The sequence below is a fragment of the Spirosoma harenae genome (assembly GCF_054776975.1).
Window position 1 is genome coordinate 1 of the sequence record NZ_BAAHBD010000013.1, and the last position, 56122, is coordinate 56122.

Below are 56122 nucleotides of genomic sequence, written 5' to 3' on the forward strand. Positions count from 1 at the left end.
GTTTGCCACTGACCTTGCGGCCCGTTCGACTTGCATGTATTAGGCCTGCCGCTAGCGTTCATCCTGAGCCAGGATCAAACTCTCCATCGTAAATAATTGTGTGAAAGCTAAACTTCCACGATGTTATAACCGCTGAGCGAACTCAGCCAGGTTGTGTTGTTATGCTGCCAGTTTGTCAAAGAACTCATCGCCGGAACCCGTTGGTTCAGCGTGGTGAGAAGTCTACGTTTCTTCTCGTGCTACCCGCTCTTTCGATTTGGGATTGCAAAGGTACGCTTTATTTCTGGTTTGTCAAGTTAAATCTGAAAATATTTTTTGGTGTTGATTTTCAGAATGTTAGCCTTAACTGTCTACTAGTCAAGTGGTTAGCTCTATTAGTAGCCCTGTTTCTTTCGATTTGGGACTGCAAAGGTAGGGAGCTTTTTCACCCTTGTCAAGACCCCATCCAAAAATAATTGAATAGCTCAAATTCACAATTCACTTAAGTAGCTGACTGTGGTCTAGTTAGGCCTAAAAAATATTTTTAACTTTTTTCCTGAATGCTAGTTACCGGCTTTGTTTCAGTGAGAAAGTATACTTTAAAAGACGCTGGCAATGATCAAACAAGGACGATGAGTTATATTGCATCTTTCTTTTGTCGCAAAAAAGTAGTGCGACCTTACACAATGAAAATACTACATACAGCCGATTGGCATCTGGGAAAGCGGCTTCAGGATTTTCAGCGACTTCAGGAACAACGTGATGTTTTAGCAGAAATCATACAAATAGCTGATCGTGAAGAGCCTGATTTGGTTTTGATAGCTGGGGATTTGTTCGACACATTTAATCCTGATCCAAAAGCAGAGGACTTATTATATAGTACACTAAAAGACTTGACGGCAAATGGTCATAGGCCAGTCGTTGTAGTGGCGGGGAATCACGACAATCCTGATCGCATTGAAGCGCAGGATCATTTTGGTCGCGAGTGCGGAATTCTGTTTGCTGGATTTCCCAAAACAGAAATTCGTCAGTATCCAATAAGCTGTGAAGCTAAATTACTTCAATCGGCTTCTGGTTTTATTGAACTGAAAGTAGCTCACCATGAGGCTCCGGTACGCATTATTCTTACGCCTTACGCCAACGAGACCCGAATGCAGGCTTATTTCGGGATGATAAACCTTGACAATGAGCTTCGCCAAAGCTTGCAAAACCATTGGGTACATCTGGCTGATAAATACATGAATGACAAAGGCATCAATCTGCTGATGGCGCATCTATTTATGATGAAACGCGGTGGTGAGCAGCCTGAAGAATCAGACGATGAGCGAAGTATTTTGCAAGTAGGGGGCGCGTCGGTGATGTATACAGATATGATTCCTCCTCAGGTGCAATACGCTGCTTTGGGGCATTTGCATCGCTTTCAAACAATAGATGGTGGACCTTGTCCGGTGGTGTATAGCAGTAGTCCGCTGGCATATAGTTTTGCAGAAGCGGATCAACAGAAGTATGTCGTTCTGGTTGATGTTGAGCCCGGTCAACCGGCAACGGTAAGGCCAATTCCATTGACAACAGGTAAACGACTCTTGCGTCCGCGGTTTAAACGTGTCGACGAAGCGGTTGAATGGCTTTCGCAAAATCCGAATTGCTATCCAGAAATCACGTTACAAACAACTACATATTTAACCAGCGAAGAACGACGACAACTTCAACAGGCCCATCAATCGTTGGTAACCATTATTCCTGATGTGCGCCCGGCTGATGAGCCTGAGCAAGTGACTGCCCCTACAATTGATCTCACGCAAAGTATGGATACGCTCTTTGCGAATTATTTCAAAAGCCGAAATAAAGGGCAGGAACCTAACGAGCGATTGCAACAGTTGTTTCGGGAAATTTTAGCTACCGAACCTGAATGATCCCTATTAAATTATCCATTCAAGGCCTTTATTCATATCAGGATACCCAAGTAATTGACTTCCAACGACTGACTGGATCGAATGTATTCGGCATATTCGGAAAGGTTGGTAGTGGTAAAACCTCTTTGCTGGAAGCGATTAGTTTTGCATTGTACGGCGAGACGGAACGTTTAAATAGTCGTGATAATCGTCAGTATAATATGATGAATCTGAAATCAAATCGGCTACAGATCGATTTCGAATTTCAGGCCGGGCCAGATCAGCAGATTTATAAATTTATTTACGAAGCCAAACGTCATCCTAAAAAGCATCAGGAAATCGGTCCTGGTGAACGACGTATGTTTGTTCGGGAGGGTAATGATTGGACTCCGCTCTCGAATGAGAAAGAAGATATTGCCGTTCTGTCGAAGCAGATTTTGGGTCTGGACTACCCGAATTTCAAGCGGACGATCATCATTCCTCAGAACCAGTTTCGCGAGTTCCTGGAACTCAGCCCCACAGAGCGGACCGGGATGATGAATCAGCTTTTTAAACTGGAGCAGTATGATTTAGCGGGTCGGGTTAAGAAACTAAGTGCAAGTAATGATAATCAACTAGCGGAATTACGTGGTTTGATGGCTCCGTTAGAAACCGTCACGCCAGAGGTTATTACACAAGCCGAGAACAATATTGCTTCAACGCTTGATGCTGTTCGGACAAAAGAAAGAGAGATTGACCTATTGGTAACTGACGAGCAACGATTAGTCCATTCTCAAACGCAGGCTCAGGCGTTAGTCAATCTGCAACGCGAATGGAACGTATTACAAGCACAGGAGCCTACCTATCAGCAACTTCGACAAACGGTTTCTTTATATGAAACCTGCCGACTCATATTTCAGAGCGATCTGGTGAATTTGCGCAAGTTACAGGATAAGAAAACGGGTCTGCAACAGGCAGAAAAGAAAGCGGCAGAGCAATTAGCGGAAATAACCAGCCAGGTACTGGGCCTTCAGTCGGTATATGAAGCTACTAAACGAGCATTTGAAAGCCGGGGGCAATTGCAAAAACAGATAGATGAACTGGATAACGTTCAAACAATCAGGACGCTACAGGAAGCGGTTGGATTACAGCAAAAGAACCGTCAGCACGTAGCGAATCGCATCGAGGAGTTAACCAAAACGATTGATGCGCATAAAACCGAACGGAAAAAGCATCAGGCGCTCATTGAGGGATCGTTTGGGCAATCGTCAGAATTAGAGCGTCTGTATCAGATTGAAAATTGGTTTGCAGTCTATCGGCCCCTAAAAAAACAAGCTGACGACTTACAAAGGCAATATGCTGAATATGAAACTACTATAGCGGATATAAAACTACGAAAAGATAAATCACTGGAAGGTTTCCCAAAAGAATGGGCTGATCTGACGCTCAAAACCTTACCAAGACAGATTGACACTAGCTTGGTTCAGTTAAAATCGAGTCGAAAAGATTACGAAAAAGCGCATCAGAAAGCGATTGTCAAACAGGAACTTAGTCGTTTTATAGAATCTCTAACTGAGGGTACTCCTTGCCCCCTCTGCGGCTCTGAACATCATCCAGCTAAACACAATTCAGCTCAGGATAAGGCAGATTTTGAGAAAATACAACAAGAGGTTCTAAACCACAAACGTGCTCTGGATTCAACCGATAAACAAATCGATGAGGCTACAGCGTTACGGCTATTAATCGAAGGGCTGGAAAAAGAACTTCGGGGAACGCTGGATAATGGCAAGCGATTGATTCAGGATCGAACAGCTATCGTCCAGCAACTGACTGAACATGAGGATAAATTCGTTTGGCAAGAATTTGACAAAGAGCGAGAACACGAATTGACCGACGTAATTCGGCAACAGCGCGAACAGCGACATAATCTACAAAGCAGCCAAAAAGCTGTTCAGGAATTGAATAGTCAAATCGAAGCCATTGAAGCGGAACAGTACACAGAAACTCAAACATTAAACACCTTCGATACAGACATTGCCGGTTTGAATGGCCAATTAAAAACGGAGATTGGTTCATTGGAATATTACCGTTTTGCCGAAGTTGAGCAGTGGGACTTAGTGCAAATCGCTGACTTACGGGGTTCGCTGACGCAAACCTATGAGTTAACCAAAACGAATTTCGAGACCGCCGACGCACAGAAATCTAATGCTGAAAAACGACGGGCTTCACTTCAGGAACAACTCCAGCAATTAGGAAATCAATTAGCTGATTTAAGTATTGATAGCCAAAGTATTGAGGCATCTATCTCTCAAAATCTGGTCAAACAAAAGTTAGCTCGCGACATCGTCGAAAAGGTCTTGCAAAGCAATGTAGATATCGATCAGGAGCGATCCCGTATTAATGATTACGATAAAAAATGTACGGGTTTACGAAAACAGATCACTGATCTGGAAGCTGAATTAACGCAATTTCCATTTGATGCGAAGGCATTAGCTACTATACAAAGTCAGCTCACGGCTCTTCGCAAACAGAAAGATGATTTAAACAAAGAGTTTGGCCAACTCACGAATATTCTGACGAATCTGAAACGCCAATGGGCCGAAAAGCAAGCGCATCAGAAACGATACGATGAATTGGATTTGCGTCGGCAGGATTTGAAGAAAATGGATGAGTTGTTTCGGGCGCAGGGCTTCGTCAATTACGTTTCGTCTGTTTATCTGAAAAACCTTTGCGAGTCGGCTAATGATCGCTTTTTCAAGCTGACGAACAATCAGTTAAAGCTTGAATTAGACGATAAAAATAACTTCCAGGTTCGCGATTTCCTGAACGGCGGAGAAGTCCGAAGTGTGAAAACCCTCTCAGGCGGTCAGACATTTCAGGCGGCCTTATCGCTGGCATTAGCCCTATCCGACAACATTCAGCACCTGACCAAAGCCAAACAAAATTTGTTTTTCTTGGATGAAGGTTTCGGTACACTCGATAAAGATTCTCTGCAAACAGTCTTCAAAACCCTCAAATCGCTGCGTTCTGAAAATCGAATTGTCGGTATTATTTCACACGTCGAAGAATTGCAGCAGGAAGTCGATACCTACATCCGGGCCGAAGCGACGGAAAATGGAAGCCGGATTATACGGAGTTGGGAGGAGTAAAATTCACCTCACCCCTAGCCCCTCTCCTGTTTTAGGAGAGGGGAATTACTTTCGCTTTTACGGGATAATTCGGTTTCTAGGGGATAGTTTGTTTTACTCCCCATTGCTCTACTATTTTTCCTTCACTTAGCCGAAAAATATCGTAAAACAAGCCTGGGTTTTGATGCCATTTCCCTTCGGATTGAACAACGGCAAAATCACCTTCAGCAATAATTCGCTGTACCTTTTCAATGGAAAATTCTGCTTGCTGCCCTAAATAATCTTTTAGTCCAGATACTCCATTGACAATTTCGGGGTTGTGCTGAATTAAATCGGGAGCAACAAAATCGGGCAACTTGTCGAGTTGGCGATCAACGAAAATCTGTTGACAGAAATCCGTCGCAATTGCTTTATTCTCTATCGTTAGCGCGGCATCTTCCAATGGCATTGAGCCATTCATGAACGCATTTCCATTTAGCGTCGTTTCTGGCTGATCCTGGATAACATCCCAGTGCTCAATTACCTTACCATCCTGCATTCGAAATAAATCGACAACCGCTTTCTGTTTGTCACCCCAACCAAAACTCATATTCGTGACAACATATTCCCCCTCAGCAATTAGCCGCATAAAGGGTTTTGCTGGGTTTGCTGGTTTGGGCATTTGCTTCATATAGCTTAGTGCCTCGAGCAAACCTGCTTTGCCCGGTTTTACCATCAAACTATGCTGTATGTAATCATCGGCTATAATTTGTTCGGCAAAGGCAATATCACCCTGAGCAACTGCCCGGCGGTAAAAATCCAGAATAATGGATTTATTTATCGTTTCCTGTTGCATGATCTGCATGTTGTGAATTGTCTGTTTAGTCGTCGTTTTGGAACACGACAAAATGAGAGGGCCGATCAGGCAAATCGCGCCCATGATGAAATGGCAAAATTTCATCGGTATAAAAAATTACAAGTGAGAGAAAGACCTACTATTCAGCCAATACGAAAGCTGAATGCGCTAATTTGACGAGCGCAGTACGTGCCGAACTAGTCTACCGTAAAACAGGTAGCGATTCGGCGCAGGTCAGTGATATGTAATGAGAATTTTCAGTGGGGCAAAATTAACAAATCTCGAAATCCTGCAAGAAATCAGCTAACATTTTTACTTTTACCGGCTCGTAAATCATTCCATTAGTCTGATGAAAAAACTAATTATACTGGGTCTTTTGGGCAATCTGGCCATTATAGGCTGTCGCACTTCTAAGCCAGACTCGAATGCGCTCCAAAACCAGAAACCTATTACAACGATCGCTTTTGGATCGTGTAGCCGGCAGAGCCTTCCGCAGCCGCTTTGGGATGATATTGTTGCCACTAAACCGGATGTCTGGATTTGGCTAGGTGATAATATCTACGGCGATTCGGAGAATATGGATACGCTACGCGCCAAATACAATACGCAAAAATCGAACCCCGTTTACCAGCAATTGCGTCAGTCGGCTTCGATTATTGGTGTATGGGACGACCACGATTATGGCGTTAACGATGGCGGTAAAGAATATCCAAAACGAAAAGAAAGTCAGCAGGTTATGTTGGATTTTCTGGATGAGCCTGCCGACAGTCCATTACGGAAACAGGAAGGTGCGTATTCAGCGCATAGCTACGGGCCAAAAGGCCAGCGCGTAAAAGTGATTCTGCTGGATGCCCGTTATTTCCGCGATCCATTAAAGAAAGAGAGCAAGCGAAACGTGCCAGACCCTACAGGCGATATGCTAGGCGAAGCGCAGTGGCAATGGCTGGAAGGCCAGCTGGCCAATTCCGACGCTGATATCCATATTATTGGTAGCGGTGTTCAGGTTCTTCCGGAAGAACATGTATATGAGAAATGGGCTAATTTCCCCACCGCTAGAAAACGATTGCTGGACTTATTGGGCAAAACAAAACCAAAAGGCGCTTTCCTAATCAGTGGCGATCGGCACATGGCTGAAGTATCCAAAGTAACGGTGTCGGGATTATCTTACGAGCTATATGACATTACCAGCAGCGGACTTACGCACGTTTCAGCGCCCCACGAAGAAGCCAATCGTCATCGCGTCGGCAAGATGGTTTCTGAACTTAATTACGGTCTGATTACAATTGATTGGCAGGCAAAGCCGCTAACCGCCATCGTCCGCATCAACGGCGATAATCGAGCAACCTATTTGACGCAGGAAATCAAATTTTAAAAAAGCCCCTCTCCTGTTTTAGGAGAGGGGCAGTCCTACGATTCGGTTGGGGACGGTCGGCCGCTGCCGTGAGGTTACTCTTGCTTCGTAACTAAATCCATCACTTCTTCCGAAATACCAGTCATGGAGAAACCGCCGTCGTGGAAGAGGTTTTGCATGGTTACCATGCGCGTTAAATCGGAAAAGAGCGTAACAACGTAATCGGCGCACTGCGCTGCGGTTGCATTACCCAGTGGAGCCATTTTATCGGCAAATTCGAAGAATTTGTCGAAGCCGCCGATGCCACTTCCAGCTTTCGTTGGTGTTGGCGATTGCGAAACTGTGTTAACACGAACGTTCCGATATTTACCATATTGATAACCAAAGCTCCGGGCAATCGACTCCAGAACCGCTTTAGCATCGGCCATATCATTATAGAAGGGGAAGGTTCGCTGAGCCGCCATATACGTTAAGGCAACAACCGATCCCCACTCATTAATTGCATCGAGTTTATACGCCGTTTGCAGCATTTTATGGAGCGACATCGCCGAAATGTCGATGCTTTGTTTAAACCACTCGTAATTCAGGTCGGTATACGCTTTGCCTTTGCGGACGTTTGGACTCATGCCGATCGAGTGTAACACAAAATCAACTTTGCCACCCAGTACTTCCTGCGATTTGGTGAACAGGTTTTCAAGGTCTTCTACCGACGTTGCATCGGCCGGAATTATTTCAGCATTGCATTCGTCGGCCAGTTGCTTGATCGCGCCCATACGCATGGCAATGGGTGCGTTTGTCAGCGTGAAAATAGCCCCTTCCTCTTTCGCTTTCAGCGCGACTTTCCAGGCAATCGAGTTTTCATCTAAGGCACCGGAAATGATGCCGCGTTTTCCGTTTAATAATCCGTAAGCCATATTTATTAATTGGATATAAGGACTTATGAAGCGTGAATTATGGTTTGTTCAGCCTTCATTAAGTCGTCAAAGTTAGGTTATTTTTTCTGGGGATGAGCTACTTCAACTATTGTAACCGGCGTAACGGGCAATTTTAAGACAGTCTCCATGAACTTTTCAGTGGCCTGATAAACACCGGGTAAATCCTTCGATGTAAAATGAGAAGCAATTACGTGAGCACCCGCATTCGGGAAATCAACTTTCTCTTTTTTATCCGTAGGCGTGCCTAATTCGTCAAACATCTCCAGCATTGCGGGCACTGAAACAACGTTGTCCTGATGATCCTCATCCTTATAATAATAGCCCATAAACACCGGCTGTTTTACCTTCTGAAACAACTCTGGTTTCATATACTCGTCGATCATGGTTTGCAAGGTAAATAGACCGTTGGTGTGATATTGCGGTAGCCAATAACGGGCGCGTTCGCCACTGTAATGCGTATTAATCAGGTGTTCGTCTTTAAAAATCAAACCGACAATCTGTTTACCCCAAGGACCAGTTGATAGTTTCAAGGCCGGATTTGCTACGGCAATGCAGGGTGAATACAGAATTAATCCGTCAATTTCAGGGTGGTGAGCGGCCAGGTAAAGCGATAGCATCCCTCCTGCCGATGTTCCCATCAAAATCACTTTATCGCCCAGCGCTTTTCCGATTGCCAATGCCCGTTCTGCTGATTCAGCATAATTTGCCGGAGTGATTTCTTTAAACGCATCAGGTGAATTAATGCCGTGTTCTGCCGGACGGGCGAGGTATAAATTACAGCCAAAATGCTTCGCAATCTGCTTATGAACGGGATCGCCCTCGGCCCAGCTTGCCGAAAAACCGGGAATATAGACGATACTGTATGGGGGTTTAACCTTATGCAAACTATCTGCCCATACAATCCGGGCTTCGTTATCCGGTCGAACGTTGGCTTTGCCTTCGTAGATAGCAATCTGTTCCTCTACCTGAACTGGATCAACATGGCTGGCATCCAGATCGAGCGAAAAATCACCGACTTTCACTGGATCTGAATGAACAGACGGACCTACCAGAAACCCAATAAAGAGAATGGCCAACATCACACCTGTAACCGTCAAAACCCGTTTCATACATATTCTTTTATATCCATTCGGATACGCCAGTCTTTCGGTAAATAGTTATTCACCCGATTCCCAACGCCTTTCATCCAACCCAGATTCAGGCCCTTATATTGCGCTAGTAGCCAACCCTTTACGGGTTCATCAAGTAGTAGATTTTCTTTCTTGAAGTACCGTAACGCATTTTCTTTACTAAGTTCAATAGCTGGCAATTTCTGGTTGATATCTGTACTGAGCGCCAGTGCGTGCGACGGAATAAAATCCTGTCCTTTAAATTGCCCCATTTCCAGCCCAAACCCTTTTTGCTTTAGGGCACTATCCAGAAACAGAAACGTTTTCTCCAGCGATTTTGGAAGCGCCATCACGTCACCATTAGGCTTTTCCCAGAATGAAAAATCAGCTGGATTTTGCAGCCAGTTGGAGGCCGCTGCAGTTTCACGCGGACGTAAGGCCCGAATACTTCGGAACGTACGGGCATCTAATTTTACAGCCGGTGTAAACGTCGTTTTCTTAAATACACTAATAAAAAAGCCTTCACCCCGAACACGATGTGGATAACATTGATAGCCAACAGAGTTATCCACATACTTTTCAACAATCTGCCAATCCTGGGGAAAAACCAACGGACGATTTCGAAAACCATTTTCGGTCAGGAAACGAACATTCTCTACATTCTCCGAATCATTATACGTACAAGTGCTGAAAATGAGTATTCCCCCTTCATCCAACAGCGGAGCAGCCGCAGCCAGAATCCGCTTTTGCCGGGACGAACATAGCTGAACCGAATCTTCCGACCATTCCTCCGCAGCATCAGGATCTTTCCGAAACAGCCCTTCGCCCGAACAAGGCGCATCGACCACAACCACGTCAAAAAATCCGGCCAGATTGGTCATGTCTTCCGGATCATGATTCGTAACGACCACATTGGAGTAGCCCCATTTCTCCAGGTTTTCGCGCAAGACCGATACTCGGCTTCGAATTACTTCATTGCAAATCAGTAAACTTTCGGGAGTCAAAGCTGAAGCTAATAAGGTGCTTTTTCCGCCTGGTGCTGCACACAAATCCAACACCCGCAACGGACGAGCCAGATTAACCGATTGCTTTAGCGCTTCATACAATAACATGGACGAAGCTTCCTGAACGTAATACGCACCAGCCTGAAACAACGGATCGAGGGTAAAACTAGGCCGTTCAGACAAGTAATAACCCCGAACAGATGGGTCGGTACACCACGGAATCGGGCTCAGATCAGTTGTGTCATAAACAGCTTTACGCGGATTCAGACGAATACTGACAGGAGCTGGTTCAGCTAGGGCATTCAGGAAATCAGGAAACTCCGCTGCCAGTTGCACCTGCATCTGTTCGCGAAATGCCAGAGGCAGATCAGTAGGATTCATTCGACAAAAATACGGAACAGTCGCCCGGTTTTCACTAAACTTGCAGTATGGAAGCACTACAAGATCGGTTCGCACAAATCAAGACATTCATTTTCGATGTCGATGGTGTTCTGACGAATGGAAGCGTCAATCTCTTAGCTTCTGGCGAACGTTTCCGAACGGTAAACATTCGGGACATTTACGCGATTGAACAGGCGCTAAAAGCGGGTTTTCGGGTGGGTATTTTATCGGCATCGAATGCAGACGGCGTCCGTAACTGGCTGATGAACATGAATGTCACGGATATCTTCATGGGCGGCCCTTCCAACCAAAAAGTGAACGCTTACCTGGGCTACCTCACCCGCGATGGGCTAAACGAAGTCGAAACACTCTACATGGGCGACGATCTTCCCGATTACACGATCTTAAGTCGACCAACCGTACTCAGTACCTGTCCGGCCGATGCCATCGACGAAATTCAGTCTGTCAGCGATTATATTTCTCCGAAAGCCGGGGGATATGGTGCTGTTCGCGACGTAATTGAGCAAGTGATGCGCGCTCAGGGTAAATGGGTTCTCTAGTCCCATCTTTTCATTATTTTTTATTGACAAGACTTAACGTTACATGAATGATTTAGCAGAACGTGACCAGGCCGTTATCTGGCATCCGTTCACGCAAATGCAGACAGCTCCATTACCAATACCCATCGTACGCGGAGAAGGATCGATTCTTTATGGAGCTGATGGCCAGGAATATCTGGATATGGTTTCGTCGTGGTGGGTCAATATACACGGACACGCTCATCCTTATATTGCCCAACGCATATCGGAACAATTACATACACTCGAACACGTCATTTTCGCAGGCTTTACCCATCAGCCAGCCGTCGAATTAGCCGAACGTTTGCTCACTATTCTGCCTCAAAATCAGTCCAAAATTTTCTATTCTGATAATGGGTCAACGGCCGTCGAAGTAGCACTGAAAATGGCTTTTCAATATTGGCACAATCTTGACCAGCCCCGCCGAAAAGTTGTTGCGCTGGAAAACGCCTATCACGGTGATACATTTGGCGCAATGGCCGTCGGTGAGCGAAGTGCCTTTACTGCGCCATTCTTTCCGTTCTTGTTCGATGTTGATTTTCTACCCACGCCCATACCTGGCCAGGAAGCCGCTGTTCTGGAACGAGCCGAAGCCTTATTTACAGCCGAAACCGCTGCGTTTATTGCAGAGCCTCTCGTACAAGGTGCAGGCGGAATGGTCATGTATGAGCCGGAAATCCTCAATAAGTTATTTCAATTAGCCCGAAGTAAAGGCGCGCTAATCATTGCCGACGAAGTGATGACGGGTTTCGGCCGCACTGGCAAGCTTTTCGCCAGCGAATATTTATTAGAAAAACCAGACTTGATGTGTCTGTCGAAAGGGTTAACAGGCGGCACAATGGCCCTAGGTGTAACAACTTGTACGAAAGCCATTTATGACGCTTTCCTTTCTGAGGACAAATTCAAAACGCTTTTTCATGGTCATTCCTTTACGGCAAATCCATTAGCCTGTACAGCGGCTCTAGCCAGTATGGATTTATTGCTACAGTCTGAAACACAAGCCAATATTCAGCGTATTTCAAAAAATCATTCAGATTTTGCGCGTCGGCTGGCAACTTATTCAACTGTTAGCAACATTCGGCAACATGGTACCTTACTCGCGTTCGACCTAAGTGTTGGTCAGCAAACGTCTTATTTTAACAACATCCGTGATGTAGCTTATCAATTCTTATTGGAGCGAGGTATTCTTATGCGTCCGTTAGGGAATGTACTATATATCATGCCCCCATATTGCACAACCGATGAGCAATTGATGTATGCCTACGAACAAGTAGAATCTCTACTATCAACTCTTTAGTTACTTGATATTTTGACTTTAATCTATCAACTTTGTTAGTATAAGCGGGAGTAGCTCAGTTGGTAGAGCGGCAGCTTCCCAAGCTGCAGGCCGTGGGTTCGAGACCCATTTCCCGCTCGACCCATACACACATGAGAATGAGCCGGTTAGCCGAAAGGTTAATCGGCTTTTTTCATTGAAGAAAGGTGTATAGGTACAACGCTAGGTACAACTTTTATTAAGTTGCTATTGACTACTTATAAGCCATCTAATCTGACAGATTACAACGCCTGAGAATCGCCTGTACGATTCAAAAATTATTTTTTCGGCAAATAATCGATTCTGATGAGGTGCACTAATGCACTTTTTCTGGCTGGTAATGGTAAAGGCCCTATATAGGAGTTTACCACCTTGCCACCCAAAAATCGGCCTAAATTTGGGCAGATAACTCAACCTGTTATGAAGCACTCAGTCCAACTAATATTTAGCTTATTTCTGCTCTTCTCGCTCAGCCAGTGTAAAAAGCCATCCATCACAAGTGATACTACGCCTACTCGTGACGAGAACATGGCTCTGGGTAATCCTGATGGGGCTAGAGCATCCGAGTCCAGTCCCAACGCTTACCTAATTTCCCGGCCAACGTATTCACTCTCCTATAACAACTCAACAGGTATTGCCAACTGGTGTAGCTGGCACCTATCAGCAGCCTGGAAAGGATCAGCGTTGCGTTACACAGGCAATTTCATTCCTGATCAGAGTTTGCCTACCACCTTCTTTCAGGCAAAGCACAGCGACTACACCAATACGGGTTTTGACCGTGGCCACCTCTGTCCATCGGATGATCGAGATGGATCTGATGAGGAGAATAAAACTACGTTCATTCTGACCAACATTGTGCCTCAGGCACCTCAGCTTAACCGGCAGTCCTGGCTTCGATTAGAAGAGTATTGCCGGAATCTAGTCACTCAGGGCAATGAATTGTATATCATTGCTGGTACTTATGGCAAAGGGGGTGAAGGAGATAATGGTAAAGCTAATAGTATAGCCAGTGGAAAGCTAACGGTTCCTGCTGCTCTGTGGAAGGTGATTGTAGTACTGCCCGTAGGTTCAGATGATGTGAATAGGATCAACGCGCAGACGCGGGTTATTGCGGTTTGGATGGGTAATACGAATGCAGTAGGTGAGCAGTCATGGGGAAACTACCGGGTGAGTGTAGATGAAGTAGAAAAGCAAACTGGGTATGATTTGCTGTCGAACGTGCCGGAGAGTGTGCAGAAGATGGTTGAGGCTAGGGTTGATCAAATCACTCTATAGATATCGTAGCTTGCGAATGACTACGTTTAGTGTAGGGGATTTATATAGGGGGAGCGGAGGGCTTATCATAGGCATTATGGTTACTAAAAATGTGATCATAAAAGTGTAGCATATATGTTTCAAGTATATTATATTTGTTGCCCCATTTAAAAAAACTATCTTTTCCCTCAGAAGAAAACAGTCAATAGGCATGTTTGCACCAGACCCCTATAAAAGGTATCAGACAGGCATGACACTGGATCATTTATTTCCAGTGGTAAATAATGGCTTATGTGCCTGCGGATGCGGTAAGCTGTTAACGGGTAGACAGACGCGCTGGACTTCAGAGAAGTGCCAGGAACGAGCACTTGACATCTATCTGTTGGTAAAGGGGGACACACGCGAGATTCGAAGACAAGTGTTTGATCGTGATAAAGGTGTGTGCGCCCACTGCGGAGAAGTCCACCAAATTTGGCACGCTGATCATATTATCCCTGTTTATAAAGGGGGCGGCTACTGCGATTTAGACAATTTTCAAACCTTGTGTGTCCCCTGTCATGTCGCTAAGGGTTCTTCTGAATCTTCCAGTGAATGCCAGATTAGTTTATACAGCCAGCAAGCGGCATCTACGTTTGTCAAAATCTGAGCCTGAGATTTAGGAGCAGCTGCGATTGAGCCGCCGAAAATATCAACCGAAAACATTAGGTTGTGTACCGCCTTTTCCTCCTCTGCTTTAACGTGCTTATCAATAAATTGCTGTAAAATAGTAGCAATAACCGCCTGTGATCTGGGTTTAAGTATTTCGGTTTTCTTAATGTGAAATTTAATAGCACCGATTACTTTTTTCTTTTTGTATTCGCCCCTCAGAATTAAATCTGGTTGTACGCTCACATCAACGCCGTTAATATCCATTATCCCCTTGCCTGAAAACGACGAAAAACTTAGTCCCTCAAAATGACTTAAATCTATATTCTTTAATTCATTGAGCGATTCAATAGAGGCTTGTTGATCGTTTTGGTCATGCTTATTCTTAAGTATTTTTTTCTTCAGATCCTCTATTGATTTATCAATTATTGACACATCGAAACTTTCGGTAAAATAGCGTACGCAGGTTGCTCTGGCTTCCGTGTATCGAAACGCTTTGATGCCAGGTGGTCTTTTTGCTGACTGATCTTTAACAATACTTTTTTGCCGTATTGAAGTAGCTGTTACGAACTCACCCAACTTATTGACAGAAATCTTAGGTTTTTTTCCCATTATAAAGTTTAGGTTTAGATTTGTTCTCTATCGCCAGTTCATTCCCCAGGCCGGTTTTTCAGGGCGGTGTCAAATTGAAATAAAAATTAAACGTATTTCTCTATTCGCTGAAAAAGCAGTAACCCACTCGCCTATACTGCTAGCATGCTACAGATAAAACACCCATTTTCACACCGTCTTTTTCCCGTTTTTAGTAGGGTGTTTTACTCCTCATCATGCGCCATAAGCTCAAAGTTGTCATGCACCAGGGCCTGATTACAGGATTCAATCTCCTCTTTGATATGCCCTTTGGATCGGTTGTCGGTATCCGACAGTTCGTTAAGTGCTTTCGTTAATTGATCTTTTCTAGCCCATACCTGAGCGCGTTCATTCTGAGTCATTGGATGTAGAGGTTTATTTGACGGTTAAAATGTCGTCCCACCGCGTCGTGTAGCAGGGAGACAGGTATTTAGGTTTCATAGGCCACTCCGGATTCTGCATCTGAGAAGCCAGACGAAGTTTATCCTTTCCATAGCGGTAGTTCAGCTTGTCAACTACGTGAGCTAGTTTTAGGGCTTTCTCATTGGGGCCACTAGTAAACAGAGCCGTTTCCCGGTAGTCTTCCGGCACCAGATCAGTCAGCATAATCCCTACCCTTAGGTAGTGGTAGCCAAAGGAGAAAATACCTCGTAAGGCAGCAACCGCATACTGGAGTAGTTCAGGGGTAGAACTGGTCGGATGGGGCAAACGTACCGTTCGGGTATTGCTGTACTGCTTGCTGGGTAGCCCGTTCCTAGGCGTTTTGCGGTGCGGATTGGTTCGTAAATAGACCGTCAGACAGCCCGCCATACTATTCTGTTTGCGTAGTTTCTCACAGATCCTAGATAAGTGGTAAGTGAGCGCATCTTCAACCTGTTCCAGGCTGGGCGTTACTTCGCCAAAGCCGGGTTCGGTGCAGATCGACTTCTTGGGGGGCTGATTGACGTCTAATAGCTTACAGGGTCTACCCCGAAGTTCATAGACAATACGAACCCCATTCACAGTCATTTTTTCGCGTATCCAGTCATCGGGTACATCCCGCAGTTGAGCCGCTGTTTTTATGTCGAATCGTTTCAGTTTTGATGCGGACTTATGCCCTACTCCCCAGATGTCCTCAACCGGAAAGTCCGCTAAGGCCTGGCTGATCTTTTCAGGTGTATCCAGTACGCAAACCCCGTTCAAATCTAGGTTTTGCTTGGCCAGCTTATTGGCCATTTTCGCTAGTGTCTTTGTGGGGCCAAACCCTACGCAGACAGGTAGCCTGAGCCACTGTTTAACCTTCGTCCGGATCGTTTCACCCAGCCCCTGATAGGACGGATAATACTGATCATAGCTGTCATCAACCAGCAGGAACGCTTCGTCAATTGAGTAAACTTCTACGTCCTCGACGAACTTCGCCAGGCAGCTCATCAGTCGTGCCGACACGTCGCCATAAAGCGGGTAATTGGAGGAGAACACGGCTACATTATACTGCTCGATCTGCTCTTTGATTTCAAAGTAATACCCCGTCATTTTAATGCCTAAGGCCTTAGCCTCGGCATTGCGGGCAATCACATTGCCGTCCCTATTGCTGAGCACAATGATAGGCCTGCCCGTCAAAGCTGGATGAAAACTGCGCTCAACCGAGCAGTAAAACGAGTTCGCGTCAACTAGGGCGTACATACTTAGGCGGCTTTGATACGATGTAGGTGACCACGCCCAGCACTTCAAGCGTATGGGGCTTAGGAATATAGATCGGTTGGTACCTGGGGTTGCTGGATTCCAGCTTGATTGTATTCCCCTCATCGACAAAGCGTTTGACGCACCAATCGCCATCGATAGAGGCTACGATAACTTTGCCTGTTATCACCTCAATGGTTGAATCCACGACCAGAATGGAGCCAGGGAAAATGTAATCGCCAATCATACTCTCACCTGTGGCTTTGACAAAATGAGTCATATCCACATCGCCCACGCAGAGGTCCTGCAAGTTGAGTCTGGCTTCGATGTAGTTTTCGGCTGGAGAAGCAAAACCAGCCTGAACCGATGAACCGTAAAGCGGAATTAACGTCCGGCGCGAAGCGTCCACTTTGTAGATGTTTTCAGGCGGAATCGGATCAAGGTTGTCAGCGATCTTCGTCATAGTGGTGTCAAATCCGTGGAATGAATCGCTAGTATAATTAAATTGTTATATATGTTGCAAGTAAAACATACTTTGTGGCTGCTTTTGCCTGTCCAACAAATACGTTTCAGTCTATGAATTTCTACATCCGATTACTCTGCTATACCGACCCATCGCGGCAAAAAACGGTTCAGATTCACGATGATATCCCTGTTAGTGAATTTCCCAGCTACTGCTATGGTCAACCCATTCACGTTGGTAACGGGATCGGTGATCCGGTATTCTGGCCGGTATACATTATCGCCAATATCCCGCAAATGCGGCAAATTGATGATCCAGACTGTCTGGGGGAAAAGACGCTATTGATCACCGTGTTTGTCGTGGAGGAAGACGCCTGGATGTATTTCGATATGCCGCCGGTTGTAAAGCTGGCGCTGGATCTACGACTGGCTGGGTAATGCGGGAAAAAACCTAGTAAGAGCCTACCGTTAAGTAAAGCTAACTCCGTATTAATCACTCCCTTACAGTAGTAGTACAACTTGAGATAGTCATATTGAGGGCTCTCACGCACGCGCGCGTATAATTAATATAATAAATGGTATTGATTAAACAAAGTCAGAAAACGGTGAATTCGTATTTTATTGGAATAGTACAACGTTTAATAGCCGAAGACCTTGCCCCTTTAGTGGATTAATCCAAAAAAAAGTAAACTGAATTTGTGAATCTTTCGTTTATTTAGGGCATCATTCTTGAGGAAGAATTATGCAACCACTCAGTAAACACAAAAAACATGGAGACTTCAGCACTAATTAATTTGATTGTGCTAATTGGATCGGTTGCCGTGAGTGCTTACGTAATAGTATTGATGATCCGGCGATCAAGAAATGAAAGTAGCAAGCGATTCCAGGCACAAAAACGTTCGAATGCAGAAAAAATAAAAGAAAGTAAATCAAACCGATCTTCGGTAAGTTTTTCGCGTGCGCACGATGAGCCGCACCACGGTGTATTACATAGTTAATAATGAGTGAGCAGCCAACTGAAGACACCACACCTAAACCGGATAATCTTAAAACTTCTCTTGATGTATCAGTTACGATGGCGTTCATTACGGCATCTGAATATGCTGGAGAAGCGCATGATATGTGGCCTAAGTTCATCCGAATTTTTGCGCCATTAATCGGTTTGATTGTCTCAAGGGTGGTTGTTTACTGGATTAAAAACTATGAAGATAATAAAGATGAGAGCCGCATTTCTGGCTATATAGAAAGCCTTCAAAGGCAAATTGAGACGCCAAGGCTATCGCCTACCAGAAAGCAAGCATTGTTAGACGAGCAAAAGTTGCATCAGGAAGATTTAGGTAAGCTTCGCAGGCGCCGTACAAAACGTAAAGTCCTTAATTAAAAAACGCCCTGACCACAAGCCGGGGCGTTTCGCTTTTTTTAGCAGAGAGACTGGGGCTCGAACCCAGAAGTCAGTTACCCGACCACAGCTTAGCAGGCTGTTCCATTAACCATTCTGGCATCTCTCTATGTTGTCCCGGCAGGGTTCGAACCTACGACCTCCTGAGCCAAATTCAGGCGCTCTGCCAACTGAGCTACAGGACAATATGCACACCTGGAGCGATTCGAACGCCCGTCAACGGTTTTGGAGACCGCTATCCTAGCCACTGGACGACAGATGTATAGAGCCTAGTTTCGGAATCGAACCGAATCCGACTGTTTTGCAGACAGTTCCCACGCCACATGGGTTACTAGGCATTGGTTGGCGCTAAGGGATTCGAACCCCCTCACCCGAAGGAACAGATTTACAGTCTGCTGCAACTCTCCCACGTTGCCGAGCGCCAATATTGTAGAGTAGGCCGGATTCGAACCGACGACCCCTTGGTCCCAAACCAAGTATGCTACCACTGCACCACTACTCTGGAAATGAAAAAGCCCCTACCGGTTTTGCATCGATAGGGGCTTTCTATAGAAAAAGTCGTTGAACTTTACTCAATAGTCATACCCCTAGCGTGCCAATACTGACAGCTACTTGGTTGGGGTTGATATTGAATCATCGTGTTCATGGCACAAAGGTAATATAACACATTTCACATTTCCAAATTCGTACACTCCATCCTTAACCTGAGGGAGTTGAGTCAAGGCTAATTCAACGACACATCAAACGAAGGTAGCGATTCATCCGGATGGTAATCGATCAGCATCAGCTGGAAACGTAAGTCCACTTCACTGGTTATTGGCAATGAGAAGCCACGAAAGTAGAACTCACCCGTAGCTTCTACCAACCTCCCTGTAATACCCTTGTAGTCGTACGTATCTAATCGATCCGGAGCTGCCGTAAAGCCGAGGTACATTAGGAGGGCAGGCGTGATTTCCATCCCCGAAGATAGGTAAGAAAAAAGAATGTTTTTCAGCCTGCACTTTTACCACTTTCATCACTATTTGACAGCTAAGTACAAAACGCCAGCCCCTTCCAGAGCCAGCGTCTTGTATTCACCGAGCACATTCCAGTTTCAATTCAACCTCCTGACATGGTTGTGATACTCAGCCGAGAAAGCCACCTCGTACTGATCCAGACGCTGACGAAGCAGCTTCACCTGCTGCTGTAAACACTCCAGCTGATCACCCTGATCCTGATTGGCCAGTTTGAGCAGGTCTCCCTGTTCACGCGACAAGCGACTGATTTCCTTTTGAGCCAGTAACATCTCCTGAAGCATGGCTACCCACTGCTGCAACTCACTCGCATCGTGACAACTATACGGGTCTCGATTAAACAGCGTCATAAGCACAGAACAGTTTCAGCGAGTGGATACCGCTGCCGGTATGCCTCCATGAGTTTCTTACCTGTTACTGGTTTGCCCTCAGTTTCTAGACACCGCTGAACATCCATCAGCCGATACTTGCATTCGTAGATCGCATCCCTAAGTGCCCATTGATCCGGTCCTATCAACTCGGAGGAGTGTTCGGCAAAGGCTCCTCGCTTGCAGGAAAGTCCCATAGCATGAGGGCCTGACCACTGCCCGTTCACAAAGAGCCATAGTTTGACTTCCCCTTCGGCGCAGGGAAGTTCAACGGGTGGCCCTTCGTGGGGAGTTTCGCAAAACCGGAAACAGTACTCGGTTAGTTTGGCCCGCTCGATACAGAAATCAAATAGCATAATGAAGCCCTCCCTCGCCTTTGACTTCCTGTAAGCCCGATGCAGCCAGTACCATTTCGCCTGTTATCGGCTCGCCCTGTTGATCGTAAGCAGCCCATCCCTCTTCTAGCTTTTCCAAAATGGCTAAAATCGTTTCCTGAACAACAAGGGACTCTTTTGTAATTTTAATCCAACGGCGGTTTTGAAACGTTTTTGTCGTCGTCCAGATGTTTGTTAAATAAGGGCCATACCGTCGTTTTGCCACAGAAATCTCGAAGGTTACGTAACCAACACTGGTTCGATGCTTGTGCTTTGGCTGGAAGTCAAAATACACACTAAATGGCTGCTGGCACAGAGAGGTATAGTAACGCTTCTTAGGTTTATAAGTCGGACTTTCAAACGTTGGCGGTTTGGGCTCCCTACGACGACCTCTACCATTAAAAATAAGCACTGGCTGACTGGCTCGTGAGCGAAATTTGAAATTGGGATTAAATAGCTTAATCATTGCCTTGGCCCTCCTTGCCCTGATTCCATTGGTCCAGATAGAACTCGTAGGTCTGATAGGTTTCCTTGATTTCCACCAGAAAGGAGGTCAGGTTCAACAGCAGCCTGAGGTTGTTCTTCATCTTTTCGTCCTGAGCCTGTTGAAAGGGATTGTGGAGCCAGCTCACAATAATTTCGTTAAGCAGCGGTACCGGGCTGTACTCTTGAGCATAAGCGCTAATCTGGGCTACAAGCTCCTGCTGAATCTGTTGCAGGTTGGCCTGAGGGCTAGCCGAATCGAAGGGCTTCTTTTCGACAGGAAGTGGTGTAACATGGCCCTGTTGGGCGGGATGAGGTCGGGTAGTTGCAAAAGTGCCCCTACCCACGTAGTTTTGCTCCGTGATCATTTTAACTAACGGTTATTTGGTTCACATGGCCCCAACGCGCAGACCCTGAGAAGTTTACAGCGTTGGGGTTCTCCATGTCTAACGGATGGACTTCATCCGCTTTCTAATTACAATACTAGATAAATGGGACTAAATAATCCCACTAATTGGCAAAAAATATTACACAAAATTTATTTCAAGCTTCTTACCTATAGCTTTCGCCACTCGTTCTAAAGTGCTAACCGCTGGTGCTGATTTTCGATTTTCCAGCTTTGTAATAGCAGAAACGGAAACTCCAATTCTTTCGCCCAACTCCTTTTGAGTTAAGCCAGCTTTGATTCGTGCTTCTTTTATCATTTGTCCTGTATGTTGTGTTTGGTCTGGCACTTCGCAGAATGAATAAGCTGCGTAAAGATATTCTTTAGCTGGTAAATCCCAAGATAGGCACACCTAAAACAGGGGCAACATTCTATGCAGTCAATTAACCGATAACCCAGCATAACCGGCATTTAATATGAGTTAGCCAACATTTGTATCCTTTTTTCGCTTTTAGGGATATGACTACCCTAACCAACCCAACCCAGAGCCTTGCCCTTAACGAATCAACCGGGCGAGAGGCCCTCCAATCGACCATTAACGACTACGTAGCCTTTCTACGTAGACAGCCTGCCATCTGCGGTACCGCTGAACAGCAGGAAACTTTAAGTAATCATGTTGCCCAGGGCAACCAGCTCATCAAACTGGTCAATTCAGAGCGGCTCAAGATTACCCGCCAACTCGATCAGCAGAAACACGACTGGATTGCTTTAGAAAAGGAACTGACGACTCCCATTATCGAGGCCATGCAGCCTTTGAAAGATGCCGTTGAGCACTACAACCGCGAAATGCTGCGCATCCGCGAGCACCAGCAGGCAGAAGCTGATCATCAGGCCTCTGCGGAAAGCTATCCGGAGTGGTTAACGCCTGAGATAGCCAGGCTGGCTTTACCCAAAGGTGTTCAAATGAAATGGACATTTGAGATTGTTGATCCGAATCAGGTCCCTAATGGCTACTGGGTCATTGATGAAACAGCGATCAAAGCCGACATTGCCAGTGGCGTTCGGCAGATACCCGGTGTACGCATCTATGAAGAAGCCACCACTACGTTTCGCCAGCACAAAAAAGGAGCAGAGCAGTGAATCGTTTTCTGCCCATCCACAACCGCTCGAAAAGCAGACTTTAGCCTTTGGGAGCAACCAGCTAAATTCGCTCATTGCAAACCCAACGGCTCAGGCGAATAAGGGGTCTTTTATACGAAAAGATAGTTACCATGATTCGGGCTCTGTTCTTGGTCATTTCCATTTGCCTCTTAACGGGCTGCCATTCGGTACAGCAGCCTGAGCAGGCGGCAACCATTATCGATCTTAGTCTACCGGGGCCAACCGTTTTTTGTACATGTTGTGCAGGTTATCGCATACAGGTCGGTTCAGAATTTTACTATACCAACTCGGTTCCGGCCCGTTACGATAAGCCTAATACCCCTGTTTGGATTCGATATCAAGCCGATACAGGCCGGTGTAAAGGCACGCCAGCAAGGATCGAACTTATTTCTATACGGAGCCGGTAGATACTACTCCACTTTGCAGACAGCCTATTTATAGTAGAATATCGCTTATGGTCGATTTAGCTTGTTGAGTAGAAAGCAACCCCTCAACGTTATGAGTATGAAACGCTATGCCTGGCTGTTCGGTTTTTGCTTTACAGTACTAGTAGGCTGTCATCCGAAACAGGATGATCAACTGCAACTGGTTATACCACCTACTTCGCCCGTAGCTTCCACTACATCAACAGCAGCGACTACTTTATCCGACCCTCTTGTACCGGATTCAATTACATTCTATCGCCCCCAGTTGGGCAAGGCAACGACAGACGCTCAATTCCCGTTTGGATTAACCAATCAGCCGACAACCAACCTACGCTTAGCCGCTCTCCTTTATAAGGGGAAGACCGTCCGCAGTTATCAATATGATCCTCAGGGGCGCTTAACCCAACGAACGGATTATTACACCAATGGCCTACAGATTTTTAGGCAGTTTTCTTATTCGTACGGCCAAAACGGCATTGCCACGATTACGGCTCAACTCAATAAAGAAGCGCCAGTAGTCGAGGGCTATCCCAAACGCAGTGAGCTACTGCCTAGCGCCACGGTTTCGTTTAATCACTTAATTGACTCCTTATCGCAGATTGAGAAGACTACACTCACCGAATTTGCCGTTTACAAGTTCGAACTCGGCTTGACCCGCTCCCGGTTAGGCTTTAGCCCGTCGGGTCTGCTGGTCTGGGAGGAGGTAATCGATGCGAACGATAAACTAAGCCAATATACCTTGTACCGACCTGACCAACGGGGAAACATCCTATTTAGTCGGACGGGTTCGTTAGGCAATCATTGGCAAACCCTGCAATTCACCTATGATGATAAGCCTAATCCGTTCCGGACCACTGGTGATCCTCAACTGGTAGACTTTGGGGAGCTGCATGGCATCAGTGTGGTTACGAATACCAACAACGCCCTCACCCAATCCTTACTTAATGCCCAAGGCGGTCGAGTTGTATGGCGCTACACGTATGAGTATCGAACGGATGGGTATCCATCCCGCATGACAGCTTACCGAAATGAGGAGCTTGACGGCATCTATGAGTTTGTTTACAACAGTAAGTGAGTTGACGGTGATTGTCAGGTAAAGGCATCCTTCACTCCTATGCTTTTTGCGCATCGGCTACTTTCTTCACATTCTCACTATTAACAACAATCACTCACCCGTCCCGATCTGCTTTTACTTTCAGCCTGCCTCTGGGTGTCCAGTCGATTACGATTTGCTTCTACCGCATTCTTCGCTCATAAATCCAAAGGGCATCCTGCCCGACTAGTTGGAGATGGAAGATTAGTAGCAATAAAGTTGATGGGACATTACCCCATCAATCTCATACGGTGAGGAAATTTGTGATTATTCGATTGCCTATATTACCGACTATCCCACTCTCAACCCAACGAGTCAAAACGAATTGACTTCAGACTTGAATAACGATTGAGAGCCGACTAATAGGCTGGTCTTTCGCATTATAAGCAAGGTTCTATCTGGAGGACTTTTAGAATAAAATGGGTAAAAATACTTATCGATCAGTATTGCAGAGTTAGTTACTGGTACGGTAACTTGCGAGCTAAATACCGTAACAAAAAAACTTAAACGAACTATGAAAAAAAGCTTACTAATCGTACTATGCTCTATTATCTGCTTTTCTTTTAGCAGCAACAGCTCTAACTGTTCCAAAACAACCCAATACGGCTGTTTTTATCTGATTTGTATCTCCTATGACCCAACTCTGGAGGAATCAATCTATTATATGTCTTTTCCATTTTGCACAAATAATTATAGTTCAGAAGAGGCAAGGAGATTATTTGTTGAATCGACCAGATACTATTACTCTGCAGATATAGCTAAAGCAGAGCCAATTTTTAAATACTTTTCTTCAGAAGAGGCTGCTGAAAGATCGTGGCAAGAGTCAAAACAAAGGTGGCAAAACGTTGTAGACAAAGCAGGAAAACAATTATTGCTCGTAAAAATTCGCAATTAATTTAATTAGTTGCCTAAAAACAAATAGAATGAAAATTTCTCTTTTTGTGCTATTTATAACATTAATCTGCTATTCGCATGGTACTGCCCAAAGCCAACCTACTCGTGAAGACGCGGAAAAGTTTGTATTAAGTAAACTTATTAAATATTATAAGTTTGAACACCAATATACGACTCCCTATAGTCTTTCTAATGCTCAGTTTATTAATTATGATATACGTATCAACGAAGGCACACTAATATTAAAAGAAATGTATAAATACTTTGAAGTTTATACTCTAACTATAATTAAAAAAATAGACTTGAGAGATTTTAACCAAATAATTATTGAACCAGAATTTATACACATAGATACAAAAACTAATAATTGTTCAATAACAAAAATTGAAACACGTGACGGTAGGGAGACAAAAAGGCCAGTTGAGCAGTCTAGGAGCTTTTTTGAAATAGGAATAAACAAAAATATGACTCTTGAGGCAAATTTAGAGCAAAGATTAAGAAATGCATTAAATGATCTTAAACGCTTTTATACTAGTGAAGATAAATATTGACTTTTTACTGAACAAATTATCCCAAGAATATGAAAAGCCACATCTTACTTATTAGCGCTTGTCTCTTTCTAACTTTAGCGAATACTTATGCCCAAACTAAACCCCGTTACTACGTGGTGTATAGTTCATGTTTCTGTGATCCGGCAGGGAATTCTATCTCCTCAACTGGAAAAGAAGCGTATAACTTATTTATCAGTGATGTGGAATACGCTTCAATTGCAAGTAACATTCCCAGTTACAGTAATAACGGCGACGTTGAAAACAAGGACAAGTTCAAACGTCGCTTCCTAAATCAAGTCAAAATTGATTATACAAACTGGACGAAAGTAGCCGATGTCATTTTTGCTGAAGGTTTTTCCTCAGAAGAGGAAGCCGCTGATTTCCGACGAAAAAAGATGGCTGATGAGAAAACCCAACGTAAATCACAGTTGCACACTGTCAGCATTTAAGGTTACATGAATCACTTTCAACCCGTTCCTACTCTATGAAAACCCTATGTGCTTACCTGCTTTTAGGACTATTAACCTCGTCCCTTACTTCGTTCAATGAACGCTCGACTCCCCCAGTAAAGCAAGGAGTATTGACGAGATATTGTATACATTGGTCACTCTACAGAGGAACATGGGCGAATAGTAAAACTACGAGTGCAAAAGTGTTATTCATTACGGATATAGTACCTTTCGACTGCGTCTACTCTTCTGACTGTGATGATATCAAAAGACGGCTCAAACGTGACTTTATGGGTCAGCTCTCTAGTTACGAAGTTCTAAATCCTTCTGTTGTACCGGAGTATTTTGATACAAGAAGTAAAGCCGAACTGGCTCGCAATAAGCAAATCAACGACTGGAAACAAAATTACGGTTACCAAATTGTTGAATTGTAAGAGGGGGTACAGCCTCGAAAGTTAAAGTATTATCATGCCCCTACAGCGGTGTTCAAGTCCAGTGAAATCATATCCCCCAATCCCTATATCGAATACTATAGCGGTCACGGAATCTATGTAACCGGATAACCCTGCGTTCATTATACGATTTGGCGATGTGGATAGAGTTCAGATGGCCAAGTGCGCTTTAGTGAGTATTAGGTTGGGGTTTGGGTTGAACTAATGATCCTTGGCCGGTTGAGTCGGTACGGCGTTTAGGGGACCAATAAAACCAGCGGATCTTCCTTGTCAAAGCGCGCAGAGGCCTATACGCTAAAAAAAGCAAAAATTGCAACTACCAAATGAAACTGGCACTCACGACTATCTACTCCAATAAGAAATGGGGTTATCAGAGTGAGGATAAATCTATCGTTATTCCGTGTACGTTTGATTATGCCCATGAATTTTATTTTGGGCACGTAGCAGCTGTCAGAATCGGGGATTTTTGGCGATTCATTACTCCTGATGGCAAATTTGCCTCGGAGTGTAGTTACGACATTCAATATCCCTATTGGTTCAGATATTTAGTTCAGCGCGACAAGCTTTGGGGCTTTGTCAACATGTTTGGACAAGAGGTTATTTCTTGTCAGTTTGAGGATATTGTCATTATAGATGATGATACCCATTTTGGCTACGATGTAGTGGTAACACCAGTCTGTCGCAATGGGAAATGGGGGCTCATTGACAGGCAAAATCAACTTGTACTACCCTGTCAATATGATGATATGGGAAGTCTATACGGAGAAACCGTTGAAGTAAAGATACGCAACCGTTGGCGGTGGATAACCTTTGATGGGCGCCCTACAAACGCTCCTGCTGTTGAAAGCTACAAGATTTTTCAATGGCGAAGTTATTCTTAATGTGTGACTTATTCCTTAAAGTCATTGTCTCAGGACAATTTAAATGCCTCAGTAAGACAGATTAAGGCTTTCATTTTCGGGTTACGAGTTACATTTTGGAAGCCCCGACTAGGCATTATATTCGATTGCAAAGTCCGCGTCTAGGTGATAGAATATTGCGCTCATTAGGACATTTAATGTTTTCCATTTAGTCAGTAATGGTATAAAATTCAATAAGCGCATTAAAATCTACTTCCCGTTTGCCTTTCTGTTATCTGTCCAATTGTACGCACAAACAAGTCTACCCAGTAGTGTTACCATAACCAACGATGAATTAAGCGAATTTTCCCCTGCAATGGATGGACAACTAACTGCATAGAAAGCACTGACATTTGTTTCAATCAACGGCTGATTTCCCGAAAGTAGGGCAAAAGTATTACTCCGACAATTCAACGTATATGGATAAAATTCCTAACTACACACAACTAAATTTATAGGTTTATGAAGAAGATTATGTTCTTATTCTGCATGTTTTCAATAACTTTTGCTGTTGCACAGCAAACACCTACTTTGGACGAAACGCAAGAATGGATTATTAGAAAGTTAAAAGTAAATTTTCAGGCCCCATACACAAGCCCTTTCACAGAAACATTCGAAGAGGCATGGTTCAATGATAATGAAAAAACGCTTACAATTAAATATGATATATCTTTCTCCGAAAAAGGTGCCTACTTGGAAGGTAGTTTTACTAAGACGATATATTTGAATCGAATAGGCAAAATAATTGTAAAATCTGGAGATTATATAAGAAAAGGAACGACAGTAGAATTAATTTCAGATGGAACAGGTGTATTAGTTAAGTCCGAGGGATTAACAAAAAGAAGTTCAGATTGTAAAAACTGCACTTTTGATACAAAATACCGTAACGAAAGTGATTACAATTTTGGCCTAAGATTAGATGTAGAAGATAATCTTGGGGAGCGAATGAAGAAAGCACTTCTTGATATGAAAAAACACTATGGAGGAGTTACGAAAGTGGAAAAGTATTGATCACAAGTCATGAAAATACGGAGCTTGTTCTTAATTCAGTTCAAATTACGATGTTTACTAATGCCGCTAAGCGATTTAGTAAGTCAAAATTAGCTCCGCATTGCCACCATCTTCCCAATGCCATGTAACAGCATAATTTGATCGATATAATGCCTTAAATCACAACTATGAGCGCTACGTATAGGATTTTAATACACTACATACTGAGATAGTCGGAAGAACAACTCGTCAATCACTTTTGGATCGCTACTCCTATAGGTTAGCCACTTTCGATCCTGATGAAATTTGTCGGAGTTCATCGTAATGGGATAGCGTCCACCCCAAACGGCATATACTTGCAAGCGACTGAACAGATCCCATTCTGCAGCACTAAGTGAAATATCCGGTGGTATAAGTTTAGTCAGTTCATGCCCAGTAGGCGCATTCGGCCATAGCGACTTATTCAACTTTCCGTTGACAATCATCATACCTGGATTTCTACCGGCCAGGATGGCTTTAATCAGATTCTCGAAGCAGAAGCTGGTGAGCAGCATAAACGTTTGCAAAGGCCTCATCAGTGTATTGCTGCGATCCGAAGCGGACAGATCCAATCGCATCACTCTTTCTAGTTCATTATGGGCCACTTGCGCCGATGCTTTTAACCACCGGGCCAGTTCAAGCCAAATTGATAGATCATTACCAGCTAATTCGAATACTTCGTCTGAGTCTTGTTTTGTGGTCATAGGTAAATAAAAAACGTATATAGATTCATTTAAATATCTTACAATATAACTATCTAACTATTTGATAGTTATCTCATTTTTTCTTATTATTATACGTTAGAAAAATAAGCAAAAATATGGCGGGATCTGTCAATATTCGTCTAGGGGTTACGGTTACTGATTTTGTCAATGGCTTTAATGTCGCCAGACAAACAACCCAGGGATTTCATAAGCAATTTACGTCCGATTTTAAAAGCATTAGCGACCTTACCAAAAACGCAACGGCTAACATTGGCAATATCACATCGGGACTAAAAACGCCGAATAAAGATATAGACGCGCTGATCGGCAAGTTCGGTGTGCTTAACAAATCAGCGTTAGGCTTGGGCTCACTAACCAGCACGTTTGGGGGATTATTTGCAGCCGATAAAGTACTTTCCTTTGGTCAGGCAATTACTACTACGTCAGGTCAGTTTGAGAAGTATTTTGCCACTCTTAAAACTGGACTGCAAAGCCAGGCAGGGGCAAATGACAACCTGGGCCTGTTAACTAGCTTTGCCGCTGATACTCCAAACAGTCTCGATGAGTTAACCGGTTCATTTATCAAGTTCGTTAACCGGGGGCTTATCCCAACCCGTCAGCAACTCACCAACTTTGGCGACCTAGCCGCTTCACAGGGCAAAGGATTCGATCAGCTAACGGAAGCTGTACTCGATGCCCAGACAGGGGAATTTGAACGGCTCAAGGAATTTGGCGTAACAGCGTCCAAATCGGGTGATCAGGTGAGCTTGTCATTTAAGGGCGTAACCCAGACGGTCAAAAACACGAGTAGCGAAATCACGGATGCTATTTTGAAGTTTGGGCAAATGAACGGCGTAGCGGGGAGCATGGCCGCTGTCAGTCAAACCCTGGAGGGGAAACTAAGCAACCTGGGGGATATGTTCGACCGGCTACTGGTTGCTCTGGGTGATGGTGGTGTAAGTGGCGCTTTCAAAGAGGCAATAGACCTAAGCTCTCGATTTCTGGGTGTCGTTACTGACTTAATAGCGAAATCCCCTGTTGAGGACCTACGCAGCCAGCAGACCGAATTAAACGGACTGGTAGGCGCTATCGCCCTAGCCAACGATAACGAAGCGGTACGGCTCAACCTCGTCACGCAGCTAAATCAGAAATACCCTGAATTTCTTGGCCAGCTTAATGCTGAATCGATCAACACGGAACTACTGACCACACGGCTAGCCGCAGCCAATGAACAGTATGAGAAAAAGATCCGTATTGCATTAGGCCAGCAGGCGATCAAGCGGTCTACGGAAGATGTTACCAAGGCGATCCAGGATCAAAGCAATGCCTTACAACAACTCTCAAGAGCATCAGGAAAATCACTAACTGACCTGGAGAAGTTAAGTAGTGCCCAGCGGATTGATTTAGCCCGTAAGCTAGCAGCTGCCCAGCCTAAAGTAAACTTAGGCATGGGCGTTTATGGTCCTAATCCCCTATCCGCGGTTGCTACTGTTCTGGAAGAAGCCGGTAAGCGGCAGAAGGCAGCCCAGACAGAGCTAAATCAACTAACCAAGGAAAACTCTACCCGTCAGGCTGATTTAACGAAAACAACGGTAGATGGATACCAAGCTCAGATTGCCCAGATTCGGGAGAAAATAAGGCTGCATCAGATCGATGTGAAATTAGGTGAAGCCGAGATCAAGCGACTTAGTGATCAAAGCCTGATCGCCCAGGGCAAAACCCCTCCTGTAGTCCCTATTAAGCCACCTATAATCACCAAAGGTAATTCAGGCGCAATGCTTGATCCGGGCAACCTGGCAATATTCAAGCGTTACGCTGACCAGTTAAAAAAGCAAATTGAAGAACTTGGCGAAAACTCACCTCAACTAGCCGAAAAACAACAGGCCTTAGCCTCAATCAATGATCAGATCGAGCGGCTAAACTTTCTGACGTCGGGCAAAGACAGGGTAGATATTGGAGGGCTTAAGCAGCTAATTAACCCCGATACAGACAAGCGGGTGGCGGATATCGTTGCTAATATTTTTAAACTCAAAGCCGCAACACCAGAGCTATTTACCAAAACAGGACTGGAACAGGTACTTTCGCAGATTGACCAAGCGAAGCCTAGTATTGAATACTATCGCAATAAGATTGCGGAAATCAATGCACTGATTACACAAATGAGCCTAAGCGGGTTAAAAGTGCCACCAGAAGTACTGGACCAGCTCAAAAAGTTAAAGCAATTAATGGCCGATGCTGAAGGAGCCACCAGTGCGGCTAACGCTTTGACCAATCCCGGGCTTACTGCATCAGATCAAGGGAAGTGGATTACTAAGGCACAGGCTCGTATTGAAGAAATGAAAGCCGGGGGGCAGCTTGTAAAACAGAGTGCCGAAGAAATGGCAGCTACTATGCAGCAGGCCCACGACACACTAGTGAATGCCGGAGCCTCGGTATTATCTGGTATTGGTGAAGGGTTAGCCAAAGGGGAGAATCCACTTAAAGTGGCACTAAAGTCTATTTTAAGCATACTCGGCGACTACTTGGTTCAACTAGGCACGGCTCTGCTTCTGTCTAGCTCGATACTACTTGCTTCAGCTCCTTTAACATTTGGTATTACACTGGCGCCGGGGATAGGGCAAAAAATTGCCGGTGGATTGCTGATTGTTGGGGGCGGTTTAGTAAAAGGCTTTGGTGGTTCGTTTGAAGGGGGAGGCTTGTTCAAGGGCGAAAGTTTTATTCGCGTGGGCGAGAGCGCGAAAGCTTTGCGTGGTGGTGGTGAGGCCGTGTTTCCGGTCGGGATGGGGATTGACCTGATTACGGAAGGAATTATCGGAAATCTCAGTAAATTAACAACAACACCAAAGGTTAATACGCCTAGTTATCGAGATATGCAGTTTCGGCCTCAGGTGCAACAGGTTGTCCACTCCGGCGAACTCGTTGCAAGAGGTAACGATCTAGTCTATGTATTTGGCCAGACAAACTACTCCAACTCAACCCTATGATACCCAAAGAGCATACCTACACCAAAGACAACGGCAACACCTACCTTACGGCCGATTTTTTCAACTACCTACGACTGCATGATTTAATCGTCGACGGAAGCAAAGGAGGATTAATAATTGGCCCCACTAAAGCCAACGGCGGAGTTACGCTCATTGGCATGAATCGAGAGGCTGAGGTGTATATTGGTTCTCAGGCCGAAGGCTGGTGTTTCCTCATCAATGCCTACGCCTACCATAAGGAAGAAAGTGTTCTTATCCGGAAGTCTCAGCACTCATCACTTGCCGATACCCTGTTTATGCCCTATCCAGTACCGGATCATATCACCTTAATCGATGCGACTCAAAGGGAGATTGACGGTAAGCTGTTTACTCCGTTTATCATTTTCGATACAGACACAATAGGCACGATGCCCAGAGTTCCGGCAAAGGCCAATCTTGACTACCTGGAGAAAATCAATCAGGATGCCTGGACAGTTCGGCGGGAGTGGGAGAAGCCTGAACCAACCGTTAATAACCAGGCCCTTGAAGCAAAATATGGGAATGCCGCCATTACTATCTCTTTTTTAGGGGGCAGTGGTAGTAATTAGTGATTTGGTACGGATCAATTGTCCTCGATCGATCCCTAGGAGCATCCAGATTTTTATTTTCTCCATTAACTAACCCATACACTCATGCCATTTATAAACCGAACCGTCGTCCGCCCATGGATGAAGGCAGTACCAAAGAAGAAGTCACGCTGGACCAATGAAGAACAGGGTGGAGTTCCAAACCAGTTCTATCGCAATGCTCCGTGGCGACACCTTCGAAAACTCAAACTGGAGAAAGATCCGCTTTGTGAAGAGTGCAAAGAAAAGAAGCGCCTAACCGTAGCGACAGTTGTCGACCATATCAAACCGATCCGATTAGGTGGTGAGCCGCTGGATATGGATAACACCAGAAGCCTCTGCAAGTCGTGCCACGCCCGTAAGTCAGCCAAAGAGAGACACATCCCAGCACCAAACCAATAAGAGGGAGGGGTGGGTAAAATCGCTGGAAGAGGGCTTGCCACGAATCGCTGTCCTACCCCAAAAAAGTCGGTGTCAAAATTCAGCTTAGGGGGTAATGCAATCAAGTTTAATACATTAATTATAAGCAGTTTATGCACCTATAATAGAGCAAATTAATTCACTGAAGTCTAGCTTGTTTTCACGAATTGTTAACCCTATCTAAAGAAATCCTAGCCAAAATAGCATAGGGGGGATATCAACTATATTTTACCCATATCGGTGACTCATTTGAAGTAATACGTTAGGTTGGTCGACCAAACACGATTATATATTTTGTTTGCATACTCGCTGTACGTGCTCGATTGGGGATATGGGCCATTGATTGGCCTAAGGCTTGTAGTGTACCGAGTAGAAAAAAGTAGATGCTTGCCAATTTGATAGCCAAGACCGCCCGTTAAGCCTAAATCTACCCGATGGAAGTAATCTAAATTCCATCGATAGCCTGCTATTTCGCCAAGCTGCGGATCAATAGTTCTTTCCTGAAGTAGGTATCCAAGTTGAGGACCACCCGCAATCAGGAACCGCCCTCCAGCAATCTGATAGCGTACCATCAGGGGTAAACTTAGATAATCTATTTTCATGATGAGCTCATAGTTCCTATTATCTCTGGGATTTGTAGCAACTTCAGTTCCCCCTTGCTGTGAGTAGAGTAAATCATATCCTACTCTAAGCGTGGAGGACAGGCGGTGCTCAAAGCTTATTCCAGCATTATAACCCCAAATAGGTTGGAGTTTGTGATAATCGGCTACCTGAGAATAGTTGATCAGGCTTTGATTGGCGCCACCAGTTACGCCCAGACGAAAAGCGGATTGAGCCTGTACGACTTGAAGGGTTGCCACTACGGTCAGAACACCCCATACTAAAATTGCTTTCATATGGCCAGTTGGGTTTAATGGTGCAATGTATCTATTTATACAAAATAGGGCATTCCAGAATTTTACTCGCTATGGTAATCAACGATTCCTGAAAAACACGAATCGCTAGGGCTGTCAAAAGAAATCCGTGTCATAATTATCAAAAAAATACCCACCGAACATTTTTTGAGTTTTAGTTACATAGTACGTTATCAACACTTGAGTACTAGAAGCTCACAGCAATTTGAACAGTGACCGTACCTGCTTTGATCTCACGGATTTTACCTCGCTTATCTGCTCCAAATGCCCCTGGGTAGTAGTCGATCGTTGTATCTCCTACCTTGGAAACTTTGCCTTGCTTATCAGGACCGTATGCCGCTGTGTAGTAATCGATCTGGGTATTACCAATTTTTGCAATCTTGCCTTGCTTGTCAGATCCATACGCAGCTGTATAATAGTCAATAGCCACATTACCCATTTTAGCTATTTTGCCTTGTTTATCGGAACCATAAGCCGAGGAATAATACTCGATGGCCTGATTACCCTCCTGAGCCAGACCTACAATTTTTCCTTCCTGACTAACCAGAATGATTCGCTGGGCATACGAGTTGAATGAAAACAGAAATAGAAGGAGGACTGATAAGGATAGGCAGGGTTTCATTGGCTTTCTGAAGATTACTGGTTTGGGTGGCAATATGCCGTTAAATCCTAATTCTGACGCAGTTACTCATTGCTAGATTATTAAGCGGCTTGTTTATGGCTGCCTGACTAGCAATAAGCAAAATACAACGAAAGGCTAATCTGGGCTCTAATGCCACAAACTGTAGAAAGACTACCACTTTTTCCACACATTTCCTCTCAGCAGGAAGAGCTTATTTTTACGCATAATTTATTCATTATCAATGCTTTTTCTTTGTGGGTGTGATGCTGGCACGATTTAGGCAACAGTATTAATAACGCTATGAATTAGCCAGCTGTCGGCAGAATACAGACAGCGTATTTATAGATTACATACTCAACGTTAAGAAACTCTGAAAAGAAAGATGCCCGGCAAGTACCGGGCTTCTTTCTTTTTTATAGGGGTATATAAATTGGTCTTTTATCTGGCTAAGAAACTGAAATGGGCAGTTAGTGAACTATAAGTTTAAATATGACGGTGTCAAAAAAAAATATTCTCAATTTTGACCGTGTGTGCGTAAAATCAGCCAGCGATTCGTGCAGAATAAAGCTAGTAATGAGTGTTAATGCATTCGTTTTTAGTCTCAATAGAGCTTCTAACAGGCAAAAAAGGGGGCGGAATACAACTAAGAAGCACCTTCATTATGCGTTCATTACCTATTCGGGTGGTCTTCGCTCGACTTCCCTTGCTCTTCTTGGGCCGCTTGAAAGCCTTCTTATGCGCTCTAAACGGGGTTGTTAGACCAAGAGGTGACACCCCATAGAAGTTATTGCCCGAGCAAAAGTGAAACTGGTTATGCGATTCGTGGAAGGAGTAACAATAGGAAAAACATATACCCTACCCATCATATGAAAACAGGTGACACCCCCTATCCAATTTTGACAGCACGTGTGAGAAACTAGGACAGCGATTCGTGGCGAGTAGCTTCGTAGGGATTTTATATACCCCTCCCTCCCCTAGTTACTAGAAGCAAGCGGATAGTCGGTAAGCATCGGGATGACACTATCGTTCTCGTTGTAGTAGTCACCCGGAAAACTCATTCGTAACATGGCATCCAGTCGTTCCAGGTCCTCAGCAAAACCAAGCTGAAGGAATACCGTCTTAAGCGATTCAAGAAATTGATTGATCTGGTCCCGGTTCAGTTCATAATGCTCAGTCTCTGCGGATAGCTCCTGGGTGAGCAGATAGAGCCGGTACGCATAGCGCCTTATAATAGGGTCAGTAATGCGCTCAGGGCTCTGAGAATCTTCTTGGCTGAGGTCTACTTGCATAAGCAGTAAGGTTATAAACGTTGAAGGGGTGGTTTACCTGTTTGCTGGGTATGGTCATTAATGGCATCGAGTACCCGGTCATCGCTCATCATGGACTCAACTGAAGCGTAGCCTAAGCATTCGGCCACGCTGTTCAGGTCAAAGTGAATCTCACCCGTCTTACGGTCACGCAGGCTTTTGACCGGTATGCCCTGAAAGTAATCCAGGAAGTAATCGTATTGGCTATCAGAATGCGTGTGTATCATGACTATTATGGTAGTTGAGAGTAGGTGGCTAAGAGTGAGACGCAAGACTTTTAAATCTGAATAGTTGTAGCTGATCGGCAGGGACTCCAAGAGCTTTAGCGAAGGCGATACGGTTAGGGCTTGGCACTAAGCAATACTCTCTTTCGCCTTTTTCGTCCAATATGGGCGGATAGTGGTCCGGGACGTCATATCCTTGTCGTTCGAGTTGATCTTCGGTAGGACGAAGGATTAAACCAAGTCTCCATTCTTCGAGCATAGTGACCACTTGCGGAGTATTCACCTCAACACGAACGGTCTGCTCTATACGCGAATCTACTTCAATTGGAGTTTTGTAGGTTTTGTAGGTAGGTGGACTGCTCGTTTTTGAAATTATTTCTAGCGGTGTTGTTCTTTCTTCAGGATAAATTGGCTCAACTTGACCATAACGAATACCATCCCGTATAGTCTTTTGGGATTTAGAAAACATGGGCCATTCGCTGGCTATTGTTTCCAGCGCATATACAGCTGTCTGTTCATCCAGTCGACCAGCTCCAATAAAGCCACCAGCTAACCGGGCCGCTTTTAGAAGCATTGCGTGACGCTGCCCTTCACCTGCTCCTTCCACATAACGAACCAATCGGGTTAGTAACTGGCTGTCGTCCTGATCATTGAATTGGCTATAGTCAACCTTTCGGATAGGCTTAGGTTTTGGTTCATCATATAAATCAAAGAGCCTCACCTTCTGGGCAAAGTAGCCATCTGGGTCATAGGAGTAACCGCGTAGACTAACCACATTTCTGGGCTTATCGTCGAGAATGATTTTGTAATGGGCAAATACCCGCTTGAGGGCATCGAAGTGTTGGCCGTGTCGTTTTGGATCAGCAATAGGTACCAAGCCCCAATAACCCGTGCCCGATACTGACAGGCCGCAATAGACCACGAAAGGAAGTTTAGCGATTACCCGTTTCAAATCAGCATAGTTACGGATGTGGGGGTTATCCTTCAGATCGATGTCGAACTGGAGTACACCACTGTGCTGAACCAGTGCCGATGCTTGACGGTACGTGAATAGGCCGCTGGGTGTTATGGCAGGCAAAGTCGCTTTGACCTCATCCCGTTTGGCCTTATCAGTAAGGCTGCGAATCAATTCGACCTTCTCCCGGTACTTGGTATTGGTCAGCCAGGTGTAGAGGTTAACGGGCCTGGGATTGCTGGGTGTGTTGTAGTTGGCAAAGCAGCTAACTTCCACATTCAGGACATCTTTAGCGAGTAAGTAGGTAGCCATATTTTTTTTGAAAACGTGCAGTCGTCTACCCTACAGAACCTACAAAAGGCCAAAATCAGGGTTGTGTAGGTTTTGTAGGGTACACGACTAGTCATTTTTAAAATTTAGTTTGGGATGAATCAGGTAGTGGGGTGCTTCAGGTCTGCCAGTGGCAGGTGGTGGTGGAATCACTTCTTTAATCCAGTTGTGGCTAATCAGTTCCGCTAGTGCTGAATCCACCTGTTCAGCGGTTGTCAAACCCGACCATCCTTTTTGACGAACCTCCCGAGCCTTGAATCCATCTTTTAAATCACCTGCTTTCAGGTGGCGTAGTAAATCCTTAGCAGCAACCATATTGACTGTATCTAGCAGCCCATAAATACGTCGGGCATGGGATTGCAGGTACTCACACCACAGGATGGCCATTCGAATTGCGTCAAGGCTCACCAGTCGCTTTTGGCTACCAGAAACGGGCACAGGGTTGGCCTCACAATTGATCACATGAAAGATCAGAGCGAGCGATGGCACCAGCGAACGGTACTTGGTAAAATGCTCCAGTAGCAACCCACTTTCGTTAGGCAATACTTCGGTTTCCCACTCAGTCAGCCAGGTCTTAAATATCTCCTGAGCAGTGGGTTCAAACCGGGTATAGGGAAATTGGTTATACTTATCCGCCTGGTAAGCAATGTCGCTAAAGTCAGAATCAGCGAGTTGCTGAATCAGGTCAAACGCTTTGTCACGGGCATGTTTATCCGGATATTCGTCGGTATAGGACCAAGGCGCTTTATCCGGATAGACGGCCAGTTGAAGCCGCTGTACCAATCCATCGTTGTCATATTCAGTGGCCGATTTTAGATAACCCAGCAGTTTAGCGGGCTGAATACCACCAAACAGAGAAATGCAAACCCTTTCGACATGGGTGGTTCCTCTGGCTACGCGGTCAATGATAATGGAACCCGTACCATTCCAGCCTTCTAAATAAAACGCTCTATCCTGTTCATGGCCTGATTTGAGCCAGGCAACCAGAATACCAATCAGCTCATCCCGGCTCACTAAAATACCTGCCGGATTATCGTTGAGAATATCCGCTAGTTTTTCGATGGTAGGATCATTAGCCAAATAGCGACGTTCCTTCGGCTTTTTGGGTGCTTCTGGATAGCTCACTGGGTGTTCGATGGTCTTGCCTTTGTGGCGGTCCTGAGCCTGGGCAGCGTGGGCTTTCTTCTGAGCTTCATACTCTACCAGTTCAATTTCGTAGGCCTGAATTTCCTCTTCAAACTTCTCTCGAGCGGCTAACACCAGGCGGTTTAGGGGTTTGAAAACCTCGCTGGTCGAGGGCGTTTTCATGCTGGAAGGATCGCCAATAACGGCACCCCATAGATTTGGTACAATGGTCCAGTCATCGCGCGTTTTGGGTTGGATTGTAATACGGGTACCAATCAGCGAGGACAACATGACCATCGACGCAGAGACTACAAAGTCCAGTGGACACTTCATCCGGTAGGCGATGTCAGTCAACCAAGGGCGGAGGGGTTCAGGAATCATTTCCGGCAGCAGTGGCAATACCGGTAGCAGGTTAGTAGTAATTGGCTGAGGAGGGAGCCACTCATCAGATTCAGCCTTAGTCTGCTGGTCTTTCTGAGTAAACTGGTCGGGATCAAACTCATCAATATCTACGTCAAATTGCGTATCTTTGTCCTGGGTAGAAGTCATGAAATTAAGGAGTTAAGCGGGTTGGTGCGTGGTGGCATCAGCCCGTTTTTTGTAGTAGAAAAGCGTACTCTGGGCCGCATCATAGCATAGCCATAGCCCGTATAGCAGCGTGGCAAAATCAGGATGATTCATACCATGTGCGAGGTTAAGAAGTTAGCAGTAAACCAGTCGTAGAAGTCTTGAAACGAACGCGCAACAAAATAGTGGCCACCCGCCCGTTGAATGTCTGCCTGCGTCTGCCGCTGAGCATCACTCATCCGATCTTTGCCCACCTTGACCTCAATAATGAGGTGCAATCCGTTTAGAATAGCATGGACGTCAGCTGTTCCCTTCCGGGTCGTTCCGTATGTATATGTGCCTTTTCGACCGCCGACGCCTGGCCGGTACTGACCCTGGCTCTGAATGCGGGTAGCAAAGCCGCCGGAGAACTTAATAAAATCGAGAATACAACGTGTCAATCCGTTTGCTGTGCGATCTTCATACTTAGGCTTTGGCCGGGCATGAGCCGGGAAATTAGAGTAGCGTTCCTGAAGGTAAAGTGCTTTAAGCTCGATTAGCTTCTTTATAGCAAGCGAAGAGGTATTGACCTGCCGTTCTTTCGGATATGTTATCGGGTAAGTGTTCATTGGCAAACACCTCCTTTTTTACTAAGCCGCTGATTAAGTTGTTCTTCAGCTTGCTGTCCGATTTGTGTAGCATCTATCGGTCGGTTAGTCCGATTTCGTGCCCAGTCAAGAACGGTCTGTTTATGGTATATCCGGCGCTTACCAAATCTTGATGAACCAGGAATTTTTCCAGCCGCATCCCACTGGCGTAGAGTATTTTCAGGAACGCCTGGAAAAACTGTTTTTAGCCAGACAAAATCTCCATTAGGAGAAGAATCAGGCGTGAGCGTTGGATTTGGATTGTAATACCTAAAAGCGGCACTAACTGCATCTGCAATAAATGCCTTTAGTTGTAACTCAGTTGTGACTATTACTTTGGCTTCCATGTCCTTTTGTTTTTGTTGAACATGGCGGCAAGTAATAAAGGAGTAATTCCCGGTATTCCGAAAGGGAACAAAGGGAATTGCGGGAATAATTAACTACTTGATATACTGAAAAAAAGTAGCGTGGTATTTATTTCTAATTGTAGTTATTTTCCTCCAAATAGAGGCATCAGTTGTATCAAGCTTTAGCCCGGGAAAATGGTCATTTAGTAACTCAGCCATCTTGGATGGCGGAATTGTGGCTTTAAACTTACCCCTTTCTTGCAATACCTCTACCCAAGCGATAAGAATAGACATGCTCCCTCTACCCCCAATCCATTTTCCTACATCATCAATAACCGGTTTTTTATTCCGGCGTGTAATTTCCCGTAAAATATTAATTGATTCCAAAACCTCATCTGGGCTAATAAATAGTTCTTTAAATGAGTTCTGATATAGCTTACCATTTAATGGTTTGTGATTTGAAATAGTATCCCCCTGGGTGGTGATTGGCTTGCCCTCCATTTGCAGAAATTCCTCTGTTACTACATCCACTATTTTTTCTAATCTGCCAAGCCCGTTTTTCAGCGGAACACCGTCAAGCTGTAATGCTCTCTCCATCATGTTTGAAATAGCAAGGCCATAAGTAGCCGCTTGATGGGCTGCCGCTCCACTCATATCTAGCTCATCCCAAAGCTCAATATCAATTTTAGCTTTTAACTCCTTAAAAGAATCAGAGATAATATAATTGCCCCATTTTGTTAGTGAGTCAAACTTCATTTCCCCCATGTAAAGCTCGTCAACTCTTCTCTTTATATAAGCAATTCTGTTTTCTTTGTCAGCCAATAGGGTTTCAACTTTTTCGTTAAATTCAGCTTCAAAGGCTGCATAGGCAATACGATACCCTCCTCTTAGTTTCTGCCATTTGGTTGCGATAGCATTTGGGTATTGCTCATTGTAAAGCTCGATAGCCATTTTATAATATGGAACCGATGGTTTCAGTGGCACGACTTCTTTAGATTTAGATAACCATTCAATTAGTGGCCATGAAAGGTGCCCCATACTTGCCTCTGTTAGGTTACGCATTGTTTCCGTTGCTTTGCTCATTATTTAGTTCAAGTATTACAAATTATCAAAAGCAGCATCCACTAAATCCGTATCAAACCCAGACAGGTAAATCTGTGTCGTTCGTTCATCACTATGCCCCATCGCTTCACTAATAATGCCTGTAGCTACGCCAGAACGCTTCAGAGACGTTGCAAAGCTGTGACGGGCCACATAAGTGGTCAACGGCGTTTCGATGCCTGTAGCGGTTCCTATTGACTTCAAATCTTTATTCACCTGCCCCATGATCTTACTAGCCCGGTTGTGCTTTTGCGTGGGCGTTTTGTGCAAAGCCGAATGAAGAATCGGAAACACATACTCAGTAGGGTATGGCTTCTCCCCTACCCGGTAGCGTTCCAGAATGGTCAGTGCCTGAGGGATAAGCCGAATTGAGAACCGCCCCCCTGTTTTCTGGCGAGTGTAGGTCAGCCGAGGTTTGTCGTCCAGATCAGTGCCAATGTTGCGCCACTGCAAACCGGCCATATCCACAAAGTTGATCCCTCCGCAGTAGTAGGAAAATAGAAACAGATCGCGCGCTAATAGCAACCGGGCAGAATGATCCCGCAGACTGGCATAGGGGCCAGTGTAGGGTTCAGGCTCATAGGATTCAATCTTTCGGATATCGGCTTTACTGATCGCCCGCTTGGTGGTCTTGGTGTCAAACTTACCCACCTGGTATTTGTGTGTTTCAGCGGTGATGCGGGCAAAAGGATAATGCTCGAACTTCGCATAGCCGTTGGCGATGGCTTTGTTGAGCACTGCCCTCAGCGTTCGAAACTTCACCGACAGCGTAATCTCGGTTAGGCCTTCCGAGCGCATTTTCGTTTCCCAGCCGTTGCAGAACTTGACTGTAACATGATCGAACGAAACATCTTTACCTTCCCCGATATAACGGCTCAGGTTGTTTTGCACATCCCGGTACACCTTGCGGTTGCCCACGTTACCCGTTTTTTCAAACTGGCTAATTAGTTCATCGAAGTAGGCCAGCAGTTTGAACTGCCGGGTGGTCCGTCGCTCGTCACTGACCTTATCGGCAATATCGGCAGCATTGTGCGGCTGATCGCCCGACGCGTAATTCTCGGCCGCGTCTTCGTAGCGCTCCTGCCACGTCCGAAAAGCGGCTTCCAGAAACTTCCGCCGTTCGGTGGGATAACTGCTGCGTATCTTGCCCTTTTCAGCGTTCCAGTACTGGGGATGCAAACTAAGGCCTGTTGCCACAAACTTACTTTTCCGATCTTTGGTAATGCGCACCCAGAACGGATGAGAACCGTCAGCCAGCGTTTTGGCTGTGCGGTAAATAATGGTTACAGTCGCTTTGCCCTCTTTGTGACCTGTTGTTCTTGCCATCCTGTTGTACCTAGCCGTTCAGGTACAACAGTAGGTACAACAAACATAACAAATAACGAAAACTAATACAATACAACCAAAATATATAGCTATATTAATCGTCTCATTATCAGGAAAAAGCAGGACTAATAAAAAGCAACAAAAATTAACATTTTGAGCTTCCCAAGCTGCAGGCCGTGGGTTCGAGACCCATTTCCCGCTCGACCCATACACACATGAGAATGAGCCGGTTAGCCGAAAGGTTAATCGGCTTTTTTCATTGGTAAAAAATATCTGGTTGAAACATGCCTTTACTTTGCACGCATTGTCCTACATTAATTTGTATCTTAACGTGAGTACAAAATTATAGGGGGGCTGTGCCTTGAAAAGCACTTAAACACTACAAGCAACGAGCCAATGAGCGCTCGATGCGATCAATCGTTAGCCCATACTGCGCCATCAACTTGCTCTTTCGAGCTCCTTCGCTCAAGCAACATTGGGCACTTTCCCGTAACACGAGCATCTGAATGAGTGTGTCTTCCAGATTAGCCCGGTAATCCAGTTGCGACTGCACTAACCGCTCTTTCAGGGCCGCTACCGATCCCTGACCGATTGGAGGATGACTAACGGGGGCAGCCAAACAGTGTTCCCATTGCTGTTTCAGTTGGTGAAAGGGATTCAGCCAGCCGCCTTGATTCAACTCCTCGACGGGTAGCCCATAATTACCTCGCCAATCGATGAATTCAGCGGTTAAAAACAGATCCCCACCTTGTTTGACACTCAGCAAAAAATTATAGGCTTTCTCCAAGTCATCGAACTCACAGTGGAACTCTCGGCTGTGCTGTTGGGGAGTGAGGGTACGAATGGTTAGCGTCATTACGGGGCAGTTATACGCGAATGTAACCTCAAATTATTAGGAAGGTTCTCAGTAGTAAGCAAAAGGGCCAGGGAACGATGAATGAGTGCAGTGATACGGTTGGCTGACTTGGGAAAATAACCCGTCTATTTTGAATACCCGATGAATATGATCACCTTTGAGCTAATCAGTTCACACTGAGTTTCTTCTCCGTCTCCTCTCGTTAATGCTGCCGGTCAAGTCACTTCCAAACCAGCCGGTCGTATGGATCAGCCAACCATGCTCCTTAAAAATACCCAAGCTCGCTTGCGGTTTACGCAAAATTGCCGGGTATTGAGCGCTAAAATCACCACGCTCCAAACCAGCAATGAACGTCTGTCCCATCGGTTAGACGCCCTGATCGACAAGCAGGCTCGGTTGATTGATCGGCTGAATGCTTTATTAGCCAGATAGCGTTAGCGTCTTTTGGATGCATGCTGGAGGGCTTTTAGCTTGGTCTCCAAGACCTCCATGCGGTGCAAGAGATTGGTTTTTATCTGGCGTAGTTGATGCTGTCTTCGTTTAATTTGCTCGGCTTGCCATAGATAGTATTGAATTCGATCTCCGTAGTTGGAAGTGGATTGCCGGATCAGGTCTTTTTGATATTTCATCACGACGTATAACTGCTTATTCAATCCTCATCTGAAGCTGAGGATCGCACTCTATAAAGATACTTATTCATTGGAAATGCGCCAAACCTAAACGAATAGGCGAAAAGTGGCCATAGCGACCAACTCATTATATCTCTATTGACCATTGCTCATGAGCGTATAGACGGGCTTAGTCAATCTGTTCAATAACCGATCAGGCTGTTACTGTTTCGTCCTTTGAGAAGTAAAGTACGAAACGACATACTTGCGTAATTATCTTTTACAGTCTGACAAAATTAACCCTCTATATCACGTTTAAATCTACACTATTGAGGCAAGAGTACCCCACATCTTGTATCAGTCATTGGCCCCATTGCCTTATTACAACGTCTAGAGCCACTTTATACATTCTGGCATGATTTTATAACGGAGATGGTGACCAGCTGATCAGATTTAACCTTTCTCATTTGCCTTTATGAAATCCACCCTATTTAACGAAGCACAATTAGTGTGTGATCTTCAGGCTGGCCGCTCTTCGGCTTTCACCACGTTGTATGATGCCTATTCTCCAGCCTTATATGGGGTGATCCTGCGAATGGTAAAAGATCAGGTGCAAGCGGAAGACATACTTCAAGAAGCGTTTATTAAAATTTGGGTCAATATCCATCGTTATGATGCGGGGCAGGCTCGACTGTTTACGTGGCTGTTGACGGTGACAAGGAACGTAGCGACAGACGCACTAAGGGCCCGTAAAGAATACGTCCCGCTAGAAACGTTTATGCATGATCGAACGGATGCATCTGCTTATTCAGCACCTGATGCTATGCCTCATCAATCTGTGTTCACCATTTTGTCCCCCGAGTATAATCAAGTTCTTGAACTGACGTATCAGGGCTATACGAAAGAGGAAATTGCCCGCCGATTCAACTTACCACTGGGTACGGTCAAAACGCGTTTCCGGACAGGTATTCGGAAGCTAAAAGAGATATTCGCTCAGGATATCTGCCAATATCACCTGACTTAAACGGGCAGCGATCCGCTTTTGCCACTGGTGCGTTATGGCTGATCCCCCGTGTTTTACCAATCCGCCTTTCGATAGTAAGCAGGCGTTTAGCGAATCAACTTTTATCCTACAATACGAACCGCTTCTTGCATTTAAAAAGGTGTTGAACGTATTAGAGCTAAGTAGAACGGATTCCGCTCAGAATAGCTGGATAGATAGGTAATTAAAGTTCAACGAATGGTAATCTCTACACGACGGTTTTTGCTCCGTTCTCCTTCAGTCGTGTTGTCACCAAGGGGTTGTTTACTACCGAATCCTTCAGTGGTGATCCGTTCATCAGTAATCCCCCGCCTACTCAGGTACGCAGCTACTACTTTCGCCCGATGCTCAGATAACGCTAGATTCAGCCGGGGATCACCTACATTGTCGGTGTGGCCAGCAATATGGACATGCCACTGTGGATTGGCTTTTAGGGATTGAATGAGCTTATTCAACTCAATCGATGCCTGGGCCAGCAATACGTAACTACTTTGCTCAAACTGCACCGTCCGTAAAATCAAAGTAACTCCGGCCATGATCGGTGGTGGCAGCTCAGTAGCCGGTGGAGGAATGGGCGTGGATACGGCGGCTAACGAGTCAGTAACCGTTAGCCTTTTCGGGGGTTTTGGTACCAAGATCAGGTTCGGTTTAGCGGTTTTTAGTTTTTTGGGCAGTGCCAGTTTGGGAGTTGCTACAATAACTGTTGGTCGTTTGGTAATGGCGGTATTTACCTGTTTAGTGGCCTCCGTAATGGGCGGAGCTTTTTGAAAAAAATACTGCGCGCTTATAGGCTCCCCACTTTCGGCGAACGGATTCAAGGCGGACTTAGGCGTTGGCGGGGGCTTCCAGTAGAGGTAAATTTCGCCCCATTCGATGGCATTGAAATAATCAACCTGCAGATCGTAATACTGTCCGGCTTTCAGCACGATGGTGCCATTATAATGTTTATAAGAGTTGAGCTGCCAGGAATCCACCACCAGCTTGTTGTCGACCCAAACCCGGATGCCATCATTCACTTTCGCAAAAAACACGTATTCCCCCGTAGTGGGGGCTAGCAGTTTACCCCGCCAGCGTATCGAATAATAGGAGCGGGAAAGACCCTTTCCCGGACTCCGTCTGTCCCAGTTGAAACTGATCGCTGGATCGATTCGGGAGAAAGCTTTCTGCTCAAAATTGGTTCCGACGTAGTAATCCCCTTTCAGTCCTGACTGAGCCCAAACCTGTTGTGCAAGTAAGCAAAGCAACATATATCCATAAAGTGCGACTGGTTTCATAAACGAATTTTTACAGCAACAGGATCAGTAACTAGCCTTTAGATGAGTGGATGCTTGATGGTGCGTTTGGCGAAACGTAAGCGTTAGCTCGCTGTCCGTTTTTTCAACCGTCTGAGTAGTCTGGTAATCCTGTATTCTTCCTGTCTGAGTCAATAGGGGCAGCTCAATTGATTTCAACGTTCCACGTAAAAACTGCCAATTGGCTGAATCCGTCGCCATGAGTAGAATCAGGATCTAAGTTCGAAACAAAAATATATAAGAAAATTATATATACAAATAATATAATTGTTATTGTAAGCAGTCCCAGGGGTTTTCACTAAAATGCTTGGGATTAATAGACTGCCTAAACGCAGGAGGAAAGAAGGCTACTGGATAGTAATTGACAGAGTAGAGGGCAGGAATCAAATGATCTTTAAACGGGTAGTACGGAATGAGGATACAGACGTCCCATTAACAAATAGCCTTTACCATATCTCAAAAATTGCTCTTTTATGGACTTACCTATTGGAAGCGGATCGATGGACAGTCATGGTGAAGAATGCCTGGTCACGCCAGTTGCTAGTATCCGTGGCATTTAATCGATCGGCCATGGCTGTATACATTTGGACTCCATGCTTCAGAATTTTAACCTTTTAATTCGCCAAACATCGGCAAGGTGCAAGGTGCTCAGTTGCACAGCGGTGGCGTGGATTCTACTTATGAAATGGCTAAACTTGATAGTTTAAGCAAATCCTATCAAACCATAGCTATCTCTACACGGGGACATGGCAAATCGGAAATAGGCCATTCTCCCGTTATGTGTGAACAAAAGGCGAATGATATTTATGCGGTGATTCAAGCCGTTACAAAAGATAGTGTTACCGTTTTAGGCTTTAGTGATGGGGCTTACACAGGGTATAAACTAGCGAGTATATACCCGGGAAGCGTGAAGAAATTGATCGCTATGGGCGCTGGGGAGCAGGTTCCTGGTTTGCGGAAAGTCAACTTAAATGTAAAGGAGATGTCTAAGCTGAACAGCCTTTACTTTAGACAACAGTTGGCGTTGATGCCTGAATCCGGACGATTGCAGGAGTACTTGACGAATTGGGCAAATTTTTATAATACCATGACGGCCAGTAAAGAGCTGTTTGCTAGTATCCATTGTCCAGCTGAAATACGTGAGCGTTCATGAAGTTGTGTTAAAATTGCGATTGGCTAAGGTCAACAAATTGAGCGCCATCAGATAGGGCATAATGAAGGGGAAGGCAGGGATGGACACTAAGTAGCTAGCAATCACTAACGGTTCCAGGGAAAACGTGGGCAGTACACTCAACAAAGCGCCCACCAGGCTCAAGAGGATATAGGCCCGGCAAGCACCCGTTTTGAACCAGCCAGCCGATTGTAAGGCTACCCCAAAAGCAGCCGTAGCCAAATACAAAAGAGCGACCTCCACGTCACTAATCCAACTAAAAAGTGCGCGCATGGACAAGTACCAATCGGGCCTTTTGGCCACCGAAGCGGCCGAAAAGTTGGTGAACGATTCGACTAAAAAGCTACCCCAATACGCCATGTTGAGGATAAATAAAGGGAGGGCTATACCCAGAGCCAGTAAGCCTAGTAACCAATACGTCTTCTCACCGCTTTGACGAAGTTGGTCGGCCAGTAAGGCCAATCCAGCCGTGATTGAAATCCCTCCTGCTAGTAACAAAGCATACCGAATCTGTTGTTCGGTAGCAGTGGCCACCCAGTCGGGAATGGAAGTGGGCGGAGGTCCCATGCCCGCGAAGACGGTAAAGAAGATCCAAGGGATGATCACAAGTAACGCAATGGTACCTCGTTGCCTTTGTTGAGAATCTAAGCTGGTTAGGCAATTCTTTCCCAAACGCCAAACGGCAATGGCCATCAGCAGGGCATGAACGAGCCAGATGGGTAGATAGAGTTGGGGTTTGCTGTGGCCGATTGCTAACGCCACAGCAGCGGCTACAAAGGGAACCAGGGTAAGATAAAACCGGCTGAGTGTTTGTGGATTGATCATCAGGAGGTGGCTTGGCAAATTGGGCTACTTGAGTTAGCCAATCTACGCGTTACTCAGCAAACTACGGTAAACGACGTTTTCTCACAAAAAGGCTGGTTTATACTGGCAGATACACACTAAAGGTTGACCCCTGACCCGGTTGACTTTGAGCGCTTATCCATCCACCATGATTAGCGACTACTTTCTCACAGATCGCCAGGCCAATGCCCGTTCCGGCATACTCCGTTCGATTATGCAGACGCTGAAATACCGTAAAAATCCGGTCCAAATATTTCTCCTCAAAACCAATCCCATTATCTGCTACGTCAATCCGATAGTAATCATTACCTGCACGTTGGGCAGTAAACGCCTTCGGCAAATCACGGGACATCACCTGACTCGAGCGGATCTGGATCTGTGGTGCCACACCAGGCTTACGAAATTTAAGCGCATTACTAATCAGGTTCTGCAACAACTGCTCTAATTGCGAAGCATCGCCTTCTACCTCAGGTAAGTCACCAAGCTGGATAGTGGCGCTAGTTTCCTGGATGAGTAGTTCCATGCTCTGCAGCACAGCCTCTACGACTGCGGTAAGCGATACCGGTTGATTGCTATCCCGCCGGGTGGAAATTCGTGAATACCCCAATAAGTCTCGAATCAGACTTGACATTCGATGAGCGGCACTTCGCATCCGCTCCAAGTAGGTTACCCCTTCGCCTACCTCAGTAGGGAATTGAGTTTGAAGAAGGTCGCCAAATTGCTGAATCTTCCGAAGCGGCTCCTGCAAATCATGGGAAGCGATATAGGCAAACTGTTGCAGGTTTTGGTTGGATCGCTTCAGCTCGTGAATCGAATCCTGTAATTGCTGGGTCCGCTCAGCTACTTGTCGATCTAACTCCCTCGACTGCTGCCGTAACTGTTCTTCTCGTAACAGCAGTGCCTGATGAGTGGCTACCTGTTGAGTAATCTCGACGCCTGTAGCGATAATGCCATACACAGCACCCTGCTTGTCTTTAAGGGCTTTAAAGGAAAAATCAAAATATACCGTCTTCGGCACCCCATCGATCACCATCTGGGCGGGGGTGTTGTCGGTAGCGAAAGTCATGCCCGTAGTAAACACCTCATCCAAAATGGCCAGAAACGGCTGTCCTTCCATCTCAGGAATGGCTTTGGCGATGGGCATGCCGAAGACATTCACCCCTTTCCCCCATACGGCTAACTGCGGTTCATTGGCTATGGTAATGACCATTTCCCGCCCCACCAGCAGGGCAATTGGGATAGGGGATTCCATGACCAGGGCACGGAAGATGGCTTCATTATCGAGCGTTTGGGGATCACCAATCATACAATAGTAAAGGTAAGCTACAGTTCTTTAACCATCAGTAGCCCGTTGAGTTTTCTGAGGTCACCGAGTTCGTATTGGCTGACAAAATAACGGTAGCAGTAAACGACCTTGTGCATGCCCCCGCAACAGGGTTAGAAAATCCAGACCACTTATGTCGCTTTGTAAGTTAATATCCATCAGCACAAATCGAGGACCACGCCCCGTCGATTCGCTGAAGTATGCAGCAGCCGTCACAAAAGCAGGTCTTGGGAAACGTGTATTTAGCCGCTCGTGCGAGAATATCCACCACGTTTGGGTCATCATCTACGGCCAATATCGGAAAGTTGATGGCATCGTACAGACCTGGTTGGCAAACTACTAGTGTCATTTTCGTCTCTTCACTCGGTAATTATAGTGTTGCATACTCTACACTATAATTACCGAGTGATATAAATGTAGGCTTTTGATCTATAGGGTTAACTACCTGTTGTAAGAGCAATCTTGATCGAACTCAGTCTTTCTGTTTCGTACTTTGGGAAGTAAAGTACAAAAACTATCATTCCGATATATCCCATCAAATCCCAACCCAATAATGCCAGTTTCGTTTTAATAATTCTGTCAAAAAAGCTTTATCGGTTGGCCATCGGTTGTTGTGAAACGAGTAAAAGTCTTTCCATCATAACAACACAATCCCGTGTTCCGGGTACCTATCCAAAGATTTCCGGCTCTATCCTCCAAAATTGACCAGACATCGTTATTCGTCAGGCCATTTCTCTCCGTAAAATAAGTGTAAGCTTTTCCATCGAAACGGCAAAGTCCACGACCATCACCTCCGAACCAAAGAGTACCTTTTTTGTCTTCTATTATTCGGGTAACAGGGCCATTGGATAAGCCGTCATTTTTTATAAATGATTGGCCGTCATACCGGTAGGCTCCATTCCAATTTTGAAACCAGATATCTCCGTTTTTGGCCTGAAAAACAGGGCAGGCCCAATCGTTACCGTTTACTTTCAGGTTGGTTAACGATTTACCGTCGTAACGAAACACGCCTTCGTTAACCCGCCCACCCAACCAGATGTTGCCCGCCTTATCTTCTAAAATGCGTTCTACGTTATGGTTACTGCTCATAAAGCCACCTGCCCCCTCATTCACTACAAACGGAGTAAAGATCTTCCCATCGTAGATATAAACCCCGTCAATAGTAGCGAACCATAATTTTCCGCGTTTGTCCTGCATAATACTGAATACGTTATGCGTGTTCCGGTACCTGTTGGGAGGCAGGTTTTTTCGTAAAGGAATCTGGATTTCAGCGAATTTCTTACCATCGTAAAGACAAGCGCCGGCTTCCGTGCCTATCCAGATTTTACCATCTTTATCCTCTACAATACAATGGATCTGATTACTGCTCAGCCCATGGGCTACTGTAAATTGGCTGAATACCTTTCCGTCATATTTATACAGGCCTTCGCTTGTCGTGCCAAACCAAAGATTCCCTGCTTTATCCTGGATACTACTGTTCACATTATCACTGGGTAGGGAGCCTTGGGTTTTTATAAGTTTGGTTTGGGCAGCAGCCACTATCTGGGGAGCGCTTTTTTCTCTTGGCTGGTCTTTTCCGGCTTGCCCGTTGCAGAAAATGCAATAAACCAACAGCAGCAAAGTGATTGCGGGAACGAGTTTCATTGTTTTTCTTTGTTAAAACCGGGCCTTTTCAACAATCTACACGTCTTTCCATGGAGATTTAGCGCAAAGCTTGTAAAAGAATGTCAACGAAAGGTAAAAGCAGCTTTTACTGGCTGCTGGGGATAGTTACCTATTCAACTGTCTCACGAAAACGCTCCCTCCTGAAACGATAAATCCTGTGTAGCAATTTGTATATTGGGAAAGACATTGTTTATAAAATCACAAAGCTCATCTAGTATGAAGACTATTAACATTTCTATTGACATCCGCTCGTTTTTACTGGGCGCGCTGACGCTAGGCGGCCTGCTAACGTTAGTCAACTTCAAAGCCGACCACGACAGCCAGCCCGACCCGGCGGTTCTGGATACCCGCCGGTTTCAGGTGGTTGCAAGCGAACACCAAACAATCATTCTAGACACAAAAACGGGGCGGTTCATTCTCGATCCATTTGGTACTAACAAACCAAAATGGGTGGTTGGCGATTTTGAGGAGGTACAAAAGCGGGGAGATAAATAGTAAGCCCTACCCCTTAGCATATTACCCTGTCAAGCGGAGCTAGTCAATTATTTATTTTCCAACTGTTTCATTATCAGCAGTCTTCTAATCGCTCCCAACTGAGACGGTAGAACATAATATGTATAACTGGCTCCATGCAAACAAAGGTAGAATGGCCATATCTTCAGGAACGTCGTGACGGTTAAAACCACCCTATAAATGGACAACTGTAGTGTGGTCTGCTGTCTGCACCGTCAATTTTTTAAGCAGTCAGGCTAGCTAGGGTTCAACAATTTTAGCGTCTGCTGCCGGTATAATTTACCGATGGGTATCAAGTGAGGGCCAATAGCAATCTCCTCGGAGGTAAACGACTCAATCTTGTCCAGTGAGACCAAAAAGGAACGGTGCACCCGCAGAAACGAGGGGCCAGGCAGCATGGCTTCCAGGGCCGTCATGGCGTATTTGGTGATGATGGCGCCTTTTGTTGTGTGAATCCTGACATAGTCTTTGAGGCTCTCTATGTAAAGAATATCATGCAGAAAAACCTTGACCATTTTCCGCTCCGCCCGGAAGTAGAGAAAGGCATCCGTAGCCGTTTCGGGTTGGTGCGGCATGTGCGGTTGACCCATCGGTGAAAGCTTGTGGTCAGGTAAGGCTTTGCTAACCGACTTTAAAAACCGTTCGAAACTAATTGGCTTAACCAGGTAATCGGTAACGTCCAGTTCAAAGGCTTGTACGGCATAGTGCTCAAAGGCCGTGGTCAGGACGATTTTAGGCGGTTGGGTTACCATTTTGATCAGCTCGATACCCGTTAGTTGCGGCAGTTGAATATCCAGAAACAGCAGATCGATCGGCTGCTGTTTTAAGGCCGTAAGGGCCTGAATCGCGTTGGTACATTCGCCCACCAGGGTAAGCATGGGCACCTGATTGATATACCGACGCAGTACTTCCCGGGCAGGTGGCTCATCGTCGACGATCAGGCAGGTATAGTTAGTCGGCGACTCCATTATAGACTGATTTGACTGACTCAGAATAGGCGTGTGTTAATGTAAGCGTCAAGTTAACAATATACATCTCTTCTTCATCATGGATGGCTAGTTCATGTTGGTTCGGATAACTTAATTCCAGCCGCTTCCGAACGTTGGCTATGCCGATACCGGGTGACGGATGCTCCTGGCCCGCTGGCTTGCCATTAATCAGTTTCATCGCCAGTGTATCGTCGTGCAGGGTTACGGTTAAGCTGATCCAGGGGTTTTCAAGCATGCGACCGGCCCCATGCTTGAAGGCGTTTTCGAGAAAGGGCAACAGCAGGAGTGGGGCAATGAGATGATGGGTCGTTTTGGGCAATTGCACTACCATGTCAAGCCCCTGATCATACCTCGCCTTTTCCAACTGTAGATAATCACGGATCATGGTTAACTCCTTTTGGAGGGGAACCAACGGTTGATTACACTCATACAAGATATACCGCAGCAAGTGCGAAAGCCCCAGGATCATCCCGGATGCTTGCTGGGATACCTCTTGTGTCAATGAATAAATCGTATTGAGCGTATTGAATAAGAAGTGCGGGTGCAACTGCGCTTTCAACATCTGAAGCTCCGCATTGGCCTTTTCTTTTTCCAGTTGGAGAGCCGTTTGTTGCTTTTCCTGAAAGCACTTCAACAAGTGGATGGCCGCAGCTACTCCGCCTACGGTAATGCTTCCCCGTAACCCGGCCAGCATGGCTACCCCGAACTGAACCGAGAAGGGGGGATGCGGCTCCCTGGCCACAACGGGCGATAACGGATCGGCCAGTTGGTGGCGGAGCTGATCAATAATCGTCATTGACAAGCTAGCCGATAAAGCCGCAGTTAGGAAGACCAATACAAGGGCACAAAGAGTGGCCAGGACGTACTTAGCGGGAATGACGAGCTTGGGTATAACCAGATACATGAGCGAATACGCCAGGAATAAGCTGGGTATGAGGTAAATCAGCGTTTCCGGTAAGGTAATCAGCAGGCGATGCCCAAAGGGCTGCCGTTGCAAGGCTGGTGATGGCGAAAAGGAATACAGCAGCAGCTGGAACAAAAACCAGAGCAGCCAGAACGTCAGATGCCGCCCGAACCGCCAGGCTGTATTTTTTGAATAAATAAAGGGGAGTTGCTCCATGTTTGGCCGTGGTCTGCCACGAAGATACAGATCGGCAACCAGATAAAACGAAGATCAAGTACGTATTCGACCAAGGTGGCTACGTTGTCGATAAGCGCATTTGGTCGACGACGAAAGGCGCTTATCGGCAAAAAAACACTGTCTGTTTTCAGAGCCGACTGGTTAGGCGACTTCTCAAAAAATGCAGGAAGGACTTGTCTACTTTTGAGAAAAACGAACGCCATGAAAACGTTGCTCACTCTCTTTTTACTAAGCCTGGCTACCACCTGTGTGTTCGCCCAGCTAGACACGACTAGTTATCCGAAAGAACGACAGGCGATCCGGGAATTACTACGCCATCAGCAACCCGGCACTTTGATCGACTGTGCAGATTTTATTGCGGTCGGCCCCAAAGGCGATATTTCCTTTTCCCATCAGCAATGGCTAGCGGTGCAGAAAAAAGAAAAGCTAGTTTTTAAGTCGGTACAACCCGTTGCCGGCCATCAATTTATTCGAATTTATGACGGCACGACGGCTGTGGTTAATGCGCTGATCGATGTAAAGCTGGTAGTTGACGGGCAAGATGTGACCATCAAGGTACGTCGCCTGGAAGTGTACCACAAAGCGGCCAGTGGCTGGTGCCGCGTAGCCGGTCAGGGAACCCAGGTGGATGAAAAGCTATTTCCCGTTGCTGGTAAATAACCTGCTTATCCTCATTACGAGTCAGCCCCGATTGATGTCATCATAGGTAAGAGCAAGTACTTGGTTTAGAGGCCTATCGTGAGTCAATGGCAAGCTTGACTAGTTTCATTCCTTTTCTCCATCACGATTATGAACAAACTACTCTTTCTTTGCACAATCCTACTGCTGACCGCCAGCCATTGCCCATTAAAGGCCCAAATCGCCAATAAAAATCTATTGATGGGAGTGGGTAACGATAACACCCATGGCCAATACAACACCAGTCTGGGCTTTATCGATCGAGTAGAAGGCGCTAACGGAAATCCTCCCTATACGAGCGGCACCTACAATACGTTTGTGGGGGCAAACAACGGCAGCTACAGTGCAGGCTCGGGCAACACCGCCATTGGCTATAGTGCCGGACGCTGGTTTATGAAAGGCACCCAGAATGTCTTTATTGGTTATCAAGCAGGTTCTTACCTGGTTAATTTTGCCAACCCCAGTGATGTAGGCACTGGCAATAATATTATCGGTGCTCAGGCAGGCTATTACAATCAGGCCGATTACAATGTGTTTATCGGCCATCAGTCAGGCTATAGCAATGTAACAGGCACCGATAATGTCTTTGTGGGGACCAAAACAGGGTATGCCAATATAGGATCGAGCAATACGTTTCTGGGTTATCAGGCGGGCCAGAGCAACACGACGGGGTCCAATAACCTTTTTCTGGGGTGGCTGTCGGGGCAGGCCAATACCTCCGGTTTGTTGAATGTGTTTGTAGGCGGTTACACCGGGTATAGTAATACCTCAGGCCAACTCAATACGTTCCTGGGCTACGCTACGGGTTCGAACAATACCACCGGTCGGGTCAATACGTTTCTTGGGGGGTATGCTGGGGAGAGTAACACGACGGGCATTCAAAATACGTATGTAGGCTATCAGGCCGGTCGAGCGACTACCACGGGCAACAATAATTCGATTATGGGCTATCAGGCGGGGAGTAATCTCACGACGGGCAGTAACAACATCATTATTGGGCCAAAGTCGGGCACCGCGGTTACTGATGGGAGTGATAACGTGCTGATGGGTTACAACAGTCAGGCCGAAGAAGGCCTACAAAACGCGATCGCCATTGGTGCCAACAGCCGGGTAACGGCTAGTCATGCGCTGATATTGGGCAACCAGGTTAACGTCGGGATTGGTACGTCCGCGCCAACCAACCGCCTGGAAGTGATCAGCCAATCGCCTAACACCAGTGGCTTAACATTAACGAACCTGACAGAGGCTAGTCCAGCTATTCGAACGACTGACCAGTTTTTAACGGTTAATGAAAAAGGCGAGGTGGTTAAGGCTCGGTATCAGCTTCGAATCAGTAGTCCGGCTGAGTGGAGTGATAAGGTATTTAGTTCATCCTATCAGCTTCGTTCACTTCCGTCGGTTGCCACTTATATAGCCAAGCAGGGCCATTTGCCCGGTGTTCCGTCGGCTGAGCAGGTTGCCAAAGACGGAATTGATTTAGTGAAGATGAATGCTCTGTTATTAGAGAAAGTGGAGGAGTTAACTCTTTACAGCATTCAACTGGCGAACGAAAACCAGACCATCAGGCAACAACTACAATCAGAGCACAACCAGCAGCAGGCTAGAATTGACTGGTTAGAAAAGCAGCACAAACAAGAAATTGCGGAGGTAAAAAAACTCGTCAACCAGCTCCTAAAGAAGCAGTAAGTATCCCCAACTAGGCGTATTCGTTTTCTCAATTAACGTCCCTAAA

Annotated in this window: 58 protein-coding genes, 6 tRNA genes and 1 rRNA gene; 26 read left to right on the forward strand and 39 right to left on the reverse strand. The window is 45.6% G+C overall.

Annotated features, from left to right (window positions below; all coding sequences use genetic code 11):
• Nucleotides 1-90, reverse strand: a 16S ribosomal RNA gene (locus tag ACYVE4_RS18530); the annotation flags it as partial.
• A gap of 575 nt (nt 91-665) precedes the next feature.
• Here ACYVE4_RS18530 and ACYVE4_RS18535 point away from each other — a divergent pair.
• Both ACYVE4_RS18535 and ACYVE4_RS18540 read left to right on the forward strand, forming a co-directional pair.
• Complete coding sequence (locus ACYVE4_RS18535; RefSeq protein ID WP_461041692.1) at nt 666-1892, forward strand: metallophosphoesterase family protein; 1227 nt, start codon at nt 666-668, stop codon at nt 1890-1892.
• Nucleotides 1889-4999 (forward strand): AAA family ATPase, encoded by a 3111-nt coding sequence (locus tag ACYVE4_RS18540; protein ID WP_461041693.1) that lies wholly within the window; start codon nt 1889-1891, stop codon nt 4997-4999. Before ACYVE4_RS18535 ends, ACYVE4_RS18540 begins: the two co-directional genes overlap by 4 nt.
• Before the next feature lie 76 nt (nt 5000-5075).
• Here the strand turns inward: ACYVE4_RS18540 and ACYVE4_RS18545 are convergent, their stop codons facing one another.
• Nucleotides 5076-5918 carry a nuclear transport factor 2 family protein gene (locus ACYVE4_RS18545; protein ID WP_461041694.1) on the reverse strand — a complete coding sequence of 281 codons (843 nt, stop codon included), beginning with the start codon at nt 5916-5918 and terminating at the stop codon, nt 5076-5078.
• Nucleotides 5919-6162: 244 nt separating this feature from the next.
• Between ACYVE4_RS18545 and ACYVE4_RS18550 the strand changes: the two genes are divergently transcribed.
• Nucleotides 6163-7185 (forward strand): alkaline phosphatase D family protein, encoded by a 1023-nt coding sequence (locus tag ACYVE4_RS18550; protein ID WP_461041695.1) that lies wholly within the window; start codon nt 6163-6165, stop codon nt 7183-7185.
• Between the two features lie 74 nt (nt 7186-7259).
• Here the strand turns inward: ACYVE4_RS18550 and ACYVE4_RS18555 are convergent, their stop codons facing one another.
• From ACYVE4_RS18555 to ACYVE4_RS18565, 3 genes are all read right to left on the reverse strand, one after another.
• A complete protein-coding gene (locus ACYVE4_RS18555; protein ID WP_461041696.1) occupies nt 7260-8078 on the reverse strand; it encodes an enoyl-ACP reductase FabI in 819 nt (272 codons plus the stop codon).
• Nucleotides 8079-8155: 77 nt separating this feature from the next.
• Nucleotides 8156-9208, reverse strand: a complete 1053-nt coding sequence (locus ACYVE4_RS18560) for an alpha/beta hydrolase (protein WP_461041697.1) — start codon at nt 9206-9208, stop codon at nt 8156-8158.
• Entirely contained in the window at nt 9205-10593 is a 1389-nt protein-coding gene (locus ACYVE4_RS18565; protein WP_461041698.1) for a methyltransferase RsmF C-terminal domain-like protein, read from the reverse strand. Before ACYVE4_RS18565 ends, ACYVE4_RS18560 begins: the two co-directional genes overlap by 4 nt.
• A 47-nt stretch (nt 10594-10640) precedes the next feature.
• On the opposite strand from ACYVE4_RS18565, the gene ACYVE4_RS18570 reads away from it, so the two are divergent.
• From ACYVE4_RS18570 to ACYVE4_RS18590, 5 genes are all read left to right on the forward strand, one after another.
• Nucleotides 10641-11153: a KdsC family phosphatase gene (locus ACYVE4_RS18570; RefSeq protein ID WP_461041699.1), complete on the forward strand. Its 513-nt coding sequence runs from the start codon at nt 10641-10643 to the stop codon at nt 11151-11153.
• A gap of 43 nt (nt 11154-11196) precedes the next feature.
• The gene (gene bioA / locus ACYVE4_RS18575) at nt 11197-12468 is read left to right on the forward strand and encodes an adenosylmethionine--8-amino-7-oxononanoate transaminase (protein WP_461041700.1); all 1272 of its coding nucleotides are present in this window, start codon (nt 11197-11199) and stop codon (nt 12466-12468) included.
• Nucleotides 12469-12512: 44 nt separating this feature from the next.
• Nucleotides 12513-12585 (forward strand) — tRNA-Gly (locus tag ACYVE4_RS18580).
• Nucleotides 12586-12906: 321 nt separating this feature from the next.
• The gene (locus ACYVE4_RS18585; protein WP_461041701.1) at nt 12907-13761 is read left to right on the forward strand and encodes a DNA/RNA non-specific endonuclease; all 855 of its coding nucleotides are present in this window, start codon (nt 12907-12909) and stop codon (nt 13759-13761) included.
• 229 nt (nt 13762-13990) lie between these two features.
• Nucleotides 13991-14386: an HNH endonuclease gene (locus tag ACYVE4_RS18590; RefSeq protein WP_461041929.1), complete on the forward strand. Its 396-nt coding sequence runs from the start codon at nt 13991-13993 to the stop codon at nt 14384-14386.
• Here the strand turns inward: ACYVE4_RS18590 and ACYVE4_RS18595 are convergent.
• From ACYVE4_RS18595 to ACYVE4_RS18610, 4 genes are all read right to left on the reverse strand, one after another.
• Nucleotides 14296-14997 (reverse strand): hypothetical protein, encoded by a 702-nt coding sequence (locus tag ACYVE4_RS18595; protein ID WP_461041702.1) that lies wholly within the window; start codon nt 14995-14997, stop codon nt 14296-14298. The genes ACYVE4_RS18590 and ACYVE4_RS18595 overlap by 91 nt on opposite strands.
• Before the next feature lie 203 nt (nt 14998-15200).
• Nucleotides 15201-15377 (reverse strand): hypothetical protein, encoded by a 177-nt coding sequence (locus ACYVE4_RS18600; protein WP_461041703.1) that lies wholly within the window; start codon nt 15375-15377, stop codon nt 15201-15203.
• Nucleotides 15378-15390: 13 nt separating this feature from the next.
• Nucleotides 15391-16677, reverse strand: coding sequence for a Y-family DNA polymerase (locus ACYVE4_RS18605; RefSeq protein ID WP_461041704.1), 1287 nt, complete (start codon nt 16675-16677; stop codon nt 15391-15393).
• Nucleotides 16661-17137 carry a LexA family protein gene (locus tag ACYVE4_RS18610; RefSeq protein ID WP_461041705.1) on the reverse strand — a complete coding sequence of 159 codons (477 nt, stop codon included), beginning with the start codon at nt 17135-17137 and terminating at the stop codon, nt 16661-16663. Before ACYVE4_RS18610 ends, ACYVE4_RS18605 begins: the two co-directional genes overlap by 17 nt.
• A 113-nt stretch (nt 17138-17250) precedes the next feature.
• On the opposite strand from ACYVE4_RS18610, the gene ACYVE4_RS18615 reads away from it, so the two are divergent.
• The gene (locus ACYVE4_RS18615; RefSeq protein WP_461041706.1) at nt 17251-17574 is read left to right on the forward strand and encodes a hypothetical protein; all 324 of its coding nucleotides are present in this window, start codon (nt 17251-17253) and stop codon (nt 17572-17574) included.
• A gap of 562 nt (nt 17575-18136) precedes the next feature.
• The gene (locus ACYVE4_RS18620) at nt 18137-18517 is read left to right on the forward strand and encodes a hypothetical protein (RefSeq protein WP_461041707.1); all 381 of its coding nucleotides are present in this window, start codon (nt 18137-18139) and stop codon (nt 18515-18517) included.
• Between the two features lie 42 nt (nt 18518-18559).
• On the opposite strand, the gene ACYVE4_RS18625 is transcribed toward ACYVE4_RS18620, so the two are convergent.
• The 11 genes from ACYVE4_RS18625 to ACYVE4_RS18675 form a co-directional block, all read right to left on the reverse strand.
• Nucleotides 18560-18644: transfer RNA gene (locus tag ACYVE4_RS18625), tRNA-Ser, on the reverse strand.
• A 3-nt stretch (nt 18645-18647) separates the two neighbouring features.
• Nucleotides 18648-18720 (reverse strand) — tRNA-Gln (locus tag ACYVE4_RS18630).
• 5 nt (nt 18721-18725) lie between these two features.
• Nucleotides 18726-18797: transfer RNA gene (locus ACYVE4_RS18635), tRNA-Trp, on the reverse strand.
• A 77-nt stretch (nt 18798-18874) separates the two neighbouring features.
• Nucleotides 18875-18959, reverse strand: a tRNA-Tyr gene (locus ACYVE4_RS18640).
• Between the two features lie 6 nt (nt 18960-18965).
• Nucleotides 18966-19037 (reverse strand) — tRNA-Pro (locus tag ACYVE4_RS18645).
• Nucleotides 19038-19259: 222 nt separating this feature from the next.
• On the reverse strand, nt 19260-19493 hold the full coding sequence (locus ACYVE4_RS18650; RefSeq protein WP_461041708.1) for a hypothetical protein: 234 nt from the start codon (nt 19491-19493) through the stop codon (nt 19260-19262).
• A gap of 135 nt (nt 19494-19628) precedes the next feature.
• Nucleotides 19629-19898: a hypothetical protein gene (locus ACYVE4_RS18655; protein WP_461041709.1), complete on the reverse strand. Its 270-nt coding sequence runs from the start codon at nt 19896-19898 to the stop codon at nt 19629-19631.
• On the reverse strand, nt 19895-20272 hold the full coding sequence (locus tag ACYVE4_RS18660) for a hypothetical protein (protein WP_461041710.1): 378 nt from the start codon (nt 20270-20272) through the stop codon (nt 19895-19897). The genes ACYVE4_RS18655 and ACYVE4_RS18660 overlap by 4 nt, the downstream gene beginning before the upstream one ends.
• On the reverse strand, nt 20262-20756 hold the full coding sequence (locus tag ACYVE4_RS18665) for a hypothetical protein (protein WP_461041711.1): 495 nt from the start codon (nt 20754-20756) through the stop codon (nt 20262-20264). Before ACYVE4_RS18665 ends, ACYVE4_RS18660 begins: the two co-directional genes overlap by 11 nt.
• Entirely contained in the window at nt 20749-21141 is a 393-nt protein-coding gene (locus ACYVE4_RS18670) for a hypothetical protein (protein WP_461041712.1), read from the reverse strand. Before ACYVE4_RS18670 ends, ACYVE4_RS18665 begins: the two co-directional genes overlap by 8 nt.
• A 159-nt stretch (nt 21142-21300) precedes the next feature.
• Nucleotides 21301-21477, reverse strand: coding sequence for a helix-turn-helix domain-containing protein (locus ACYVE4_RS18675; RefSeq protein ID WP_293685403.1), 177 nt, complete (start codon nt 21475-21477; stop codon nt 21301-21303).
• 200 nt (nt 21478-21677) lie between these two features.
• Here ACYVE4_RS18675 and ACYVE4_RS18680 point away from each other — a divergent pair, with 200 nt between their 5' ends.
• The 7 genes from ACYVE4_RS18680 to ACYVE4_RS18710 all read left to right on the forward strand — a co-directional run bounded on the left by ACYVE4_RS18680 (nt 21678) and on the right by ACYVE4_RS18710 (nt 28093).
• Nucleotides 21678-22298 carry a hypothetical protein gene (locus tag ACYVE4_RS18680; protein WP_461041713.1) on the forward strand — a complete coding sequence of 207 codons (621 nt, stop codon included), beginning with the start codon at nt 21678-21680 and terminating at the stop codon, nt 22296-22298.
• A 525-nt stretch (nt 22299-22823) separates the two neighbouring features.
• Nucleotides 22824-23819: a hypothetical protein gene (locus tag ACYVE4_RS18685; RefSeq protein WP_461041714.1), complete on the forward strand. Its 996-nt coding sequence runs from the start codon at nt 22824-22826 to the stop codon at nt 23817-23819.
• 532 nt (nt 23820-24351) lie between these two features.
• Nucleotides 24352-24732: a hypothetical protein gene (locus ACYVE4_RS18690; RefSeq protein ID WP_461041715.1), complete on the forward strand. Its 381-nt coding sequence runs from the start codon at nt 24352-24354 to the stop codon at nt 24730-24732.
• Between the two features lie 28 nt (nt 24733-24760).
• Nucleotides 24761-25282 carry a hypothetical protein gene (locus ACYVE4_RS18695; protein WP_461041716.1) on the forward strand — a complete coding sequence of 174 codons (522 nt, stop codon included), beginning with the start codon at nt 24761-24763 and terminating at the stop codon, nt 25280-25282.
• A 29-nt stretch (nt 25283-25311) separates the two neighbouring features.
• Nucleotides 25312-25731 (forward strand): hypothetical protein, encoded by a 420-nt coding sequence (locus ACYVE4_RS18700; protein ID WP_461041717.1) that lies wholly within the window; start codon nt 25312-25314, stop codon nt 25729-25731.
• A 775-nt stretch (nt 25732-26506) separates the two neighbouring features.
• Entirely contained in the window at nt 26507-27064 is a 558-nt protein-coding gene (locus ACYVE4_RS18705; RefSeq protein ID WP_461041718.1) for a WG repeat-containing protein, read from the forward strand.
• A gap of 480 nt (nt 27065-27544) precedes the next feature.
• Nucleotides 27545-28093: a hypothetical protein gene (locus ACYVE4_RS18710; protein WP_461041719.1), complete on the forward strand. Its 549-nt coding sequence runs from the start codon at nt 27545-27547 to the stop codon at nt 28091-28093.
• Nucleotides 28094-28281: 188 nt separating this feature from the next.
• On the opposite strand, the gene ACYVE4_RS18715 is transcribed toward ACYVE4_RS18710, so the two are convergent.
• Complete coding sequence (locus ACYVE4_RS18715) at nt 28282-28815, reverse strand: hypothetical protein (RefSeq protein ID WP_461041721.1); 534 nt, start codon at nt 28813-28815, stop codon at nt 28282-28284.
• A 116-nt stretch (nt 28816-28931) separates the two neighbouring features.
• Here ACYVE4_RS18715 and ACYVE4_RS18720 point away from each other — a divergent pair, with 116 nt between their 5' ends.
• From ACYVE4_RS18720 to ACYVE4_RS18730, 3 genes are all read left to right on the forward strand, one after another.
• Nucleotides 28932-31799, forward strand: coding sequence for a hypothetical protein (locus tag ACYVE4_RS18720; RefSeq protein WP_461041722.1), 2868 nt, complete (start codon nt 28932-28934; stop codon nt 31797-31799).
• Nucleotides 31796-32386 (forward strand): hypothetical protein, encoded by a 591-nt coding sequence (locus ACYVE4_RS18725; RefSeq protein WP_461041723.1) that lies wholly within the window; start codon nt 31796-31798, stop codon nt 32384-32386. Before ACYVE4_RS18720 ends, ACYVE4_RS18725 begins: the two co-directional genes overlap by 4 nt.
• An 84-nt stretch (nt 32387-32470) precedes the next feature.
• Nucleotides 32471-32806, forward strand: a complete 336-nt coding sequence (locus tag ACYVE4_RS18730; protein WP_461041724.1) for an HNH endonuclease — start codon at nt 32471-32473, stop codon at nt 32804-32806.
• 263 nt (nt 32807-33069) lie between these two features.
• On the opposite strand, the gene ACYVE4_RS18735 is transcribed toward ACYVE4_RS18730, so the two are convergent.
• From ACYVE4_RS18735 to ACYVE4_RS18785, 11 genes are all read right to left on the reverse strand, one after another.
• A complete protein-coding gene (locus ACYVE4_RS18735) occupies nt 33070-33720 on the reverse strand; it encodes a porin family protein (protein ID WP_461041725.1) in 651 nt (216 codons plus the stop codon).
• A 205-nt stretch (nt 33721-33925) separates the two neighbouring features.
• Entirely contained in the window at nt 33926-34360 is a 435-nt protein-coding gene (locus ACYVE4_RS18740; RefSeq protein ID WP_461041726.1) for a hypothetical protein, read from the reverse strand.
• 974 nt (nt 34361-35334) lie between these two features.
• Nucleotides 35335-35649, reverse strand: coding sequence for a hypothetical protein (locus ACYVE4_RS18745; RefSeq protein WP_461041727.1), 315 nt, complete (start codon nt 35647-35649; stop codon nt 35335-35337).
• Nucleotides 35650-35660: 11 nt separating this feature from the next.
• The gene (locus ACYVE4_RS18750; protein ID WP_461041728.1) at nt 35661-35894 is read right to left on the reverse strand and encodes a hypothetical protein; all 234 of its coding nucleotides are present in this window, start codon (nt 35892-35894) and stop codon (nt 35661-35663) included.
• Nucleotides 35895-35922: 28 nt separating this feature from the next.
• Nucleotides 35923-37158, reverse strand: coding sequence for a BT4734/BF3469 family protein (locus ACYVE4_RS18755; protein WP_461041729.1), 1236 nt, complete (start codon nt 37156-37158; stop codon nt 35923-35925).
• A gap of 87 nt (nt 37159-37245) precedes the next feature.
• A complete protein-coding gene (locus ACYVE4_RS18760) occupies nt 37246-38850 on the reverse strand; it encodes a YfjI family protein (protein WP_461041730.1) in 1605 nt (534 codons plus the stop codon).
• 128 nt (nt 38851-38978) lie between these two features.
• Complete coding sequence (locus tag ACYVE4_RS18765) at nt 38979-39476, reverse strand: VRR-NUC domain-containing protein (RefSeq protein WP_461041731.1); 498 nt, start codon at nt 39474-39476, stop codon at nt 38979-38981.
• Entirely contained in the window at nt 39473-39841 is a 369-nt protein-coding gene (locus ACYVE4_RS18770; protein WP_461041732.1) for a hypothetical protein, read from the reverse strand. The genes ACYVE4_RS18765 and ACYVE4_RS18770 overlap by 4 nt, the downstream gene beginning before the upstream one ends.
• A gap of 93 nt (nt 39842-39934) precedes the next feature.
• A complete protein-coding gene (locus tag ACYVE4_RS18775) occupies nt 39935-40924 on the reverse strand; it encodes a hypothetical protein (RefSeq protein WP_461041733.1) in 990 nt (329 codons plus the stop codon).
• 15 nt (nt 40925-40939) lie between these two features.
• A complete protein-coding gene (locus ACYVE4_RS18780; protein ID WP_461041734.1) occupies nt 40940-42268 on the reverse strand; it encodes a phage integrase SAM-like domain-containing protein in 1329 nt (442 codons plus the stop codon).
• 379 nt (nt 42269-42647) lie between these two features.
• Nucleotides 42648-43124: a hypothetical protein gene (locus ACYVE4_RS18785; RefSeq protein WP_461041735.1), complete on the reverse strand. Its 477-nt coding sequence runs from the start codon at nt 43122-43124 to the stop codon at nt 42648-42650.
• A gap of 243 nt (nt 43125-43367) precedes the next feature.
• On the opposite strand from ACYVE4_RS18785, the gene ACYVE4_RS18790 reads away from it, so the two are divergent.
• Both ACYVE4_RS18790 and ACYVE4_RS18795 read left to right on the forward strand, forming a co-directional pair.
• Nucleotides 43368-43556, forward strand: coding sequence for a hypothetical protein (locus ACYVE4_RS18790; RefSeq protein WP_461041736.1), 189 nt, complete (start codon nt 43368-43370; stop codon nt 43554-43556).
• A 651-nt stretch (nt 43557-44207) separates the two neighbouring features.
• The gene (locus ACYVE4_RS18795; protein ID WP_461041737.1) at nt 44208-44756 is read left to right on the forward strand and encodes an RNA polymerase sigma factor; all 549 of its coding nucleotides are present in this window, start codon (nt 44208-44210) and stop codon (nt 44754-44756) included.
• A 209-nt stretch (nt 44757-44965) separates the two neighbouring features.
• Here the strand turns inward: ACYVE4_RS18795 and ACYVE4_RS18800 are convergent, their stop codons facing one another.
• Nucleotides 44966-46048 carry a PA14 domain-containing protein gene (locus ACYVE4_RS18800; RefSeq protein ID WP_461041738.1) on the reverse strand — a complete coding sequence of 361 codons (1083 nt, stop codon included), beginning with the start codon at nt 46046-46048 and terminating at the stop codon, nt 44966-44968.
• A gap of 655 nt (nt 46049-46703) precedes the next feature.
• On the opposite strand from ACYVE4_RS18800, the gene ACYVE4_RS18805 reads away from it, so the two are divergent.
• Nucleotides 46704-47219: an alpha/beta fold hydrolase gene (locus ACYVE4_RS18805; protein ID WP_461041739.1), complete on the forward strand. Its 516-nt coding sequence runs from the start codon at nt 46704-46706 to the stop codon at nt 47217-47219.
• Here ACYVE4_RS18805 and ACYVE4_RS18810 read toward each other — a convergent pair.
• The 4 genes from ACYVE4_RS18810 to ACYVE4_RS18825 all read right to left on the reverse strand — a co-directional run bounded on the left by ACYVE4_RS18810 (nt 47214) and on the right by ACYVE4_RS18825 (nt 51048).
• The gene (locus ACYVE4_RS18810; protein WP_461041740.1) at nt 47214-48062 is read right to left on the reverse strand and encodes a hypothetical protein; all 849 of its coding nucleotides are present in this window, start codon (nt 48060-48062) and stop codon (nt 47214-47216) included. The genes ACYVE4_RS18805 and ACYVE4_RS18810 overlap by 6 nt on opposite strands.
• 97 nt (nt 48063-48159) lie before the next feature.
• The gene (locus tag ACYVE4_RS18815; RefSeq protein ID WP_461041741.1) at nt 48160-49386 is read right to left on the reverse strand and encodes a sensor histidine kinase; all 1227 of its coding nucleotides are present in this window, start codon (nt 49384-49386) and stop codon (nt 48160-48162) included.
• Nucleotides 49387-49446: 60 nt separating this feature from the next.
• Entirely contained in the window at nt 49447-49689 is a 243-nt protein-coding gene (locus ACYVE4_RS18820; RefSeq protein WP_461041742.1) for a hypothetical protein, read from the reverse strand.
• Between the two features lie 294 nt (nt 49690-49983).
• A complete protein-coding gene (locus tag ACYVE4_RS18825) occupies nt 49984-51048 on the reverse strand; it encodes a ligand-binding sensor domain-containing protein (RefSeq protein WP_461041743.1) in 1065 nt (354 codons plus the stop codon).
• A gap of 237 nt (nt 51049-51285) precedes the next feature.
• On the opposite strand from ACYVE4_RS18825, the gene ACYVE4_RS18830 reads away from it, so the two are divergent.
• Nucleotides 51286-51564, forward strand: a complete 279-nt coding sequence (locus ACYVE4_RS18830) for a hypothetical protein (protein ID WP_461041744.1) — start codon at nt 51286-51288, stop codon at nt 51562-51564.
• Nucleotides 51565-51818: 254 nt separating this feature from the next.
• Here ACYVE4_RS18830 and ACYVE4_RS18835 read toward each other — a convergent pair whose 3' ends face one another.
• Together ACYVE4_RS18835 and ACYVE4_RS18840 are read right to left on the reverse strand one after the other, a co-directional pair.
• Nucleotides 51819-52550: a LytR/AlgR family response regulator transcription factor gene (locus ACYVE4_RS18835; protein WP_461041745.1), complete on the reverse strand. Its 732-nt coding sequence runs from the start codon at nt 52548-52550 to the stop codon at nt 51819-51821.
• On the reverse strand, nt 52534-53691 hold the full coding sequence (locus tag ACYVE4_RS18840) for a sensor histidine kinase (protein WP_461041746.1): 1158 nt from the start codon (nt 53689-53691) through the stop codon (nt 52534-52536). Before ACYVE4_RS18840 ends, ACYVE4_RS18835 begins: the two co-directional genes overlap by 17 nt.
• Before the next feature lie 222 nt (nt 53692-53913).
• On the opposite strand from ACYVE4_RS18840, the gene ACYVE4_RS18845 reads away from it, so the two are divergent.
• The gene (locus tag ACYVE4_RS18845) at nt 53914-54372 is read left to right on the forward strand and encodes a hypothetical protein (protein WP_461041747.1); all 459 of its coding nucleotides are present in this window, start codon (nt 53914-53916) and stop codon (nt 54370-54372) included.
• 129 nt (nt 54373-54501) lie between these two features.
• A complete protein-coding gene (locus ACYVE4_RS18850; protein ID WP_461041748.1) occupies nt 54502-56076 on the forward strand; it encodes a cell division protein ZapB in 1575 nt (524 codons plus the stop codon).
• The last annotated feature ends 46 nt before the right edge of the window (nt 56077-56122 follow it).

Excerpts from the sequence above, each read along its gene's own strand:
- ACYVE4_RS18795 (WP_461041737.1), top strand. The coding sequence starts at position 44,208 with ATGAAATCCACCCTATTTAACGAAGCACAATTAGTGTGTGATCTTCAG.
- ACYVE4_RS18590 (WP_461041929.1), top strand. The coding sequence starts at position 13,991 with ATGACACTGGATCATTTATTTCCAGTGGTAAATAATGGCTTATGTGCC.
- ACYVE4_RS18705 (WP_461041718.1), top strand. The coding sequence starts at position 26,507 with ATGAAACTGGCACTCACGACTATCTACTCCAATAAGAAATGGGGTTAT.
- bioA (WP_461041700.1), top strand. The coding sequence starts at position 11,197 with ATGAATGATTTAGCAGAACGTGACCAGGCCGTTATCTGGCATCCGTTC.
- ACYVE4_RS18675 (WP_293685403.1), bottom strand. The coding sequence starts at position 21,477 with ATGATAAAAGAAGCACGAATCAAAGCTGGCTTAACTCAAAAGGAGTTG.
- ACYVE4_RS18680 (WP_461041713.1), top strand. The coding sequence starts at position 21,678 with ATGACTACCCTAACCAACCCAACCCAGAGCCTTGCCCTTAACGAATCA.
- ACYVE4_RS18595 (WP_461041702.1), bottom strand. The coding sequence starts at position 14,997 with ATGGGAAAAAAACCTAAGATTTCTGTCAATAAGTTGGGTGAGTTCGTA.
- ACYVE4_RS18725 (WP_461041723.1), top strand. The coding sequence starts at position 31,796 with ATGATACCCAAAGAGCATACCTACACCAAAGACAACGGCAACACCTAC.
- ACYVE4_RS18605 (WP_461041704.1), bottom strand. The coding sequence starts at position 16,677 with ATGTACGCCCTAGTTGACGCGAACTCGTTTTACTGCTCGGTTGAGCGC.
- ACYVE4_RS18845 (WP_461041747.1), top strand. The coding sequence starts at position 53,914 with ATGAAAACGTTGCTCACTCTCTTTTTACTAAGCCTGGCTACCACCTGT.
- ACYVE4_RS18780 (WP_461041734.1), bottom strand. The coding sequence starts at position 42,268 with ATGGCAAGAACAACAGGTCACAAAGAGGGCAAAGCGACTGTAACCATT.
- ACYVE4_RS18720 (WP_461041722.1), top strand. The coding sequence starts at position 28,932 with ATGGCGGGATCTGTCAATATTCGTCTAGGGGTTACGGTTACTGATTTT.
- ACYVE4_RS18615 (WP_461041706.1), top strand. The coding sequence starts at position 17,251 with ATGAATTTCTACATCCGATTACTCTGCTATACCGACCCATCGCGGCAA.
- ACYVE4_RS18660 (WP_461041710.1), bottom strand. The coding sequence starts at position 20,272 with ATGCTATTTGATTTCTGTATCGAGCGGGCCAAACTAACCGAGTACTGT.
- ACYVE4_RS18620 (WP_461041707.1), top strand. The coding sequence starts at position 18,137 with ATGAGTGAGCAGCCAACTGAAGACACCACACCTAAACCGGATAATCTT.
- ACYVE4_RS18800 (WP_461041738.1), bottom strand. The coding sequence starts at position 46,048 with ATGAAACCAGTCGCACTTTATGGATATATGTTGCTTTGCTTACTTGCA.
- ACYVE4_RS18790 (WP_461041736.1), top strand. The coding sequence starts at position 43,368 with ATGGATCAGCCAACCATGCTCCTTAAAAATACCCAAGCTCGCTTGCGG.
- ACYVE4_RS18735 (WP_461041725.1), bottom strand. The coding sequence starts at position 33,720 with ATGAAAGCAATTTTAGTATGGGGTGTTCTGACCGTAGTGGCAACCCTT.
- ACYVE4_RS18755 (WP_461041729.1), bottom strand. The coding sequence starts at position 37,158 with ATGGCTACCTACTTACTCGCTAAAGATGTCCTGAATGTGGAAGTTAGC.
- ACYVE4_RS18685 (WP_461041714.1), top strand. The coding sequence starts at position 22,824 with ATGAAACGCTATGCCTGGCTGTTCGGTTTTTGCTTTACAGTACTAGTA.
- ACYVE4_RS18695 (WP_461041716.1), top strand. The coding sequence starts at position 24,761 with ATGAAAATTTCTCTTTTTGTGCTATTTATAACATTAATCTGCTATTCG.
- ACYVE4_RS18760 (WP_461041730.1), bottom strand. The coding sequence starts at position 38,850 with ATGACTTCTACCCAGGACAAAGATACGCAATTTGACGTAGATATTGAT.
- ACYVE4_RS18690 (WP_461041715.1), top strand. The coding sequence starts at position 24,352 with ATGAAAAAAAGCTTACTAATCGTACTATGCTCTATTATCTGCTTTTCT.
- ACYVE4_RS18770 (WP_461041732.1), bottom strand. The coding sequence starts at position 39,841 with ATGGAAGCCAAAGTAATAGTCACAACTGAGTTACAACTAAAGGCATTT.
- ACYVE4_RS18710 (WP_461041719.1), top strand. The coding sequence starts at position 27,545 with ATGAAGAAGATTATGTTCTTATTCTGCATGTTTTCAATAACTTTTGCT.
- ACYVE4_RS18700 (WP_461041717.1), top strand. The coding sequence starts at position 25,312 with ATGAAAAGCCACATCTTACTTATTAGCGCTTGTCTCTTTCTAACTTTA.
- ACYVE4_RS18740 (WP_461041726.1), bottom strand. The coding sequence starts at position 34,360 with ATGAAACCCTGCCTATCCTTATCAGTCCTCCTTCTATTTCTGTTTTCA.
- ACYVE4_RS18830 (WP_461041744.1), top strand. The coding sequence starts at position 51,286 with ATGAAGACTATTAACATTTCTATTGACATCCGCTCGTTTTTACTGGGC.
- ACYVE4_RS18815 (WP_461041741.1), bottom strand. The coding sequence starts at position 49,386 with ATGATTGGTGATCCCCAAACGCTCGATAATGAAGCCATCTTCCGTGCC.
- ACYVE4_RS18785 (WP_461041735.1), bottom strand. The coding sequence starts at position 43,124 with ATGACGCTAACCATTCGTACCCTCACTCCCCAACAGCACAGCCGAGAG.
- ACYVE4_RS18850 (WP_461041748.1), top strand. The coding sequence starts at position 54,502 with ATGAACAAACTACTCTTTCTTTGCACAATCCTACTGCTGACCGCCAGC.
- ACYVE4_RS18585 (WP_461041701.1), top strand. The coding sequence starts at position 12,907 with ATGAAGCACTCAGTCCAACTAATATTTAGCTTATTTCTGCTCTTCTCG.
- ACYVE4_RS18560 (WP_461041697.1), bottom strand. The coding sequence starts at position 9,208 with ATGAAACGGGTTTTGACGGTTACAGGTGTGATGTTGGCCATTCTCTTT.
- ACYVE4_RS18765 (WP_461041731.1), bottom strand. The coding sequence starts at position 39,476 with ATGAACACTTACCCGATAACATATCCGAAAGAACGGCAGGTCAATACC.
- ACYVE4_RS18750 (WP_461041728.1), bottom strand. The coding sequence starts at position 35,894 with ATGATACACACGCATTCTGATAGCCAATACGATTACTTCCTGGATTAC.
- ACYVE4_RS18655 (WP_461041709.1), bottom strand. The coding sequence starts at position 19,898 with ATGACGCTGTTTAATCGAGACCCGTATAGTTGTCACGATGCGAGTGAG.
- ACYVE4_RS18835 (WP_461041745.1), bottom strand. The coding sequence starts at position 52,550 with ATGGAGTCGCCGACTAACTATACCTGCCTGATCGTCGACGATGAGCCA.
- ACYVE4_RS18775 (WP_461041733.1), bottom strand. The coding sequence starts at position 40,924 with ATGAGCAAAGCAACGGAAACAATGCGTAACCTAACAGAGGCAAGTATG.
- ACYVE4_RS18540 (WP_461041693.1), top strand. The coding sequence starts at position 1,889 with ATGATCCCTATTAAATTATCCATTCAAGGCCTTTATTCATATCAGGAT.
- ACYVE4_RS18715 (WP_461041721.1), bottom strand. The coding sequence starts at position 28,815 with ATGACCACAAAACAAGACTCAGACGAAGTATTCGAATTAGCTGGTAAT.
- ACYVE4_RS18840 (WP_461041746.1), bottom strand. The coding sequence starts at position 53,691 with ATGGAGCAACTCCCCTTTATTTATTCAAAAAATACAGCCTGGCGGTTC.
- ACYVE4_RS18545 (WP_461041694.1), bottom strand. The coding sequence starts at position 5,918 with ATGAAATTTTGCCATTTCATCATGGGCGCGATTTGCCTGATCGGCCCT.
- ACYVE4_RS18665 (WP_461041711.1), bottom strand. The coding sequence starts at position 20,756 with ATGATTAAGCTATTTAATCCCAATTTCAAATTTCGCTCACGAGCCAGT.
- ACYVE4_RS18825 (WP_461041743.1), bottom strand. The coding sequence starts at position 51,048 with ATGAAACTCGTTCCCGCAATCACTTTGCTGCTGTTGGTTTATTGCATT.
- ACYVE4_RS18745 (WP_461041727.1), bottom strand. The coding sequence starts at position 35,649 with ATGCAAGTAGACCTCAGCCAAGAAGATTCTCAGAGCCCTGAGCGCATT.
- ACYVE4_RS18670 (WP_461041712.1), bottom strand. The coding sequence starts at position 21,141 with ATGATCACGGAGCAAAACTACGTGGGTAGGGGCACTTTTGCAACTACC.
- ACYVE4_RS18565 (WP_461041698.1), bottom strand. The coding sequence starts at position 10,593 with ATGAATCCTACTGATCTGCCTCTGGCATTTCGCGAACAGATGCAGGTG.
- ACYVE4_RS18550 (WP_461041695.1), top strand. The coding sequence starts at position 6,163 with ATGAAAAAACTAATTATACTGGGTCTTTTGGGCAATCTGGCCATTATA.
- ACYVE4_RS18730 (WP_461041724.1), top strand. The coding sequence starts at position 32,471 with ATGCCATTTATAAACCGAACCGTCGTCCGCCCATGGATGAAGGCAGTA.
- ACYVE4_RS18650 (WP_461041708.1), bottom strand. The coding sequence starts at position 19,493 with ATGGAAATCACGCCTGCCCTCCTAATGTACCTCGGCTTTACGGCAGCT.
- ACYVE4_RS18610 (WP_461041705.1), bottom strand. The coding sequence starts at position 17,137 with ATGACGAAGATCGCTGACAACCTTGATCCGATTCCGCCTGAAAACATC.
- ACYVE4_RS18810 (WP_461041740.1), bottom strand. The coding sequence starts at position 48,062 with ATGATCAATCCACAAACACTCAGCCGGTTTTATCTTACCCTGGTTCCC.
- ACYVE4_RS18820 (WP_461041742.1), bottom strand. The coding sequence starts at position 49,689 with ATGATGACCCAAACGTGGTGGATATTCTCGCACGAGCGGCTAAATACA.
- ACYVE4_RS18535 (WP_461041692.1), top strand. The coding sequence starts at position 666 with ATGAAAATACTACATACAGCCGATTGGCATCTGGGAAAGCGGCTTCAG.
- ACYVE4_RS18570 (WP_461041699.1), top strand. The coding sequence starts at position 10,641 with ATGGAAGCACTACAAGATCGGTTCGCACAAATCAAGACATTCATTTTC.
- ACYVE4_RS18600 (WP_461041703.1), bottom strand. The coding sequence starts at position 15,377 with ATGACTCAGAATGAACGCGCTCAGGTATGGGCTAGAAAAGATCAATTA.
- ACYVE4_RS18555 (WP_461041696.1), bottom strand. The coding sequence starts at position 8,078 with ATGGCTTACGGATTATTAAACGGAAAACGCGGCATCATTTCCGGTGCC.